We start from the raw sequence: 55,838 nt of genomic DNA, 5'->3' as shown, positions 1-55,838 counted from the left end.
CGCAGAGCATCCGATCGGGGCGCCGGGCGCAGCACGTCACCCTCGCGCACGCTCTCGGGCTCGTGGTCGGCGTGCACTTCTCGACCCGTCACCTGCGCGTCGCGCTCTCGGACGTCGCGAACACCGTGGTCGCCGAGAACCACATGCCGCTCGCGAAGGACCACCGCGCGGACAACGAGCTCGACAAGGTCTCGATGCTGCTCTCCGACATGCTGGACTCGGTGGAGGCGTCCCGGGACGAGGTGCTCGCGGTCGGCATTGCCCTCCCCGCGCCCCTCGACCGCGCGACGGGCACGATCGCCCGCAGCGGAATCATGCGCGGCTGGGACGGTGTGGTCATCGCCGAGGCGATGGAGCGCCGCGTGAAGCGGCCGGTGTTCGTCGACAACGCCGCGAATCTGACCGCACTCGCCGAATCGCGCCTCGGCGCCGGGCGCGGCAAGCGCACCTCCATCACGCTGGATGTCGGCGACGGGATCGGCGCCGGGCTGCTGCTGAACGGCCAGCTCTTCCGCGGGAACAACGGGGTGGCCGGCGAGTTCGGCCACACCACCATCCGCGAGAACGGGCCGCTGTGCCGATGCGGCAACCGCGGCTGCCTCGAGGCGATCGCGGGCGGCCCCGCCATCCTCGACGAGCTGCGGGACCACCTCGGCAGCCTGAAGCTCGGAGACGTCGTGCTGCAAGCGATGGCGGGCGATGCACGCTGCATCCGGGCGATCGCCGACGCGGGCAAGCACATCGGCATCGCCACCGCGAACCTGTGCAACCTGCTCGATCCGGAGCGGGTCGTCGTCGGGGGTGAACTGGCCCGTGCCGGCGAGCTCCTGCTCGGCCCGATGCGGCACGCGGTCGAGCGCTCGATCATCGTGAACGAGGATCTGATGCCCGACATCGTGCAGGGCCAGCTCGGCCCGCGGGCGGCCACCCTCGGCGCGGTCGCCTACGCGGTCGACTGCGTCTCCCTGACGCCCGGCGGCGCGGGGATGTGAGCGCGCCGGAATCCGCGTGTCCCCCGCCGTCCCCCATCCGTGACGAACCGTTATCGAAAGCTTGGCTTCAAGTCTTGACGCCAAAGCCGCGCACTGCAACACTCAACCCAGCCGCCAACGAAGGCGGTCTCGAATCGGAGGTTTTTCAATGAAGATCGCCACCAAGAGAGCGGTCGTCGCGTCCGCCGCGATCCTGCTCACAGCGCTCACCCTCACAGCGTGTTCGAACGGCAGCGGGAGTTCCTCCAACAACACCGCCGATGCCGGGAAGGCCAAGATCGGCCTCCTCCTCCCCGACTCCGTCACCGCTCGTTACGAGGCGGCGGACAAGCCGTACTTCGAGGCGAAGGTGAAGGAGCTGTGCTCGGGCTGCCAGGTGCTGTACGCGAACGCCGACGGCGACGCCAGCAAGCAGCAGCAGCAGGCGGAGTCGATGCTGACCCAGGGCGTCAAGGTGCTCGTGCTCGACCCGTTCGACGGTGAGGCCGCTGCCTCGATCGTCGGCGAGGCGAAGGCGAAGAACATCCCCGTCATCTCCTACGACCGTCTGATCAACAGCAAGGACCTGAACTACTACATCTCGTTCGACAACGAGAAGGTCGGCCAGCTGCAGGCCCAGGCCCTCGTTGACAAACTGAAGAAGGACGGCGTCGCAGCGGGCAGCGGCATCCTGATGGTCAACGGCTCGCCGACGGACAACAACGCCACCCAGTTCAAGAAGGGCGCGCACAGCGTCATCGACTCCAGCGGCTTCAAGGTGCTGGCCGAGTACGACACACCCGGATGGGACCCGGCCAAGGCCCAGGACTGGGTGTCCGGCCAGGTCTCGCAGTTCAAGAACCAGATCAAGGGCGTCTACGCGGCCAACGACGGCACCGGCGGCGGTGCGATCGCGGCGATGAAGGCGGCCAACCTGAGCCCGCTGCCCCCGGTGACCGGACAGGACGCCGAGCTCGCCGGCATCCAGCGCATCCTCGCCGGCGACCAGTACATGACCGTGTACAAGGCGCTGAAGCCCGAGGCCGAGAAGGCGGCGACGCTCGCCATCGCGCTCACCAAGGGCCAGAAGCCGTCGGAGCAGACCACCGAGGTCGACACCGCAGGCGGCGCGAAGATCGCGTCCATCCTGCTGACCCCGGTCGCGGTCACCGCCGACAACATCGAGTCGACGGTCGTGAAGGACGAGTTCTACGGCTCCGACTCCGCCTCGAAGATCTGCACCGCGGACTACAAGGCGGCCTGCGACAAGTACGGCATCAAGTAACACCAGCAGCACAGACACCCGGCCTGGGGATGCGGTGATCCGCACCTCCAGGCCGGGTGGTTCCGACTTACAGTTGAGCCACGAGACGAAGGAGAACATCGTGACGATGGAGTCCCCGGTCACAGAACAGGAGCGGTCGAACCGCCAACCCGTCCTCTCCCTGCGCGGCGTCTCGAAGGGCTTCGGCGCCGTTCAGGCGCTCACGGACATCCACCTCGACGTCTACCCGGGCGAGGTCGTCGCGCTGGTGGGAGACAACGGCGCGGGCAAGTCGACGCTCGTCAAGATCCTCGCCGGCGTGCACCCGCAGGACGCGGGGACGATCACCTTCGACGGGCAGGACGTCAGCATCCCGTCGCCGGCCGCATCGCGGGAGCTCGGCATCGCGACCGTGTTCCAGGACCTCGCGCTCTGCGACAACCTGGACGTGGTGTCCAACCTCTTCCTCGGCCGCGAGATCACCCACGGGACGCTCGACGAGGAGGAGATGGAGAAGCGGTCCTGGAGCCTGCTCCGGCAGCTGTCCGCGCGCATCCCGTCGGTCCGGATCGCCGTGGCCTCGCTCTCCGGCGGCCAGCGGCAGACCGTGGCCATCGCCCGCTCGCTGATCGGCGACCCGCGCATCGTCATCCTCGACGAGCCGACCGCGGCCCTGGGCGTCGCGCAGACGGCGGAGGTGCTCAACCTGATCGAGCGGCTGCGCGAGCGAGGCCTCGGCGTCATCCTGATCAGCCACAACATGGCCGACGTGCAGGCGGTCGCCGACCGGGTCGCGGTGCTGCGGCTCGGGCGCAACAACGGCGACTTCCGGGTTCCGGACGTCAGCTACGAGGAGATCATCTCGGCGATCACCGGTGCGACGGACAACGTCGTCTCGCAGCGGGCCGAGCGCATCGAAGGGAAGCACGAGGCATGACGAAGGCACCAGAGACGCCGGCCGAGCTCGCGGCCGACCTCCAGGACGAGCGGCTCATCCGCGACGAGGGCCTCGGCGGCGCCGCGCGCGCGTTCGGGCGCCGGGTGCGCGGCGGCGACCTCGGCTCGCTGCCGGTGGTCATCGGCCTGATCGTGATCTGGGTCGTCTTCCAGATCCTCAACCCGAACTTCCTGAGCGCCAACAACCTGGTCAACCTGACGCTGCAGTGCGCGGCGATCGGAACGATCTCCATCGGCATCGTGCTCGTCCTGCTGCTCGGCCAGATCGACCTCTCGGTCGGCTCGGTCAGCGGCGTGGCGGCGGCCATCCTCGGCGTCGGGTTCACCCAGCTGCACTGGCCGCTGGCCGTGACGGTCATCGTCGCGATCCTGGCCGGCTCGCTGATCGGTCTGCTCTACGGCTTCCTGTTCACGCGGTTCGGGGTGCCGAGCTTCGTGATCACGCTGGCCGGTCTGCTGGGCTTCCTGGGCGTGCAGCTCTGGATCCTCGGCCCGAACAGCTCGATCAACATCCCCTACGACTCGTGGATCGTGACGTTCGCCCAGCAGACGTTCCTTCCGCCGTGGGCCGCGTACGCGCTGGCCGTGATCGCGGCGCTCGGGATGTTCCTCTCCGACTGGCGCCGCAACGTCCGGCGGCGGAAGGCGGGGCTCTCCGAGGGCTCGATGACGCTCGTGCTGCTCAAGGCGGCGCTGCTGCTGGTCGGGCTCTGCATCGCGGTCTGGTATCTGTCGACCGACCGCGGCACCGGCGCGATGTTCCTGTTCTTCGTGATCCTCGTCGTGGTGATGAACTTCTTCCTCACCCGCACCAAGTGGGGCCGCTCGGTGTTCGCGGTCGGCGGCTCGGTGGAGGCGGCACGGCGTGCGGGCATCAAAGTGAACCGGGTGTTCATCAGCGTGTTCATCCTCTGCTCCACCTTCGCCGCGGTCGGCGGTCTGCTCGCGGCGGCTCGCCTCGCATCGGTGAGCGCGGGCTCGGGCGGGACGGACACCAACCTGAACGCGATCGCGGCGGCGGTGATCGGCGGCACCAGCCTCTTCGGCGGTCGTGGATCGGCGTGGTCGGCGCTGCTCGGCATCCTGGTGATCCAGTCGATCTCCAACGGACTGACCCTGCTGAACCTCGACTCGTCCTACCGCTTCATGATCACCGGCGCCGTGCTGCTGCTCGCGGTGATCATCGACTCGCTGTCGCGCCGGTCGCGGGAGTCGCACGGCCAAGCGTAGGCGGCGGCACGCCGGGCGGGTGTGAGAGGGTGGTCGGATGACCCGGACCACCACCTTCCACGCCCGCCTTCTGCGTGCGGGCGCGGAGCCGCAGACGGTGACCGTGCGGGCTTCGTCCGACTCCCCGCCACGCACGCTCCGGCGACCGGCCGGCGGCGGCGGGACGCTCATGTTCGACGTCTACGCGCTGCTCGACGCGGACGGCTGGCCGGACTCGGCCACCTACACCTACGTCGACTCGCTCTCCCGCGCCCCGTCGACCTCCGACGAGTAGCAGCCGGCGGCCGCCGGGCGGTGGCTCAGGCCGGGTGGGCGGCGGCGGCAGCGCGGGCGGCGGCCGGAAGGGCGTCCAGGATGCGGGAGACGGCCGTGTCGTCGTGCGCGGCCGTGACGAACCACGCCTCGAAGACGCTCGGCGGCAGCGAGACGCCGGCGTCCAGCATCGCGTGGAAGAACGGGCGGTAGCGGTACGCCTCCTGCCTCTGGACCTCGGCGTAGGAGCGAGGGGCGGAGGCGAAGTCGCCGAACACGAAGCTGAACAGGTTGCCCGCGCGCTGCACCCGATGGGCGACGCCCTCGGCCGAGAGCGCGTCCGAGACTTCCGCCGAGATCCGGTCGGCCACGACGTCGAGCCGGTCGTAGACGGCCTCGTCGGCGAGCGCGAGCGTCGTGATCCCGGCCGCGACGGCGACCGGGTTCCCGGAGAGCGTTCCCGCCTGGTAGACCGGGCCGGTCGGGGCGAGGAAGTCCATCAGCTCGGCCCGTCCGCCGACGGCCGCCAGCGGCATCCCGCCGCCGATGACCTTCCCGAAGGTGACGAGGTCGGGCGTGTAGCCGCGATCGAGGCCCCAGAACCCGGCGTCGCTCACGCGGAAGCCGGTCAGCACCTCGTCGAGGATCAGGAGCGCGCCGAACTCGTGCGCAAGGTCGGCGAGCGCGGCGTTGAAGCCCTCGTCCGGCGCGACGACGCCCATGTTGGCGGCGGCGGCCTCCGTGATGACGGCCGCGATGTCCGGGCCGCGCTCCTCGAAGACGGCGCGCACGGCGTCGAGGTCGTTGTACGGCAGCACCAGCGTCTGGGCCGCCGTCGCCTCCGTCACGCCGGCGGAACCGGGCAGGGACAGGGTCGCGAGCCCGGAGCCCGCCTCGGCGAGCAGGCTGTCGGAGTGGCCGTGGTAGTGACCGGCGAACTTGATCAGCAGCGGGCGGCCGGTGAACCCGCGCGCCAGCCGGATCGCGGTCATCGTCGCCTCGGTGCCGGTGGAGACCAGGCGCAGCTTCTCCACGAAGGGGACGCGCGCCAGCACCGCCTCCGCCAGTTCGGTCTCGGCGGGAGTGGACGCTCCGAAGGACAGTCCCCTGGCCGCCGCCTCCTGCACCGCCTGGACGACGGCGGGATGCGCGTGCCCGAGGATGGCGGGGCCCCACGAGGCGACGAGGTCGACGTACTCGCGGCCCTGCGCGTCCACGATGTACGGGCCCTGCGCCGACACCATGAAGCGCGGGGTGCCGCCGACGGAGCGGAACGCGCGGACCGGCGAGTTCACGCCGCCGGGGATGACGCGCTGCGCGCGCTCGAACTGGGCGAGGTTGACGTCGCCGATCGCGGCGCCGTCGGCGAGGCCCTGCAGGTCCTGGCTGTCGCTCATCGAAGCCACCCCGCGACCTCGGTCGCCCAGTAGGTGAGCACGGCGTCTGCGCCGGCGCGGCGGGCGCCGATCAGCGTCTCCTCGATGATCCGGTTGCGGTCGATCCAGCCGTTCGCTGCGGCGGCCTCGACCATCGCGTACTCGCCGGAGACCTGGTAGGCCCAGACCGGGATGTCGCTGATCGCGGCGACGTCGCTCAGCACGTCCAGGTAGCCGAGCGCGGGCTTCACCATCAGGATGTCCGCGCCCTCCTCCAGGTCGAGGCGCGCCTCGCGCAGGCCCTCGCGACGGTTGGCCGGGTCCTGCTGGTACGCGCGGCGGTCGCCGGAGAGCTGCGAGTCGACGGCCTCGCGGAAGGGGCCGTAGAAGGCGGACGCGTACTTCGCCGCGTAGGCGAGCACGACGACGTCGGTCCGCCCCGCGGTATCAAGGGCCTCGCGGACCGCGGCCACCTGGCCGTCCATCATGCCGCTCAGCCCGAGCAGCTGGGAACCGGCCTCCGCCTGCGCCAGCGCCATGTCGCGGTAGCGCAGCAGGGTGGCGTCGTTGTCGACGTGACCGCTGTCGTCCAGCACACCGCAGTGGCCGTGGTCGGTGAACTCGTCCAGGCACAGGTCGGTCTGCACGACGAGCGCGTCGCCCACCTCGGCGGCGACCGCGCGGGTCGCGACGTTGAGGATGCCGTCCGGGTCGGTCGCGGCGCTGCCGACGGCGTCCCGGGTCTCCGGCACGCCGAACAGCATCACACCGCCGACTCCGGCCTCCGCGGCCTCGGCGGCCGCACGCTTCAGCGAGTCCATGCTGTGCTGGACGACGCCGGGCATCGAGGCGATCGGCTGAGGCTCGGAGGCGCCCTCGCGCACGAACAGCGGAAGGATCAGCTCGGCAGGGTGGAGGCGGGTCTCGGCGGTCAGTCGACGCATCGCAGGCGTCTGCCGAAGCCGCCGCGGACGGACGACGGGATGAAGCTCACTCACTCTCCCCAGCCTACGCCCGCCGCGCTGAGTGCTCGCCGGGCGCGGGCGGTGTCAGGAGGCGCGGGAGGTGCGGGCGGCAGCGGCCGCCGCGACGGCCTCGATGAGCGAGGCGGCGGTGCGCTCCTCGGCGATGACGTCGACACGGAGGCCGTAGTCGCGGGCATCGCGGGCGGTCTGCGGGCCGATCGCCGCGACCAGGGTGGATTCCGGGATCGGCCCGAGCTGCTCCTGCACCTGCTGGGCCACCGAGCCGCTGGTGACGAGGATGGCCTGCACGAGGCCGGCGCGCACGTCCGCGACGACGTTCTCCGGTACGGGGACGCCGACGGTGCGATACGCGACGACCGACTCCACGTCGTGCCCGATACGGCGCAGCCCCTCGGTGAGGAGGGGCTTGGCGATCTCGGAGCGGAGGGTGAGGATGCGCAGCGGCACGACACCCTGCGTCGCGGCCTCCCACTCGGCGAGGAGCCCGCGGGCCGAGTTGTCCTCGGCGGGGACGAGGTCGACGTGGTAGCCGGCGGCGGTCAGGGCGGCGGCGGTCGTCTCACCGACGGCGGCGACCCGCGTGGTCGGCGGCACCACCGCGCGCTGGGCGCTCAGCACGTCCACCGTCGTCGCGCTCGTGACGGTCATCCAGTCGAACTCGCCCGCGGCCAGCCGGTCCAGCGCCCGTTCGAGGGCGGGCGCATCGGCCGTCGCCGCGAAGTTGATCATCGCGGCGACCACCGGGGACGCGCCCTTGGCGCGCAGGTCGGCGGCGACCGAGTCGCCCCACGGACCACCCCGCGGCACGAGGACGCGCCAGCCGGCGAGCGGCTTCGGCGCGGAAGAGCCGGAGGAGGTCATCGGGAGCTCCCGAGCGGAGCGAGGCCGGCGGCCCCCGCCTCGAGGAGCTCCGTCACGACGCGGGCGCCGACGTCGCGCGCCGCCTCGTCGAGGTCGGCGGCGCCGAACGAGTCCGGGGTGGCGGCGTGGGATGCGGTGATCCGCTCCGTGCCGTCCGGCCGGTAGACGGTCGCGGTCAGGAAGAGCAGCCCGTCCTCGACCAGAGCCGAGGCGCCGATGGGTGCGGCGCAGCCCGCTTCGAGACCGGCCAGAACCGTGCGTTCGGCGGTCGCGGTGGCGTGCGTGGTGGCGTGGTCGACCGCCTGCAGCGCGCGGGCGATCGGCCCGCGGCCCTTCTCTTCGCCCGCCCGCACCTCGATCGCGAGCGCTCCCTGCCCTGGCGCGGTCGGGAACTGGGACAGCGGGAAGTAGTCGGTCACGGCGTCCAGGCGGTCGAGACGGCCGAGGCCCGCGGCGGCGAGCACCACGGCGTCCAGGTCGCCCTCGGCCACCCGGCCGAGGCGGGTGTCGACGTTCCCGCGGATGTCCACGACCTCGAGGTCGGGACGCTGGGCCTTCAGCTGAGCGATGCGTCGCGGCGACCCCGTTCCGACCCGCGCCCCCTCCGGAAGCGTCTCGAGGGTGAGCCCGTCGCGCGCGCACAGCGCATCCCGCGCGTCCGCGCGCTTCGGGACCGCGCCGATGACGAGGCCCGGAGCGGCAGCGGTCGGCAGATCCTTGAGCGAGTGAACGAGCAGGTCGCACTCGTCGGCCAGCAGCGCCTCGCGCAACGCGGTCGCGAACACACCGGTGCCGCCGAGGTTGGAGAGCGACTCCCGCGAGGTGTCGCCGTGGGTGGTCACCGTGACGAGCTCGACGTCGACGCCGGTCGCGCGGGCGATCGCCTTCGCGACGTGGGTCGTCTGCGCCACGGCCAGGGCGCTGCCCCGGGTGCCGATGCGCAGCACGCCGTCGCGCCGCGCGGACGCGCCGGCGGCCGTTGACACGGTTCCGGTCACGGCGCCAGCCCCGCGGCGGCCGGCTTGAAGCCGAGCCGGACGTTCTCGCAGCAGCCGGGCCGGCACACGTCGTACCAGGGACCGAGGTCGGTGAGCGCGGGACGCTGGTCGACGGGCACGCCGTCGCGGCGCTCGAGCACCAGGTCGACGAGGCCCTTCACGTACTTCGCGTGGGTGCCGGGGGTGGGGACGCGCACCGCGACGAGCCCGTTCTCCTCGGAGGACTCCATCGCCTCGTTGTCGAGGTCCCAGAGCACCTCCATGTGGTCGCTGACGAAGCCGAGCGGCACGATGACGACGGCCTTCACGCCCGTCGCGGGGAGCTCGGCGATGCGATCGTTGATGTCGGGCTCCAGCCACGGCATCGAGGGCGGACCGGAGCGGGACTGGTAGACGAGGTCCCAGCCGATCACGCCGCCGGTGGCCGCCTGCGAGACGACCTCCGCGACCGCGAGGTGCTGCGCCGCGTAGGCACCGCCCGCGCCGAAGCCGCGCTCGGCGGGACCGGACTTGGCCGCGTCCGACGAAGGGATGGAGTGCGTCGAGTAGAGGATGCGGATCTCGGTCCCCGGGTCGATGCCCGGCACCTTCTCCTGGATCTCGGCGACCGCGTTCTTCACACCTTCGATGAACGGCTCGACGAAGCCGGGGTGGTCGAAGAACTGGCGCACCTTGTCGATCTGGATCGTGCCTTCGAGCCCGGTCTCCTCCAGCGTGCGGGCGAAGTCCTCGCGGTACTGCCGGCAGCTCGAGTAGGACGAGTAGGCGCTGGTGGCGATAGCGATCAGCTTCGTGAAGCCGCGGTCGTTCGCCTCGCGCAGGGCGTCCTCGATGTACGGGTCCCAGTTGCGGTTGCCCCAGAGCACGGGCAGGTCGATGCCGCGGGATGCGAGCTCCGCCTCCAGAGCGGCCTTCAGCTCGCGGTTCTGGTCGTTGATGGGGCTGACGCCGCCGAAGTGCCGGTAGTGGTGGGCGACCTCCTCGAGGCGCTCCTCCGGGATGCCGCGACCGCGGGTGACGTTGCGCAGGAACGGGATGACGTCGTCCTGCCCCTCCGGGCCGCCGAAGCCGGCGAGCAGGATGGCGTCGTATGCCACCGGCTCGGTGACGTGCTCGGGACCGGATGCGGCGGCCGGGGTCGCCGCGATGACGCGGGGCGCGGCGTCGGCGGTGGTCACTGCAGGACCTCCACGATCTCGGCGGGCTGCACGCGGCGGCCCGTGAAGAACGGGACCTCCTCGCGCACGTGGCGGCGGGCGTCGGTGTACCGCAGCTCGCGCATCACGTCGACGAGCTCGGTGAGCTCGTCCGCCTCGAGCGGCAGAATCCACTCGTAGTCGCCGAGGGCGAAGGAGGCGACCGTGTTGGCGAGCACGCCGCGGAAGGCGGCGCCCTTGCGGCCGTGCTCGGCGAGCATCCGCGAGCGCTCCTCGGCCGGCAGCAGGTACCACTCGTAGCTGCGGACGAACGGGTACACGCAGAGCCAGCCCTTCGCCTCCTTGCCGCGCAGGAAGCCGGGGACGTGCGAGCGGTTGAACTCCGCGTCCCGGTGCACGCCCATGGCGTTCCAGGTGGGGAGCAGGGCCTTGAACAGCCGGGTGCGGCGCAGCTGCCGCAGCCCCCACTGCAGCGCCTCCGCCTCCGGTCCGTGCAGCCAGATCATCACGTCGGCGTCGGCACGCAGGCCGGACACGTCGTAGAGGCCGCGGGTGGTGACGCCCTGCAACTCGATGTCGGCGATCACGCCCTCGAGCTCCTGCACCGCCTTGGGGACGTCGGTGCCGTCGAGGTCGTCGGGGCGCGCCGGATCACGGCGCAGCACGGCCCACAGGGTGAAGCCGCTCGGAGTCTCAGTTGTCTCTTCGGGGGTGGTCGACTCTGCCGGTCCGGCAGCCGGGGTACTCATACCCACAGTCTCCCTCGCAAACCTGAGAAGGCAAAAACGGGACGCGGACGGGAACGGGTCAGCGCCTGACCAGGCGGACGATCCCCCACACCGCGCCGCCGACGGCGATGGCGACACCGGCGGCGATACCCGCGAGAGCGACCGGGTTGTCGCGCCGGAGCGCCTGGATGCGCTCGGCCGTGCGCTTCGGCACGTTCAGCTTGTATTCGATGGCGTCGAGCGTTGCGGCCAGCTCGCTGCGGGCCCGCTCGACATCCCTGCGGTCAGTTGTCATAGGTGCCCAGCCCCTTCACCGCGTCCACATCGGACTTGACGCTCGCGATGGTCGCCTTCGGTGCGACGCCGTCCATCTTCTTGAGGGACGAGACGCCGACAAGGGCGAGGATGACGGCGATCACGACGAGCGCGCCGAACACGATGAGCGCGGACGCCCATCCCGGCAGCACGACCGCCAGACCGAGGATCGCCGCGGCGATGAGGACGCCGAGAGCGAAGAAGAGCAGCCCGGCGGCGGCCGCGAACAGCCCTATTCCGATCCCGGCATACTTCGCCTTCGCGGCGAACTCCTCCTTGAGGTGGTTGAGCTCGGCCTTCAGCAGTTCGATCACCAGCCGCGGCAGCGCGGTGATCAGCTCGCCGAGGGATTTCTCCCTCTTCGGCCGCGAGCCCGGAACTTCTCGATCGCTCATGGCTCCCCTCCCGGGTTACGCTCCGTCGCCGTCCCTGACGGCCTTGGCGACGCCGTCCGCCTGAAGCGGCGGTTCACCGGTGCGCGCGGGGTAGGGTGCGCGCGCCTCGCGGCGGCGGTCGTTCGCCCGCACGACGAACTTCTTGACGGTGACGAACACGGCCTCCGGCACCTCGCCCACCTTCTCGGCGACGAAGTCCTCGACGGCGTGGACCTGCTTCTGGACCCCCGGCGACTCCCAGACCTTGGCGGCGGCGGCCTTCATCTGCTCGTACCGCTGGCGCCCGGCCCGCGTGCCGAGCACGTAGCCCACCGCGGCGCCCGCCACGAAGAGTAGCTTTCCGCGCATTCCGTCCCTCACCTCTCCAGGTTCTCGGTCAGTGCCCTCCAGCGTAGACCCCGTACGCGCTCGGCGACCCGGCGCGCATCCGGGATGACGGACGCAAGTCCGGTCCCGGTGAGCCACGAGCCCGTCACCTCGAGTCCCTCGACGCTCTCGGCCTCGTCGCGAACGCGCTGGATGCGCTCCCGCTGCCCCACTGTCGCATAGGGGAGGGCATTCGTCCAGGGGGTCCGTGCAAATGCTTCGACGGCGGATTCCGGGAACGGAATATTCAGGATCTCGGCCGCGTCCGCCGTCGCGACGGCGCGCAGCTCCGCGTCGGGGAGGCCGGTCGTCTCGGCCGGCCTGCCCGCCCGTCCGTACGACAGTCGCACGATGTGCCTGCCCGGCCCCGCCACCTCGGCGACCCACTGCCACTTGGCGCTCGAGTGCGTCATCGCCTTGGCGCGCACCCCGGATCCCGGCGTGTCGGCGACCAGCACTCCGGTGCCGCGCGGCGCCGAGCCGACGCGGTCGTCGGTGAGCACGAGGGTGACCAACTCGACGCTCGAGGCGGTCGGCCAGTCCAGCTCCGCCAGGCCGGCGAGGCCCGGAGCCGCCGTCGGCAGCAGCCGGAGCGCGGCGTCCGAGGGAGCGGCGACGACGACCGCATCGGCGTCGATGCTCGTCCCATCGGCGAGACGGACCGTCCAGCGGGCGGGGAGGGTCTCGTCGACGGGCTCGCCGGCGCCGACCGCCTCCTCGACGGCCGCCTCCGCCAGCGACTCCGGCTCCGGCTCGCGCCACGGCTCGATCGCGGTGACCTCGGCGCCCGTTCGTAGCTCGCCGCCGCGATTCCGGATGTCGTCGACGAGAGCGGCGGGGAGCCGCCACATCCCGCCCCGGAGGCCCAGGACCGCGCTGCCCGCCTTCGCGGACGAGCGCAGCTCGCCGACCGCGCCGGAGAGCGAGCCCAGCCGGGTGAGCGCGGCGTTCAGGCCCGGCGCGACCACGTCCACGTCCAGGTCCTTCGGATCGGCCGAGTACACGCCCGTGACGACGGGGGCGACGAGCTCGTCGAGCACCTTCGCTCCCATCCGCTTGCGCACCAGCGCGCCGAGCCGGCGCTCCTGGCCGATCTTCAGCACCGGGATGAGCCGGTCGAGGTAGGCGCGGACGGCCCCGCCCCAGCCGATCGCGGCGACGACATCCTTCGCGAGCGGGGAGCTCGGGATGCCGAGCAGCCCGGCCTTGGGCAGCGGGACGCTGCGCGTGCCGTTGCGCACCCACGCGCCCGCGGCATTCGGCGGGACCACCTCGTCGTCAAGGCCGAGGGCGGAGATCAGCTCGGCGACGTGCCCGCCGCGGGTGGCGAAGCTCTCGGCGCCGGCGTCCAGCGTCATCCCGTCGAGCTCGAGCGGCGCGACGGACCCGCCGAACCGCTCCCCCGCCTCCAGCACCGTCACAGCGAAGCCGGGACGCGCGCACTCGCGGGCGACGACCAGGCCGGCCATCCCGCCCCCGATCACGACGATGCGCGTCGGCGGCGCCTCGACGGCGTGCCGGATCTCGTCGCCGATCTCGTCGTGGTCGTCGTGCCCGCTCATGGCCGCCACCCGTGCACGAGCTCGACAACGCGGGTCAGGACGGCGGGGTCGGTCTCCGGCGGCACGCCGTGACCCAGATTGAGGACGTGGGCCGGGGCGTCCAACCCGCGTCTCAGCACGGTCTCGACGTGCGGGGCGAGCACCTCCCACGGGGCGGCGAGCATGGCGGGGTCGACGTTGCCCTGCACGGGGACGACGTGGCCGAGCCGCCTGCTCGCCTCGTCGAGCGGGGTGCGGTAGTCCACCCCGACAGCGTCCGCGCCGACCTCGTGCATCGCCTTGAGCAGGTCGCCGGTGCCGACCCCGAAGTGGACGAGCGGGACGTTGCGCACGGCGGGCTCGCCGTCCTGGCGCACCGACGCCTGCAGCGGGACGTGCGGAGGCGCGACCGGGACGGCGTAGGTGAGGTCGCGCACGTGCGAGAGGGCCCTGGCCGAGGCCGGGGCGACGTGCTCCGTGTAGTCGGCGAGCGAGAGCGACCCCGCCCAGGAGTCGAACAGCTGCGCAGCGCTCGCGCCGGCGAGCACCTGCGCCCGCAGGAACGCTCCGGAGATGTCCGCTGTCCAGGCCATGAGCCGCGACCAGGCCTCCGGGTCGGCGTGCATCAGCGTCCTGGCGCGGATGTGGTCCTTCGACGGCCCGCCCTCGACCAGGTAGGCGGCGAGCGTGAACGGCGCTCCGGCGAACCCGATCAGCGGCGTCTCGCCGAGCTCCGCCGTCGTGAGCCGGACGGCCTCCGCGATCGGGGCGAACGTCGCGTCGTCCATCGATGCCGGGTCGGTCTCCTCGAGCCGCTTGACGTCGTCGAGCGTTCGCACGGGGCGCTCGAACACCGGACCCTTGCCCGGCTGGATCTCCACCGCGACGCCGGCCAGCTTGAGCGGGACCACGATGTCGCTGAAGAAGATGCCCGCGTCCACGCCGTGCCTGCGCACCGGCTGCAGCGTGATCTCGCTGGCCATCGCGGGGTCGAGGCAGGCGTCGAGCATCCGCATCCCGACGCGGAGCTCGCGGTACTCGGGGAGGGACCGTCCCGCCTGGCGCATGAACCACACCGGCGTCACCTCCTGGTGCTCGCCCTGGTACGAGCGGACGAGGCGGCTGGCGGCGGTGAGGCCTGCGGCGAGGGGATGGGCGGAGTCGAGGGAGGTCACGTGTCGATTCTGCCAGGGCGCATTCTGCCAATCACCCGGGAATCCGCGCGTGCGACCGCGGAGGAGGCGGTCTCGATTCGAGGGAACGCCCGGGGCGAGCGTAGGCTTCTCACCGTGCTTCTCTGCTTCTCGTCGAGCCACCGCACCGCGGAATTCGACCTCCTGGAACGGCTCGAGCGTCACGCTCCGGCCGTCACCGCCGCACTCGCAGAGCACTCCGAAGTCGTCACCGGGTCCGTGGTGCTCGCCACGTGCAACCGGTTCGAGGCCTACCTCGACATCGACGAGCCCCTCCCCGCCGCGCGCGCCGTCTCCGCAGAGACCGTGATCGAGGCGGTCAGCGCCGCCTCCGGGATCGACGCCGACGTGCTCCGCGCCTCCAGCGCCGTCTACTGCGACGACGCGGTCGCCGAGCACCTGTTCTCGGTGTCGAGCGGCCTCGAGTCCGTCGTCGTCGGCGAGGGCGAGATCGCGGGCCAGGTGCGCCGAGCCCTCCAGTCCGCCCGCGTCGCCGGGACCGTCACCAGCGACCTGGAGCGGTTGTTCCAGATCGCGTCGCGCACCTCGCGCGGCGTGAAGAACCGCACCGGGATCATGACGGCCGGCCGGTCGATGGTGCGGCTCGCGCTGGACCTCGCCGAGAGCCGCGTGAGCGACTGGGCGCAGGTGCGCGTGCTGCTGATCGGCACCGGCAAGTACGCCGGCGCGAGCCTCGCGGCGCTCCGCGACAAGGGCGCCACCGACGTGCGGGTGTACTCGCCGTCCGGCCGCGCCGCGAAGTTCGCGCTGTCGCACGACGTCGTCCCGGTGGAGGCCGCCGACCTCGAGGAGGCGCTCGGTCGCTCCGACCTCGTCGTCACCTGCTCCGCCGTCACCGAGTACGTGCTCACCCCGGGGATGCTCGCCGTCGCGACCGCGCGCCGGGACGCCGTTGAGCGCCGGCTCGTGATCGATCTCGGCCTTCCCCGCAACGTCGACCCCGCCGTCGCCGAGCTGCACGGCGTCGAGCTGCTCGACCTCGAGACCATCAGCATCCACGCCCCGGTGGAGGAGCTGCACGCCGCGGACGACGCCCGTGAGATCGTCGGCGCCGCGGCCGCCGAGTTCGCGGCGCAGACCGCCGAGCAGGCCGTCACCCCCGCCCTCGTCGCGCTGCGTAAGCACGTGTTCGACGTGCTGGACGCCGAGATCGCGCGCGCCCGCTCCCGCGGCGACTCCAGCGAGCAGACCGAAGCGGCGCTGCGCCACCTCGCCGGCGTCCTGCTGCACACCCCGTCCGTCCGCGCCCGCGAACTGGCCAGGGAGGGCGACGCGCAGGCGTTCGTCGACGCGACCGCCGCGCTCTTCGGCCTGGAGGTCGAGCAGCCGGTGGCCCAGCCGAGGCTGACCGCCGTGGACGAGCAGTCCGCCGCATCCTGAGAACCCGACTGAACCCGACGAACCCGACGCATCCCGACACCGTCACCGAGGAGGAACCGTGAGCGACGAGGCCACGATCCAGACCCCCGCACCGCACACCGCCGCCGGCCTGCCCTACGCAGCGCAGGAGCTCCGCACCGAGCGGCTGCTGCTGCGTCCGCTCAACAGCGGCGATCTGGAGAACGGCCACGAGTTCGAGAGGCTGAAGGACGTCGCGCGCTACCTCTACTGGGAGGTGCACGACCACGACGAGTCGGCGGAGCACCTGCGCAAGCGCATCGCGATGAACCGCCTCGCGCAGGACGGCGACGGCATCGTCTACGCGGTCGAGCTGCCGGACCCGGAGGGCGGGCACAGCCGGGTCATCGGCCACGTGAGCCTGTTCCTCAAGAAGGCGGAGTGGGCGAAGTTCGAGATGGGCTGGGTGTTCCACCCGGCCGTCCACGGTCGCGGCTACGCCACCGAGGCGACGACCCGCCTGCTCGAGCTCTGCTTCGACACCCTCGGCGGCCACCGCGTGTTCGCGCAGCTCGACGCCCGCAACGAGGCGTCGGCGCGGCTCTGCGAGATCCTGGGGATGCGCCAGGAGGCGCTGCTGCGCGAGACGGAGATCGCCAAGGGCGAGTGGACGGACACGGCGGTGTTCGCCATCCTGGAGCAGGACTTCCGCTCCGGCCGGTGACGTCCACGCTTCCTCAGTAGGATGGACGGGTCCCCCACACCACCCCGGCACCGAACAGGGAGCACCATGGCCGCACCGTCGAGACTGGATTCCGTCATCACGCTGGCGCAGCACCGCGGATTCGTCTTCCCCTCCGGAGAGATCTACGGCGGTACCCGCTCCGCGTGGGACTACGGTCCCCTCGGCGTCGAGCTGAAGGAGAACATCAAGCGCGAGTGGTGGAACGCCTTCGTGCGCGGCCGTGGAGACATGGTCGGTCTCGACTCGGCGATCATCCTGCCGACCGCGGTCTGGGAGGCCTCCGGCCACGTCAAGGTGTTCAGCGACCCGCTCACCGAGTCGCTCATCACGCACAAGCGCTACCGGGCCGACCACCTCTTCGAGGCGTACGAGGCCGAGCACGGCCACCCGCCGGTGAACGGCCTCGACGACATCGCCGACCCCGACCACCCCGACAAGGTGGGCCAGTGGACGCCGATCCGCCAGTTCTCCGGCCTGATGAAGACCTACCTCGGCGTCGTGGACGACGAGTCCGGCCTGCACTACATGCGCCCGGAGACCGCGCAGGGCATCTTCACCGACTTCGCGGCCGTGCTGCAGACGGCGCGCAAGAAGCCGCCGTTCGGCATCGGCCAGATCGGCAAGGCGTTCCGCAACGAGATCACGCCGGGCAACTTCATCTTCCGCACCCGCGAGTTCGAGCAGATGGAGATCGAGTACTTCGTCGAGCCGGGCACGGACGACGAGTGGTTCCAGACCTGGATCGACCTCTGCTGGGACTGGTTCGTCGACCTGGGCATCGACCCGGCGAACATCCGCCGCCTCGAGCACCCGAAGGACAAGCTCGCGCACTACTCGAAGCGCACCATCGACATCGAGTACAAGTTCGACTTCGTCGGCAGCGAGTGGGGCGAGCTGATGGGCGTCGCGAACCGCACCGACTACGACCTGAAGACGCACATCGAGCACTCCGGCAAGGACCTCAGCTACTTCGACCAGAACAAGAACGAGCGCTACGTGCCGTACGTGATCGAGCCGTCCTTCGGCCTCACCCGCGCGCTGATGGCGTTCCTGGTCGACGCGTACGACGAGGAGGAGGTGCCGAACGCCAAGGGCGGAACCGACAAGCGCACCGTGCTGCACCTGGACCCGCGCCTGGCGCCGGTGAAGGTCGCCGTGCTCCCGCTCTCGCGGAACGAGGCGCTCTCGCCGCTGGCCCGCGGCCTCGCCGACTCGCTCCGCAAGCGCCGCAACGTCGACTTCGACGACTCCGGCGCGATCGGCCGCCGCTACCGCAGGCAGGACGAGATCGGGACGCCGCTGGCGGTCACGGTCGACTTCGACTCGCTCGAGGACGACGCCGTGACCGTGCGCGACCGCGACACGATGAAGCAGGAGCGCATCCCGCTCGAGGGTCTCGACCGCTACCTCGCGGAGCGTCTCCGCGAGATCTGATCCTCCGCCCGGGTCGCACCGCCCGCTAGGGTTGTGCCCACCGTGACGGAGACAGGATGAGCAGCGCGCCGACCAGCACAGCGTCCGCCCCGCCGGCCGCGCCCCCGCCGGGGAACCGCCGGGGCGGGGCCTGGCACACCCTCATCCGCTACGCCCGCGTGGCGCCGGCGAGCGTGACGCTCGCGGTCGTGCTGATCGTGACGTCCATCCTCACCGGCACCCTGTGGTCCCCGGCGACCACCGGCGGCGACGCCCTCGTCTGGGCGGCCGGCGTCAGCACGACCATCCACGGCGGGTTCTGGTGGACGCCGCTGACCGCCCTGTTCGTGCCGGAGGACACGGTGCAGGTGGTGCTGTGCGTGCTGCTCGCGCTCACCCTGATGGCCGTCGCCGAGCGTCTGCTCGGGACCGTCCGGGTGGTGGTCGCCTTCCTGGTCACGGGAGTGCTCGGCATCGCGCTGGGCGTCGTCGGCCAGTGGGCGGCGGCGAACGTGGGAGAGCTGCTCGCGCGAGCGACCGAGTTCGACTTCACGCTCGACCCGACCATCGGGATCCTCGGCGCGCTCATCACGGCGAGCGCCTTCGCCAGCACGCTCTGGCGCAGGCGCATCCGGCTGCTCACCTTCGCCGTGATCCTGACACTGGTGCTCTACAACGGCGACCAGAACAACGTGTACAGGCTCATCGCCGCCCTGCTCGGGCTGGCGCTCGGCGCCATCCTGCGCGGCGGCCGGCTGCACCGGCTGCGCCGCAGCTCGCACGGGGAGACCCGCAACTTGGTGGCCGCGGTCATCGCCATCACGGCGGTGGGGCCGCTCGCGGCGCTGCTGCCGCCGGGCGGCTTCGGACCGTTCTCGTTCATCGCCGCGCTCTTCCAGAACGAGCAGGTGGATGTGGCGAGCGTGCTCGCGAAGTGCGCGGCCGCGGACACCTCCAACTGCCGCGAGGAGCTGTCGCTGGTGTCGGTGCAGGGCTTCGGACCCCTGCTGCTCAGCCTGCTTCCGCTCGTGCTGCTGCTCGTCACGGCGATTGGCCTGCGCCGCGGCAGGCACTTCGCGCTGCTGCTCGGGATCGTCGTGAACGCGGCGATGATCGTCCTTCCGTTCACCGCGCTTCCCGGCGGGGACGTCACGGTGGACATCGACGACGCCAGCGCGCTCGCCCCGGCGATCGAGGTGCTGCTCTGGCTTCTGGCCGTTCTCCTGGTGCCGCTCGCGTCGATCGTCGTGCTGATCGTCACGCGCCGGCAGTTCCAGATCCGTGCGCCCCGGGACGCCGTCGTGCGGTTCACCATTCTGGTGGCCGTCTCGTTCGCGCTGCTGGCGGTCGCCTACCTCGTGGCGGGCCTCGCCACGCTCGGCGGCTATGTGCCGGAGGCGAGCCTCGGCGACGTGTTCGTCTCCACCCTGCGCCGGTTCGTCCCCGCCGGGTTCGAGTCGGTGCTCGGGCCGGTGATCGTCCCGACCTCTGCCGTGGTGGTGCTGCTCTACCAGTGGGTCGGCCCGGTGTTCTGGCTGATCTTCGTCCTGGCGACGCTGCGGCTCTACCGCGCGACCTCCACCGGCCGCACGATCGGCGACGAGGTGCACTTCCGCGAGCTGCTGCGGGCGGGTGGCGGCGGCACGCTCGGCTTCATGGGCACCTGGCCGGGGAACGTGTACTGGTTCAGCGAGGAGGGCGACGCGGCGGTGGCGTACCGGGTGATCAACGGAGTGGCCATCACGCTGTCCGACCCGGTCTGCCATCCCGCGCGCGCCGAGCAGACCATCATCGACTTCGTCGGGTTCTGCGACGCCAACAGCTGGGTGCCGGTGTTCTACAGCATCCACGACAGGTACCTGCCGGTGTTCGAGTCGCTGGGCTGGCAGACCATGTCGGTGGGCGAGGAGACGTTGATGCACCCGCAGACCTTCGACATGCAGGGCAAGCCGTGGCAGAAGGTGCGCCAGGCGCACAACCGCGGTGTCAAGGAGCGCATCTCGACGCTCTGGACCACCTGGGACGAGCTCCCCCCGGTGCAGCAGTCGCAGATCGCCGCGCTCAGCGAGCAGTGGGTGTCGGAGAAGGAGCTGCCCGAGATGGGCTTCACGCTCGGCGGGATGGAGGAGCTGAAGGATCCCGACGTGCGCCTCTACCTCGCCTACGACCCCGAGGGCGAGCTCCAGGCGGTCACGAGCTGGCTGCCCAGCTGGCGCGACGGGACGGTTGTCGGCTACACGATCGACTTCATGCGCCGGGCAGACGGCAGCATCCCGGGCATCATGGAGTTCATCATCGCCTCCGCGGCGCAGCACATGCGCGATGAGGGTGTCGAGGTGCTCAGCCTGTCGGGGGCGCCGCTCGCCACCAAGCCCGCGGGCGCAGACGGCGACGAGCGCGCTGATGCCGAGCCGGGGGCGATGGACCGCGTGCTCGCCCTGCTGGCGCGCACGCTCGAGCCCGCCTACGGGTTCGCGTCGCTGTTCAAATTCAAGAGCAAGTTCAACCCGACCTACGAGACGCTGTGGATGGCGTATCCCGACCCCGTCGCGCTCCCGTCGATCGGCAACGCCATCGGCCGCGCCTACCTGCCGGACGCGAACGCCAAGGAGTACGTCGCGCTCGCCCGCACCATCGTCCGCTGAGGACGCCGCGCAGCGTACGGTGGCGGCATGAGGGTGGACAGCGGCAGAGCGGGCAGGACCGCCATGATCATCGGCGGCACCGGCCAGATCGGCACGGCGGCGGCGCGCAGGCTGGCGGCGGACGGCTGGTCCGTGCTCGTCGCGCACCGCGGGCGGCACCACGGCGACACGGAGCTCGTCGACGGCGACGTGACGAGCATCCGGCTCGACCGTGACGACACCGACGCACTGCTGGAGCGCGCCCGCGGCCACGACCTCGTGCTGGACACCGTGGCATACGAACCCCGGCACGCCGACCAGCTCGCCGGGCTCGCCGGGGAGATCGGTTCGCTCGTCGTCATCTCGACGGGGTCCGTCTATCTCGGCAGGGAGGGCGGTTACCTCGACGTGGTCACCGGGCCGGACGACTTCCCCGACTACCCTGTGCCGTTGCGGGAGACGGACCCGACGGTCGACAACAGGGAGCGCACCTACTCGCCGCTCAAGGCCGCGATGGAGCGCAGGCTGCTTCAGGTGGAGGGGCTGCCGGCGAGCATCCTGAGGCCGGGCGCGATCCACGGCCCGTTCAGCCCGGCCCTGCGCGAGTGGTACTTCATCAAGCGCGCGCTCGACGGGCGCGAGCGGGTGCTGCTGGCCGACCACGGCCGCAACCGGTTCAGCACGTCGTCGACCGCGAACATCGCCGAGCTGATCGCGCTCTGCGCCGCGCATCCCGGCCGCCGCGTGCTGAACGCGGTCGACGAGGACGACCTCAGCGTCGCGGAGATCGCCCGCGCCGTGTACGCCGCGCTCGACCGTGAGGTGGAGGTGGTCGGCTTCGATGGGCCGCCCGTCGACGGGCTCGGCGGCACGCCATGGACGGTCGCGAACCCGCTGCTGCTCAGCATGGCGCAGGCGAAGGTGCAGCTCGGCTATCGCCAGCCTGCCGGCTACGACGAGGCCGTCGCGTCCGCGGTGGACTGGGCGGTGCGGGAGGTGCGCGCGGCCGAGCGCCGCCAGGAGGACTGGCGGGCGCTGTTCCCGTCGATCGCCGAGCGCGCCGAGGCGGACCGCTGGTTCGACTACGCCGCGGAGGACGAGGCGCTCGGCCGGCGGTGAGCGGTCGCGACGGGAACGCGGTCAGGTGGCGAGGGCCCGTGCATCCCGTCGGCGGATGTGCCGCACGACGAGCAGCCAGGTGACGCCGCTCGCGATCACGAACATCAGGTCGGCGAGCAGCAGCAGGAAGCCGCTGGCCGGCCCGAACGCCCGCTCGCTCCCCGCCCACTGCAGGCTGTTGAACAGCCCGTGCGCCGCCGCGACGCCGAGGTAGGCGCCGACCACGCCGAGCGTGATGCGGAACCGGCCGTTCCTCGCCGCGCCGAAGACCGCGGCGCCCAGCAGCGCAGAGAACACGGGGTGGAGGAACGGCCCGGTCAGCTCCCGTCCTGCCGTCGTCGTCAGGAACAGCCCGATCCCGGAGCCGTTGTCGTGGCCGAGCACGTACGACTGCTGCAGGTAGGAGAGGTTCTCGATGAAGCTGAAGCCGAGGCCGACCGCCCCGCCGACGAAGAGCCCGACCCGCGCGTTCTTCACCGGGAGCCGGGAGCAGAGCAGCAGGACGCATCCAAGCTTGACCAGCTCCTCCACGGCTCCCGCGCTGGCGAGCACGGCGAGGCTCGGATGGCGCGCGGTGCCACCCGCGAGCACGTCGATGAGACCCTCGACAGGCAGGACGATCAGCGTCGCGAGCGTGCCGCCGATCAGCGCGACGGCCGCCAGGCGGGGGACGGTCACGCCGTCCTCCGGCCGGAGCTTGTAGGCCATCGTGTAGAAGATGGCCGCCGCGGCGGTCCCGCTGCCGGTCACCAGCAGATACGGCGAGAGGACGGCCGGGGCGCCGTCCCCGGCGTGCGGCGCGAGGGCGGTCACCAGGAGGCTGAGGCCGAACAGCCACAGCCAGACGGCGGCGCTCGCGGCCACGATGAGCCAGCCGCCGAAGCGGCCGAGCCACTTGCGCCGCCGGGGGCGGACGTCGCCCTGCGCCACGGCGGCGCCGGTCTGCGCGGCCGCTGCCTGCGCGTTCGCGGGGGCCGGCGGCGGTGGCCAGGTGTGCTCGGTCCAGGCGACGCCGCTCCACCACCGATACGACGGCGCGGGGCTCGGGTCGGGATACCAGCCGGGAGGTGGCGGCGGCGGGACGGTCATCCCGTCAGAATACGTACTCCAGCAGGTCGAGACCGACCGTGCGCATCCCGTCGATGACGGCGAGTCGCGATGCCAGGCTGGTGTCGTCGAAATACGTCGACACGGCGAAGGTCACCCCGGCCCGCGGGCCGCGGAGCACGCCCACCTCGCTGCGGACGCCGGCGTCGCTGCCCGTCTTGTTGACAAGCAGGATGCCGTGCTCGGCCTGCCGGTGCGCGTGCGGGTCCAGCCCGAACGCACTCGACACCAGCGATGCGTCGCTGTTCAGGGACAGCCAGGAGATGACCTGCCGGCTCGTCGCCGCATCCACGACCTCGCCGCGGGCGAGCGCGGAGAACAGCCAGGTGAGCTCATTGGCGCTGCCGACCGAGAGCTGCGGAGCGTCGTCCGGCCCGCGGTGGTCGCGCACCAGGTCGAGGAGCGCCGTGCGGGTGAGGCCGAGCGACTCGGTGCGGGCGCTCACGGCCTCCAGGCCGACGCGGCGGAGCAGCACGTTGGTGGCCAGGTTGTCGCTGGTCGCACCGACGAGGGCGGCCAGGTCGGCGACCGGCAACGACGGCACCTGGAGGTGCTGCCAGATGCCCGAGTCGCCCGCCGCGTCCTGCGGCGCACGGTCGAGGACGGCGAGCGGGCTCAACTGGCCGGACTGGAGGCGCGCGGCGACCTCCACGAGCAGCAGGACCTTGCCGATGCTGGCCGTCGGCATGACGATGTGGTCGTCGACCGAGAAGAGGACCTCGCCGCTGGCGAGGTCCGTCGCGCGGCCGGACACCTGCACGCCCTGCATCGCGAGCCGGCCTAGCGCCTCGAACCCGCGGCTGAACATCTCCTGCGTGCGGTCGGCGCCCTGGTGCCTGCCCCTCCGGGTGTCGGCATGACGGCTGCGGCGCGCGGTCTGCTCGGTCTGGCTCGTCACGGTAGGGCTCGATCCTTCTTCCGAGTCGGGATGTCGGCACGGCCGCGGTCCCCCCGGCCCGCGCGTCGCCTCCCGGCGCGGTGGCGGGGGCGACGACATCGACGATGTTACCCCGCGCGGGGGGTTCGGAGGGAAGCGATCCCTCCGAACCAGTGCCCGGTCACCAGATGGTCACGCGCTCCTCGGGTGCGAGCCACAGCGCGTCGGTCTCGGCGACCCCGAACGTCTCGTAGAAGGCGTCGATGTTGCGCACGATCTGGTTGCAGCGGAACTCGTTCGGCGAGTGCGGGTCGATCGCGAGCAAGCGGATCACCTCGGCGTCGCGGCCCTTCTGCTGCCAGGCCTGCGCCCACGACAGGAAGAACCGCTCTGCGCCGGTCAGTCCGTCGATCACGGGCGGCTCCTGGCCGTCGAGGGAGAGCAGGTAGGCCTTCCAGGCGATGCCGAGGCCGCCCAGGTCGCCGATGTTCTCGCCGATCGTCAGGGCGCCGTTGACGTGGTGCTCCGGCACCTGCGCGGGCGCGAGCGCGTTGTACTGCTCGATGAGGCTGCCGGTGCGCTTCTCGAACGCGGCGCGGTCGGCGGCGGTCCACCAGTCCTCGAGCCGGCCGTCGCCGTCGAACTTGGAGCCCTGGTCGTCGAAGCCGTGGCCGATCTCGTGGCCGATGACCGCGCCGATCGCGCCGTAGTTGGCCGCGGCGTCCCTGTCGGCGTCGAAGAACGGGTACTGGAGGATCGCGGCGGGGAACACGATCTCGTTGAAGCCGGGGTTGTAGTACGCGTTGATGGTCTGCGGCGTCATGAACCACTCGTCGCGATCGAGTGGCTTGCCGATCTTGCCGAGCTCGCGGTTGAACTCGAACAGTGCGGCCGCGCGCGCGTTACCGGCCAGGTCGGTCGGGTCGATCTGCAGCGCGGAGTAGTCGCGCCACTTCACCGGGTAGCCGATCTTGGGCGTGAACTTGTCGAGCTTGTCGAGCGCGCGGTTGCGAGTGTCCTCGCCCATCCATTCGAGCGTCCGGATGCTCTGGCGGTAGGCCTCGATGAGGTTCGCGACCAGCTCGTCCATCGCGTTCTTCGCCGCGGGTGGGAAGTGCTTCTCGACGTAGATGCGGCCGACCGCCTCGCCCATCGCACCCTCGACCAGGGAGACGCCGCGCTTCCAGCGCGCCCGCATCTCCGGGGTGCCGGTGAGGGTGCGGCCGTAGAAGTCGAAGTTCGCGTCGACGAAGTCGCCGCTGAGGTACGGAGCCGAGCCGTGGATGATCTGCCAGGCCAGCCAGTCCTTCCACGACTGCAGGCGGTCCTCGGTGAGGAGGGTCGCGAGGCCGGAGGCGAACGACGGCTGGCGCAGCACCAGCTCGTCGAAGGCGCCCTCCGGGGCGCCGAGGCCCTTCGCCCAGGTCTGGAGGTCGGCGCCGGGCGCTGCCGCCGCGGTCGCGCCGCCGGTGAACAGCGCGTTCGCGTCCGCCCACGAGTACAGGTTGTAGGTCTTCTCGGAGTCGCGGGAGGCGACGTTGTCCCAGTGCTGCGCGGCGATCTCGGTCTCGAGGTCGAAGACCCGCTGCGCGCGCTCCGGTGCATCCTCGAACCCGGCGAGCTCGAACATCCTCTGGATGTGCGCGACGAACGCCTCGCGCACCGGCGCGAACCGCTCCTCGCGGAAGTAGGACTCGTCCGGCAGCGAGATGCCCGCCTGCTCGGCGAAGACCAGGTAGCGCTCCGGGTTGCCGGGGTCGTTGTCGACGAACAGCTGGTAGAAGCCGCCGACGCCGTGCCGCTCCAGCCGGCCGACCGTCTCGAGCAGGGCGGGGATGCCGTCCACGTCGCTCGCGAGCGCGAGCTGCGCCTCGATCGGCTTCGTGCCGAGCTGCTCCACACGGTCCTCGTCCATGAAGCTCGCGAAGAGGTCGCCGAACTTCCGCTCCTCGGTGCCCTCGGGCGCGGTCTGCGCGGCCTCGATGATCTCGCGCACCGCGGCCTCCGCCTCCTCGGCGAGGATCATGAACGAGCCCCAGCGGGCCTTGTCCGCGGGGATCTCAGTGCGATCCAGCCACTTGCCATTCACGTGCCGGAAGAGGTCGTCCTGCGGGCGGATCGTGGGGTCGAGTTCGTCGGAGGCGATGCCGGATGCCAGGGTCATTGCCCCAGCCTATTCGTCAGGCGCGCGCGGGGGCCAGCGCGCGCAGGCGTGAGAACGAGAGCAGGAACAGCCCGGCGAGGAGCAGCTCGGCGAGGATCGACACGGTGCCGGACGCGCTGCCGTATCCGGCGATCGAGAACCCGATGTTCACGACGGCCATCAGTCCGTATCCCACCCCGAACACGCCGGAGAGCAGCGGCCGGTTCGTCATCCGCCACCAGGGCCGCAGCGCGGCGACGTTCTCGCCGGGCCCGCGGAAGACCCGGGTGGCAAGGTACCAGCCCGCGGTCTGCACGACGGTCAGCACGATGGATGCGACCTCCGAGTGCAGCGCGTCAAAGACGAGGATGAACACCAGGTTCACCGCCAGCAGGATCGCGACGACGATCGCCTTCTCGCGCGGAGTGATGAAACGCATGCGGTGGTGCCCCCTGTGGTGTCTCCCGCCAGGATGTCAGTTCTCGCAGGATGGGCGGGGGTGCCTCGCCGGGCGGGAGGCGGGGCACCGTTCCTGCGGCGGCAGGTCACGTCTGCGCGATGGCGCCCCACCGCAGACGCGACGGGGCACGGCACTCGTCGTGGTCAGCGACCGACACTGCTGACGCGACCAACGGACTCCCTCACGGTGTTGTGCCAGGCTCGGCGGGTAACCATGCCCAGTCGGCCGCCAGAAGCTCGTCGTAACCGTAATCCTCCACATAAATGAGGAAATGCCTCGGGTGGAACAACTCGATCTCCCTCGGCTTCAGACTCGCAACCCACTCAGAATCAACAATCTCGACCAGCTCCTGATATGCGCCCGTGATATGCCAGGAATCCGAAAGCGACTCCGCCGCCGTGCGAACGGCACGCACACGCTGGAAGGAGAACCCGCCGAGCAAGTGCCCATCACCATCGGCGACGAACTCAAGCGTCGCACCTCCACCGAACTTCACGAATCTGAGATCGAACCGAGTGTCCCAACTCCTCGGCAACACCGCACGGCTCTCCTTAGTACTCATAGTCCCCCGGCGCCACCAGCTCGACCTCCTCGATCGATCGAACCGACCACCTCGTGATCGACAGCAACGGAAGAACCTCCGGCGGCCGGCCACCGACCGTCAGAACATCGAACACAAGCCTGCCGAGCCCCTGCCGACGCCACCGATGCGCCAGCACCAACATCGAACGTCCCGACCGCAGTTCCACTCGCCAACGCTTCAGCCCCTCCGCAACGGTCCGAAACGGGGGCTCATCGTAGTCCGGATCAAGTTCGTCCAGTTTCCCTGGAAGGATCCGACGCACGGCCGCTCGATCTATCACCACCGACTCGAAGAGAGCCACAGAGGGGACGCTCCCGACGAAGCTGTCCTGAAAGTGAAGGAAGTCCGGTTGGTCGCCGTAACCGTCCGTGTACACATCGAGGCACCCACCCCCGACGAGAAGAACCCGATCGGAATCCGATCCGAAGGTCAGGTACTCCGCCCCGGCATGCAGCGGTCGATACGAGCCGACCCAATCACATCTCTTCACGCTTCGTTCCTCCTCGTTCGCGTGGGCCAGCGACCCTGCGCCGAACCGGCCGCAGAATGCGAACACGATGCGATCCCCGCCCGACCTCCGCAACCCATGAGTCCCTCAGAGCGACTTGGGCGGGGGATCACGGAACCAGAACTGCTCGGAGGCGAATCGCTCCAGAGACATCCACGAGACCTCCTTGCCCCACTTGTCCTGCGACGGCGGGTACACCCGTGAGCCCGGCTCAAGCACGATATTGAAATCACACAAACCGTACACAAGATGCGTACACGGCGAACCGGTCTCTATCGCGGCACCATCTAGCCGCTCGACAAGCAACGCCACGACAACAGCGGACTCGTCGTCCCTGTCCACGCCCTTCCACATGTCAAGGTCAACCTCGCGACCCTCTCTCACCAGGTCATCCCACTCGGCCGCAGCACGCTTGACCGAGAAATCCACAATCAGCAGATGGTTTGGATCAGAAAACCCACCCGGCTGCTCCCGCAGAAGAATCGTTCCCGCCGACGGATTCACCTCCACCACGATGTCGTCCATCGCTGCGAACTTGGACCAAATCACACTGTCCAGGAACGCGACCCGCTCCTCAAGGCTCATCGTCGTTGCCAATGTCGTCATCCTCCGAGTGCGTCGAAACGGTCTTGGAACGGCCGCAATGATCGCCCCGCCCTCGTTCACTACGACATCGCTGCGCCGTCGTCATCGCCCGTGCCCACAAGCATCGGCGTCGACATCATCGAGGATGCCACGACGACGACCGTGATCCAGCCTCCACGGTACGAAGACGCCACAGGGTGCGCCTCGCCCGGAGCGTCGGCTGCGGCCGCGGCGTCTACGCGTTCAGCTGCACTCGCGCTTTGTGCGCCTCGGCAGCGCGGCGGACGAACTCGGCCCGGTCGACGGTCGGGCGAAAGCCGAGGAGGTCGCGCGCCCTGGCGTTCGAGGTCGTGTAGCTCGGCGCGGTGACGGGGAGTGTCACCTCGACCGTTCCCAGCCCCGCCGCCTCGGCGAGTTCGCGCGCGAATAGGCCGAGGTCGGTGGACTCGTCGGGGCCGAGGCCGATCACCTCGTGCCCGTCCGTGTCCGCCTCCAGGGCGAGGACGACGCCCGCGGCGAGATCCGGCGTCGCCAGGATGCCCATGGCCACGGGGGCCCCGTCGGCGCGCGACGCGACCAGCAGGGTGCCGTCGTCGCCCGCGAACGGCTCCAGGGCGGCGACCACCTCAGCGTTCCCCGCGGCGCGCTCGCGGGCGATGCGCCGGCTCGCGAAGAAGCGCGGGCCGGAGAAGAAGGAGTCGGGGTCGAGGATCTCGGCGGGGTCCTGGGTGTGCGAGAACCGGAGCACCACCGTCGACCAGCCGTTGGTCCGGCCCGCGAACGCCACGAGGTCCTCAGCGAGCACCTTGCTCGCGCCGTACCAGGTGGTCGGGTTGCGGGGGTGGTCCTCATCGAGCGGCTGGTAGGCGGGCGCGTTCTCCGGGTAGACCTCGCCGGTGGAGGCCAGCACGAAACGACGCACGGACCACCCCAGCGCGCGGATGAGCCGCATGGTCGCGGTGACGTTCGCATCGAAGAGCTTCTCGGCGTCCGCCGGGTCCCACGACATGTACGCGCCGAGGTGCGCGACGGCCTCCACGCCGTCCAGCCGCGGATCGGCGGCGGGCAGCCCGGCGAGGTCGCCGATCAGGTAGTCGGCGCCGTCCACAGGCTGCCGCGGCGGGACGAGGTCGAGACCGAGGACGCTGTGCCCGCGCTCGACGAGCTGGGCGGTGACGGCGCGGCCGACGCGGCCTGATGCGCCGGTGACGGCGATGCGCATGGGTTTTCTCCTGTCCTGGGCAGTGCTGGTCAGACTTCGAGCGGCTTGCGGAAGGTCTCACGCGCCCGCAGCACCGTGATCAGCGTGATCAGGGCCGCGGCCATGACGTAGAACGCTGGAGCGAAGGTGTTGCCGGTGGAGGCGATCAGCCAGGTCGCGAAGTACGGGGTGATGCCGCCGAAGATCGCGACGGAGAAGTTGTACGCGATGGCCATGCTGCCGTAGCGGATGTTGGTCGGGAAGAGCTCGGCCATCGCCGCGCTCGACGCGCCGTCGAAGGCCGCCATGAACACGCCCAGCAGGACCATCGCGACGGTCGCGGCGAAGAAGTTGCCGACGCTCATCAGCATGAGGGTCGGGTAGGTGAGCACCAGGAAGCCGACGCAGCCGGCGATCATCACGGGTTTGCGCCCGATCTTGTCGCTCAGCAACCCCATGAACGGGACGAGCACCGCGATGGCCAGCAGGCCGATCACGGTCACGCCGTAGCTCAGCGGCTGCGAGTAGTGCAGGTCGGTCTGGAGGTACGAGGGCATGAACGTCTGCAGGATCCAGTGGCCGACGGCCTTGATCACCACGAACCCGACGCAGAACAGCAGGGCCCGCCAGGAGGTCTTGATGGACGTACGCAGCGGGGACGCGCTCACGTCCCCCTTCGCCTGCACGGCGCGGAACTCCGGAGTGTCCTCGAGGCGGCGGCGCAGGTAGAGACCGGCGACGCCGAGCGGCAGGGCGAGGAGGAACAGCACACGCCATCCCCAGCTGTTCAAGGCGTCGGTGCCGAGCGTGGACGTGAACACCAGGACGAGGCCCGCGCCCACCACGAAGGCAGCGAAGCCGAAGACGTCGACGAAGCTCGAGACGAAGCCTCGGCGGTTCGACGGCGCGTACTCGGCAAGCAGGGTCGTCGCCCCCGAACTCTCACCGCCGGCAGCGAATCCCTGGACGAGCCGCACGACCACGAGCAGCAGCGGCGCCCAGAGCCCCACCATGTCGTACGTGGGGAGGAGACCCATCACGACGGTGGCGCCGGAGGTGACGAGGATCACCGTGGCGAGCGTCGTGCGACGGCCGATGCGGTCGCCGAGCGAGCCCCAGAACAGCCCACCGAGGGGACGCATGACGAAGCCGGCCCCGAACACCGCGAACGCGGAGAGCAACGCCGCCTGCGTGTTGCCCTGCTGGAAGAAGTTCAGGCTGATGACCGTCGCGAGCGTCCCGTACAGGCCGAAGTCGAACCACTCCACGAAGTGGCCGGCCCCGGCCGCGAAGATGACCTTCCGCATGCGCTGAGCGCGGGCGGCGTCGTCGAGCGGTGTCGCGGCCGTCGCTGCGGCGGCGACGTCGACGTCTGCGTCGACGTTCTGAGGGGTGGGGGTCATGGGGGCTCCTACTTCATTGTCGGATGGGTGGCGCCAATGTACCACCTCTCGGCACATTCTTACCATCTAACGACACTCTCGTTTCGCTCAGTGATACTGTCGACCTATGCAAGAGCGCACGAGCAGCACGGACGTCGTCGTCATCGGTGGAGGGCTGGCCGGCGTCTCTGCCGCCGTGGCGGCCGCACGCCTCGGGTCCTCCGTCGCCCTGATCACGAACCGGCCCGTCCTCGGCGGCAACTCCTCCAGCGAGGTGCGGGTGTGGGTCGTCGGCGCGACCGCGCACGGAACGCAGCGCTTCTCCCGCGAGACCGGGATCATGGGCGAGCTGTTCCTCGAGAACCAGTACCGCAACGCGGAGGGTAACCCGCACTACTGGGACCAGGTCGTCCTGGACCTGGTGCGCGCGGAACCCAACGTCACGCTGCATCTCAACACGGACGTCCGCACCGTCCGGATGCACGAGCACGGCAGCGCGATCCGCTCCGTGACCGGCTGGACGATGGGAAGCGAGCTGCAGACGACTTTCGAGGCCCCCGTCTTCCTCGACTGCACGGGCGACGGCCTCATCGGCCACCTCGCCGGCGCCGAGTACCGCATCGGGCGCGAACCACGCTCCGAGTACGGCGAGGAATGGGCACCGGAGGAAGCCGATGACGAGTTGCTCGGCAGCTCGCTGTTCTTCTACACGAAGGACGCGGGCCGCCCGTCGCGATTCGTGCCGCCGAGCATTGCCAAGGACATCGGCAGCACGCCCATCCTCACCAATCGGATCATCCGCACCGGCGACAACGGCTGCGACTACTGGTGGATCGAGTGGGGCGGCGAACTCGACACGGTCACCGAGAACGAGCGCATCCGCGACGAGCTCTGGGGCGTGGTCTTCGGGATCTGGGACCACATCAAGAACTCCGGCGACTTCGAGTCCGACAACCTGACTCTGGAGTGGGTCGGCTCACTGCCTGGCAAGCGCGAGTACCGCCGCTTCGTCGGCGATCACACGCTCACGCAGAACGACATCCTCGACCAGGTCGACTTCCCGGACGCGGTGGCCTTCGGCGGCTGGTCCATCGACCTGCACCCCGTCGAGGGTGTCTACGCGGATCGCGCCGGGGCACAGCAGCGCTACAGCGCGGGGACCTATGGCATCCCCTACCGCAGCCTGTACTCGCGCAACGTCGAGAATCTGCTCTTCGCGGGGCGCGACATCTCGGCCTCGCACGTCGCGTTCGGGTCGACCCGCGTCATGGCCACCTGCTCCACCCAGGGGCAGGCGGCGGGCACCGCCGCGTCGCTCGTCGCACGGCACGGCCTCACCCCGAGAACGCTCGGCCGCGACCACCTCGACCTGCTGCTGACCACACTCGCCCGGGAGGATGCGCCGGTCGTCGGCCTGCGCGCCGCCGACCCGGACGACCTCGCGCCGCGCGCCACGATCACGGCCACCAGCACGCTCGACACGATCGGGACCATGCCGGCGCGCACGGGAGAACGGTACCCGCTGGACCGCGATGTCGCCGTCGTCCTCCCGGTCGACCCGCGCCTCGACAGCGTGACGTTCGCCGTGGACGCCACCCCAGGAACCGAGCTCACCGTGGAGCTGTGGACAACCGGGCGACCCCAGAACTACGCCCCCATCGAGCACGTGCAGACGACGACCGCGGTCGTCTCGGCCGGGGAGGGCGGCGGCCTCGCGACGGCGGAGTTCGGGTGGACACCGCCTGCCTCCTGCAACGGTGTCGTCGTGGTGCGCGCGCACGCGGACGCCTCACTGCTGCTCACCCACGATCGCCCATACGGTGTGCTCGCCCTCGAGCGCCGCCTCGCCGCCGACGCCGCCTTCGACCATCACATCGCCGAGGAGCAGGACCAGCCGGTCACCGACTGGGTGGCCCGCAAGCTGCGCCGCCGGAGCTTCGCCTTCCAGGCCGCACCGGCCACCGCCGCCTACCGGCCCGAGCTCGTCGTCGACGGCTACCAGCGCCCGTACGGCGGACCGCACCTGTGGTCGTCCGCGACGATCGCCGACGGACGGGACCTGCGCGACGCACCGGAGAGCATCACCCTGACCTGGGAGCATCCGGTCACGCTCGGCTCGGTGCGCATCGTCTTCAACGACGACGTGGACGAGGACCTCGTGAACCTCCACCACCACCGCACGGACTTCGACGTCGTGCCGGAGCTCGTCACCGATTACCGCATCGACGCGCGCGTCGACGGCGAGTGGGTGGCCGTCGCCGAGGTGAGCCGCAACCGGCACCGGCATCGCATCCACGATCTCGAGCCGGTCGAGGCCGACGCCCTGCGCCTGACCGCCCACGCCACAGGAGGCGCCCGCGTCGTGACCGTGTCGGCGATCAAGGCATACTCTGAACCGAGCGGTCGCACACACCCGTGGGACTGACCGGCGCCCCCGGCGAGAGGAGACGTGCGTGCCTGCCGAGATCCAACAAGGCATCGGACGCGCGGCTGCCGCGCTGACGGCGATCGGGGCCGCCACCTCCGAGACGGTCCGCGCCTCGGACGTGGCACGCGCGATCGGGCTCGGCGCATCCACGACCGGCCGCCTGCTCACCTCGCTCGAGGAGCTCGGCTACGTGCGGCGCGACCCGGCGACCGGGTTCTACTCGATCGGCACGGCCATCCTCGAGCTCGCCAGCCACGGCCTCAACCAGAACCCCGTGCACCGTGAGTCGCGCGCCGCGGCCCAGGAGCTGGCACAGCGCATCGGCCTGAGCGTGAACGTCGGCATCCGTGACGGCGCGAGCGTCGTCTACCTCTGCCACTTCGAGGGCGCGCTCGCCCCGAAATCGCACACGATGATCGGGATGGGGCAGCCGCTGCACGCGTCCGCGCTCGGCAAGTGCCTCCTCCTCGACCTCACGGAGGACGAGCGGCGCGCGCTGCTCGGCGAGGCCCTCCCCGCGTACACCGCGAGCACGATCACGGACCACGCAGCGCTCACGGCCGAGCTCGCTGCGGCCGCCGTGCGCGGGGTGTGCGTGGAGGAGCAGGAGCTGGCGCTCGGCCGGTCCGGCCTCGCCGCGCCCATCCGGGACGCCACCGGGGGCGTCGTCGCCGCGATCTCCGTCTCCGGGCGGCTCTCGGTGATGCGCGAGCGCGACACCGACACGATCACGGAGCAGCTGATCGAGACGGCCGACCGGATCAGCGTCGGTCTCGGCCTCATCAGCGCTGTGCCGCACCGGCCCGTGGCTGCGAACGACTGAACCCGCTCACGCGTCCCGCTGCGCGCGCACCGCCTCCCACTCGGAGATGATCTCAGGGACGCGGCCCTGCAGGAAGCGGTAGAAGCCGGCCATGTCGCGGAGGCGCTCGGTCGCGGGCGAGTCCGGGTCGCCGACGGCCACGAGGCCGGCCTCGGCCTGGTCGGCGAGGACGCCGTAGATGGGGCTGTTGCGGACCATCAGCGCATACCAGTCCGACGGCATCTGGTAGAGGTCGCGACGGCTGCCGGTCTGGGAGATGCGGCGGACGATGCCGAGGGTCTGCAGGTAGCGGACGGCGCCCGAGATGGCGGCGGCGCTGACGTCCAGCCGCTCGGCGAGCTCAGCCGCGGTGAGGCCCGCCGTCTCGGTGACGGTGAGGGCCATCAGGACGCGCGCGGGCATCTTCGGGAACCCGGCGGCGATGAGCACCCCGGCGGAGTGCTCCATCACCTCGGCGAGCGCACGCTCGTCCTTGGCCATGCGCCCCTCCTACTCGATCGCGAAGTCGCGGCGGCGGATGAGCGCCGCGGCGGCGGCGATCGCGACCACCGCGATGCCGATCATCCAGTATCCCCCGGTCCAGTCAACCTTCCCGACCACGACGGGGGCGTCCGCGAACGGCGAGGCGTGGCGCAGCCACTCCGGCAGGTTCACCAGCGCACCGAAGATGCCGATGAACGCGCCGAGGCCGAGCGTGGCCCAGGAGACGGCGACGGTCCAGCTCGGCAGCACCACGAACACCAGGGCGAGCACGCCGAGGTAGACCAGCGCGACCGGGAACTGCGCGGCGGCCGCAGCGAAGGAGTCCCCCACGATCGATCCCTTCTCGCCGGAGGCGAGCGCCGATAGCCCCGCCGCGAGCGCGGCGGCCAGCAGCACCAGCACGACCGCGATCAGTCCGACCAGCAGGAACTCCAGCAGCCAGCGCACGCGGGACAGCGGGGTCGACATCATCACCTCGGCCGAGCCGCCGGCCTCCTCCTGCCGGAGCCGGATGACCGCCTGCACGGCGCACGCGGCCGCGAGCACGCCGACGATCGACATGATCGCCGAGATGAACAGGGAGGCGAAGGAGCCGGTGCCGCCCGCGCCGATCCTGGCCACCGCATCCCGGATGTTCGCCAGGTCCGGGTTGTCGGCCATCGACGAGCTGACCACGCTGCCGAGCGCTCCGGCGAGGAGACCGGTGAGCAGGCCGCCGATGGTCCAGCCGAGCACGATCGGCCACTGCAGCCGCCAGGCGAGGCCGAGCGGACCGTTCAGCGTGGGCAGCGCGTCGCGTCGTCCCGCGCGCTCGGCGAACACGCCGGACCCCGAGTCGCGGACCGCCTGCAGCCTGAACACGGCGGCGATGAGCACCGCGGCGAACGCGAGCTGCAGCAGCAGCGGCCACCACACGTCGTCGACGTACGGCGACATCTGCTCGCCCCAGCCGATCGGGCTCAGCCAGGTCGGCCAGGCCGACACCATGCTGACGCCGTCGGCGGAGACGGTGCCGGTGGCGTCGCCGATCCCGCGCAGGACGTAGGCGATCAGCACGATCGCGGCCGCGTAGCCGTTCGCGCCGCGCGAGGTGGTCATCAGCTGGGCGAGCAGCAGGCCCACGGCGAGGAACGCCACACCGGCACCGCCGACGGCCGCGCCGGCCACGAACGAGCCGTACGCGGGAAGGCCGCCCGCGAGGAAGCCCAGCGCGGTGGCCACGGCCAGCAGGATGTTGGCGATGACGCCGTGGATGACCGTCGCGGTCGTCGGCAGCAGGCGGCCTGCCGGGGTCGAGCCGATCAGCTCGGCGCGACCGGACTCCTCCTCCGCCCGGGAGTGCCGGACCGCGAGGAACGTGTTCATCAGGCCGGCCAGCAGCGCGAGGAAGGTGAAGACCTCGAAGAACGCCACGGCGGCGAGGCTGGTGCCCTGCGGCAGACCGCGGAGCACGAGGACGGTCGGTGTGGCGATCGCGAGCCGGACCAGTTCGAGGCGGCTGGCGACCGTCCCGTACGTCTGCTCGATGCTGGCGGTGGAGAACAGGCCCAGGAACGCGATGCAGAGGATCCAGATGATCAGCTGCCAGCGGTCGCGGCGCAGCCGCTGGCGGACCAGCACGGCGAGCACCGCGCCGCGCCCCCGGGAGGGGACTGCCGTGTGCTCGCCGGAGCGTTCCGCCGTGCGACCGGCCGTCGTGGTGCTCATCGCCGCTTCGCCTCCTCGGCCGGGCGCCCGGCGGCGGACTCGTCGGCTGCGCCTCCCGGAAGGTCGTCGCCGTAGTGCCGGAGGAACAGCTCCTCCAGCGAGGGCGGGGCGACGGTGAGGCTCTTCGCGTCGATGTCGGCGAGGGCGGCGAGCACCGGGGGCAGCCGATCGCTGTCCGCGGTGAACCGCACCCGGCCGTTTCCGGTCCGCAGGTCGTGCGCGTCCGGGATGCGCGCGAGCTGCGCCTCCGTGACGCCCTCCGCGGCGAACGAGATCTCGGTGCGGGTGAGGTGCCGCAGCTGTTCCAGCGTGCCGGACTCGACCGTCTTTCCGGCCCGGATGATGCTCACCCTGTCGCACAGCTGCTCGACCTCGGAGAGGATGTGGCTGGAGAGCAGCACCGTGGCGCCCTCCGCGGCGACGCGCGCGATCTCGGCGTTGAACGTCGCCTCCATCAGCGGGTCGAGGCCGCTGGTCGGCTCATCGAGGATGTAGAGGTCGGCGGGCGTGACGAACGCGGCGACGAGCGCGACCTTCTGCCGGTTGCCCTTCGAGTACGCGCGGCCCTTCTTGCTGGGGTCGAGCTGGAAGACGTCGATCAGCCGCTTCTTGCGGGCGGCGTACGCGGCCTTGTCGGCGGTGCCGCCGCGCAGGCGCGCGAGCAGGTCGACCGCCTCGCCGCCGGAGAGGTTCGGCCACAGGCTGACGTCCCCGGGGACGTACGCGATGCGGCGGTGCAGCTCGACGGCATCCCGCCAGGGGTCCCGTCCGAAGACCCTGGCGCTGCCCCCGTTGGAGCGCGCGAGGCCGAGCAGGATGCGGATGGTGGTGGACTTGCCGGCACCGTTCGGGCCGAGGAAGCCGTGCACCTCGCCCGCCGCGACCGAGAGCTCGAGCCCGTCGAGGGCGCGCACCCGGCCGAACCGCTTCTCGAGGCCGGTGGCCTCAATCACTGTTTCCATGCGCGTGAGAATACGCGAGTTTCAGGAGTTTGTGAAAACTCCTAACGGAATTTTTACGCGCGTGTCGGATCGGTCGACTCGCCGCACACGATGGAGTCGATGGCCGCGTAGTCGTGGACGGACGCGCCGTCCGGAATCGTGTAGGTGTACGGCACCCCGGCCTCGAGCGGGACGGTGTCGGTGTGCTCGTCGAGCGTGTCGCCGTACTCCGAGTCCGCGAAACCAGACGTCACCTCGGCTGCCGGGCAGTCCTCCTGCGCGGTGAGCACGAACGTCCAGCCGTCGTCCGTCTGCGGCTCCACCAGCACGCCGTCCACCTCGTAGCTGTCCGCGGAGCCGTCGGGCGCCGCTTCGGCCGTCGGCGCCGACTCGGGGACGGACGTGTCGTCGCGCAGCGCGCTCACCCCGGAGAAGACGAGCAGCACGGCGACCAGGGAGAGCACGAGCAGGCCGGCGAGGCCGCCGATCGTCCAGCCGAGGATCGCGCCGGTGGACGCCGGGCGGCGGGCCGCTGGGGCGTACGGCGGGTACTGCTGCGGCGGGTACTGCTGGGGCGGGTACTGCTGCGGCGGGTACGGTGCCGGGGCGGTCCCTGCCTGCGGACCCTGGGGGCCCTGTGGCGGATGCCAGAACGCGCCGGCGAGCAGCGCATCCCTGGCGCGAGCGAGCGCGTCGAGGGCGACGGAGTCCGCGGGATCGGTCGTGGCAGCGCGCGCGGCGTACGCCCGGTGGATGTCGGCATCGGTCGCGCCGGCCGGTACACCGAGCAGCGCGGCGGCCTCCGCCGGGGTCATCGGATCGCCGCTCGGCTGCGTCGGTGCGTCATGGGTCGATCGTAGCGACGGCATGCGCTCCCGCGCTCCCGTCAGCAGCGCGAGAGCAGGCGGGCCAGCGCATCCTTCTCGGCGGGCGTCACCCACAGCATGTATTTCGTCTTCACCGCGACCTGACGCGAGGCGTACGCGCACCGGTAGCCGGTGTTCGGCGGCAGCCACGTCGCCGCGTCCCCCGCCCCCTTCGCCTGGTTGGTCGGGCCGTCCACCGCGACGAGGTTCAGCGGGTCGTTCGCCAGGTGGACGCGCTGGTCTTGGCTCAGGGACTGCGCGCCGGTCTGCCACGCGTCCATCAGCGCGACGACGTGATCGATCTGCACGGCGGCGGAGGTCTGCACGCCGCGCTGGAAGGCGATGGTCCTCCCGGTGTACGGGTCGTGCAGCGTGCCGGTCAGCACCCAGCAGTCCGAGCGTGTGGTCGTGTCGACGAGGTCGCGGGCGAGGACGTCGTCGCGGGTGTCGCAGCCGTTGCGGTCGACATCGGTCCACGCCTCCCCGAACCGCGCGACGCGGTCGTAGCCGGTCGCGGGCGCCCGGCCCTTGACCGCGAGCCCGGCGAGCAGCGCCCGCGCGTCCGCCGGCGTGGGCACGGCAGCGTCGCGCGTCGCGGCGGCCGGGTCGGGACCGGTGGAGGCCGGCGCGCCGGGGGCGGCCGGCGCGCTCGGCGAGCCCGGCTGGGAGGCGGACCCGCCGCCTCCCGTACCGCTGCCGCCGTCTCGGGACAGCGCGGCGTATCCGCCCGCGCCGAGCACGGCCACCACGACGACGGCCGTGAGCAGCGCCCACGGCGACGAACGACGGCGGCTCACAGGAACGTGTCGTCCGGGATGCCCCGCTTCGGGCCGCGACCGCCGACGTGGATGCCGGGTCGCTGCTCCGTCGCGATCTCACCGAGCGCACGCATCACGCGACCGTAGAAGGGCGCAGCGGTCGCGTTGCGGAACGCGCCCGGGTTCAGATCCGCCTCGTTCCGCAGCCGGATCTCGGCGCGCGCGGCCTCGATGGGGGCGATGATCTTGGCGCCGTTGCGGTACCGGATGAGCCGGTGCACCCACTGGTCCAGCAGCTCCGGCAACCCCTTCGGGACGCGATCGTGCTCGGCCGCGAGCGAGACGCGCCCCCGGCCTGCGGCGGGGTCGGGTGCGGCCGCGTAGCCGGAGCGGGCGTCCGCCCCCTCGCGACGGCGACGCTCGGCGGAGAGCACCGAGAGCAGGTCGTCGGTGCGGTTCGGCTGCTGGGCGAGGATCTCCAGGGCGTCGACCGCCGCGGCGAACTCCTCCTCGTATCCCGCGTAGTCGCCGGGATGGACGGCGCGATCGTGCGTGAGGTCCGCGCGCGCCGTGACCGCCTGTCCACGGGTGAGCACCGTGCGTCCGTTCCGCACGCGGTCGAGACGCCAGCTCCAGGTGGAGAGCAGTTCGGGCATCAGCTGGCTCATGCCTCCACTGTAGGAAGCCCCACCGACACTCGGGCACCGGACACGGCGACCTCCACCGGACCGTCGTATCGGGTCGCGGCGCGTCGCGCGGCGTCCGCCGGGTCCAGGGTGAGCGCGAGGTGCGTGAGGACCAGCCGGGACGCGTCGGCGGTGTCGGCGAGCGCGCCCGCCTGCTCGGGGGTGAGGTGGGCCGGATGCGCGTCCTCGCGCTCGGCGCCGGCCTCCGCGAGCAGCAGGTCGCATCCCGCCGCCAGCTCCTGAAGGGCGGTGCACGGTGCCGCGTCGCCCGTGACGACGATGGATGCGGCACCCGCCTCCGCGCGGAGCGCCCATGCCGGCACGTCGTGGTCGACCGCCCGCCAGGTGAGGTCGATGGCGCCGATGCGGCGGGCGTCCCTGTCGGCCAGCGACGTGAACGCGAACGCCGCGTCGATCCCGTCCTCCGCTCCCCCGCCGAGGAACGCGACGAGACGCTTGCGCAGGTCCGGCGGCCCGAGGACCGGGACGGGTGGCCGCTCGGGGAGGTCGCCGAAGCGCAGCGCGTAGTAGAGGGGCAGCAGGTCGGCCGTGTGGTCGGCGTGCACGTGCGAGATCCAGATGGCGTCCAGGTCCGCGGGCGAGCGGTACCGCTGCAGCTCCGCGAGGGTCCCCGGCCCCGCGTCGACGAGCACGGCCGTACCGTCGTGCTCGAGGAGCGCGCCGGAGCACGGGGCTCCCGGCTTCGGGTAGTGGCTGGCGGCGCCGAGGATCGTGAGCTCCATCGGGCGATGGTAGCGCGCATCCTGGGCCCCGCGGACCCCGACCTCTTAGGGTGGGCTCATGGATCTCGAAGCCCTGTACCGCGACCTGCACGCCCATCCCGAGCTCTCCTTCGCAGAGCACCGCACCGCCGGCGTCGTCGCCGGACACCTCACCGAGCTGGGCCTCGAGGTCCACACCGGCGTCGGCAGAACCGGCGTCGCGGGGGTGCTGCGCAACGGCGACGGACCCACGGTGCTGCTGCGCGCCGACATGGACGGGCTCCCGGTCCGCGAGGACACCGGACTCGAGTGGGCCTCCACCCAGACCGTCGAGGATGAGCACGGCAACTCCGTCCCGGTGATGCACGCGTGCGGCCACGACATCCACATCACCTGCCTGCTCGGCGCGGTGGAGCGGCTGGCCGCCACGCGCGACGACTGGAGCGGCACCGTCGTCGCCGTGTTCCAGCCCGCGGAGGAGCACGGCGGCGGTGCTCAGGTGATGGTCGAGGACGGCCTGTACTCGAGGGTGCCGGTGCCGGACGTGGTGCTCGGCCAGCACGTCACGCCGTTCCCCGCCGGGATGGTCGGTGCGCACTCCGGGCCGGCCATGGCCGCGGTGGATGCGTTCGAGGTGACGCTGCACGGCCGCGGCGGCCACGGCTCCCGCCCCGAGACGACCATCGACCCCGTCGTCATGGCCGCCGCGACCGTCATGCGTCTGCAGACCGTGGTCTCGCGCGAGATCGCGGCGCAGGAGACCGCCGTCGTCACCGTCGGCACGCTGCACGCCGGGACGAAGAACAACATCATCGCGGCGGACGCGACTCTCGGCATCAGCGTGCGCAGCTTCTCGGAGGAGGTGCGCGCGAAGACGCTCGGCGCCGTCGACCGGATCATCCGCGCCGAGGCGCAGGCGAGCGGAGCGGTCCAGGAGCCCGAGGTGTCGTGGGGCGAGCGCTATCCCGTGACCGTCAACGATCCGGACGCGACCGCACGCGTGAACGCCGCGTTCGCCGCGGAGTTCGGCGAGCAGGCGGTGCTGGAACCGGGCGCGCTCTCCGGCAGCGAGGACGTCGGCAACCTGGCGACGGCCGCAGGTGTGCCGCTCGTCTACTGGATGCTCGGCGGCGGCGACCCGGAGAAGGTGCTGGCGGCGATGGCGGCCGGGACCGTGGAGTCGGACATCCCCTCCAACCACTCCCCGCACTTCGCACCGCTCGCGCAGCCGACCATCGGCATCGGCGTCCGGGCCCTCGTCGTCGCGGCGCGGGAATGGCTGCGACCCGTCAGCTGACGCGCACCAGGGTGCTCTGCCACCCGGTGGAGCCGTCGGGCGCGATCGGGGTGCGCTTCTCCTCCTGGACGCGCCCGGCGGCGTCCGTCGCGCGCACGGACAGCGTGTGCGTGCCGCTGGTCGCCTCCCACGGCAGCGACCATTGCACCCAGGTGTCGGCGTTCACGGGCGTGGAGAGACGCGCGGGCCGCCAGTCGCCGCCGTCGATGCGCACCTCGACGCTGCGCACGCCCGTGTGCTGCGCCCAGGCGACCCCGGCGATGGTCGTCGGGCCGGCGGGGACGGCGCGGTCGATGCGCGGGGTGTCGATGCGGCTCGACAGCTTGATCGGCGCCTTCGGGCTGTATCCGCGCGGCGTCCAGTACGCCTGATCCGCGGCGAAGGTGGTGACCTTCAGCTCGGTGAGCCACTTGGTCGCCGAGACGTAACCGTACAGGCCGGGTACCACCATCCGGACGGGGAAGCCGTGCTCGAGCGGGAGCGGCTCGCCGTTCATCCCGACCGCGAGGATGGCGTCCCTGCCCGGATCGGTGAGCGCCTCCAGCGGCGTGCTCGCCGTGAAGCCGTCGACGCTGCGCGAGAGCACCATGTCGGCGCCGCGGCGCGGACGGGCGAGCGCGAGAACGTCCCGCACGGGCACGCCCAGCCAGCGCGCCGAGCCGACGAGGTTGCCCCCGACCTCGTTCGAGACGCACGTCATCGTGATCGAGTACTCGTGCAGGCCCATCCGGAGCAGATCGTCGAAACTCAGCCGCACCGGCTCGGCCACCAGCCCGCCGATCGCCAGCCGCCACGTGCCAGGGTCGACCGACGGCACGGTCAGAGCCGTGTCCACGCGGTAGAAGTCGCGATTCGCCGTGAAGAGCGGACTGATCCCCGGCACGTCGAGCGAGGCGCCGTCCGGGATGCGGACCCGCGAGCGCGGCGCGGGCAGCCGGAGCGCCGCGCGCACCGCGGCGATCGACGACGTCGCGGCGGAGCCGAGCAGCGAGCCCGCTCCGACGACCGCTGCTCCGACCGCGGCGGCGGCGAGCGCGACCAGGAACCGGCGCCGGCCGAGCGGGGACCGCGCCTCGGCGGCCGCCGCCGGCCGCCACGCGCGCAGCCGGTCGACCAGGAGAACGAGCGACGCTGCACCGGCGAGCGCACCCAGCGCTGACGGCAGGAAGGCGAGCGTTGCCGCACCCGTGCGGGTGACGGTGGCGGCCACCGCCGCGACTCCCGCGACCAGCATCAGTCCGGCTCCCGCGAAGCGCCGCAGGCGTTCGAGGATTCCGGCCACGATGGCGCCGACGAGCACCGCGATGCCGAGGCTCGCGAGCAGGAACAGCTTGTCGTTCGAACCGAACAGCTGGATGGCGAGCTCCTTCGCCGGGCGCGGCACGATGTCGATCACGAAGGACCCGACCGCGAGCACGGGGCCCGCATCGTTCGCGACGAGCACGGCGACCAGCTCCGCGATCGCGAGGAACACGCCACCGCTCACCGCTCCCGCGGCGGCGGCCCAGGCATACGTGGCCGTTCTGCGTCTCATGCCCTCTCTTCGCGGCGGGCGCCGGGATCGGATTGCCGTCCGAGGGATTCCGGCACCCGACCAATCCGATCGGCGCGTGCCGCCGAACCCCTGTCGACGGCCGCAGCTGCGACCGCCCGTTCCGGATCCCTTCCGAAGGAGAAATCATGCGCACCACCAAGCTCCACGCCGCGGCGTTCGGCGTCCTCGCTGCCGCCGCCCTCGCCCTCACCGCCTGCTCGTCGGGCGCCGGATCCTCATCCACCGACACCGGGAAGGCGATGATGTCGCCTTCCCCGTCGGCGAGCGCATCCATGGATCCCGCCGCCGACCTCGTCGGCCCGGGTTGCGCCGCCTACGCGAAGCAGGTGCCGTCCGGTTCCGGCTCGGTCGCCGGGATGGCGGAGGACCCGGTGGCGACCGCCGCCAGCAACAACCCGCTGCTCACCACCCTCGTGTCCGCCGTCTCCGGCAAGCTCAACGCGAAGGTGAACCTGGTCGACACCCTCAACGGCGGCCAGTTCACGGTCTTCGCGCCGGTCGACGACGCGTTCAAGAAGATCGACGCCGCCACGATCGACTCGCTGAAGACGGACGCCGGCGCGGCGACCCTGACGAAGATCCTGACGTACCACGTCGTCCCCGGCCAGATCGCGCCGAAGGACATCGTCGGCACCCACAAGACGGTCGAGGGCGGCGAGGTCACGGTGACCGGCTCGGGCGACAGCCTCAAGGTGAACGACGCGAACGTCATCTGCGGCGGCGTCCACACCGCCAACGCGACGGTCTACCTGATCGACGGCGTGCTGATGCCGACGAAGTAGTCACACCTCCGCGCCGGCTCGCATCCACACGCGGCCCCGGGCGCGCAGGCCGAGCGTCACGGCCCGCGCGCCCAGGTAGCCGAAGGCGAAGGCGGCCGTGAGCGCAGCAAGGCCCCCCGCGTCGTGCGACCCCCACGCGACGACGGCGACCGCGAGCGGCACGAACACGGCAACGTTGACGACGCCGGTGAGCGCGAGGTAGCGGGCGTCCCCGGCTCCGATCAGCACACCGTCGAGCACGAAGACATACCCGCCGAGCGGAGCGCTCACGCCGATGATGGCGAGGGCGACCGGCAGCAGCGAGGCGACGGACGCGTCGCCGGTGAACAGCCCGGCCGCGACCGGACTGAGCGCGATCGTGACGACGCCGAGAACGACGCCCGCGCCGATCCCCCACTGCACGCAGCGCCGGAGCACTTCGCGGACGTCCTCCAGCTCGCCGGCGCCGAGGCCCTTCCCGACGAGCGCCTGCGCCGCGATCGCGAGGGCGTCGAGCGCGAACGCGAGGGTCGCGAACACGGTCATCGTCACCTGGAAGGCGGCGAGCTCGTCCGGTCCGAGCCGGGTCGCGGCGAACACCGCGAGCAGCATCGCGGCCCGCAGGCTCGCGGTGCGCAGGAGCAGCCAGCCGCCGGCGCGGGCGGTGCGGCCGATCCCGGCGTGGTGCGGGAGCAGCGGCGCCCCGGCCCGGCGGGCGTGCCGCGCGACGATCACGACGTAGACGACGACCATCCCCCACTGCGCGACGACCGTGCCGAGGGCCGAGCCGGCGATGCCGAGGCGCATCCCATAGATGAAGAGGACGTTCAGCAGGATGTTCGCCGCGAATCCCGCGACGGCGACCGCGAGCGGGGTCCGGGTGTCCTGCAGGCCGCGCAGCAGGCCGGTTGCCGCGAACACGAGGAGCATCGCGGGCAGGCCGAGCATGGAGAGCGTGAGGTAGACGGCGGCCTGGCCGGTGACCGCGGCGGAGGCGCCGAACAGCCCGACGAGGAACGGAGCGGCGAGCCAGCCGGCGATGGCCAGCACGATGCCGAGGCCGAGGGCCAGCCAGCAGCCGTCGACCCCGGCGGCCACGGCCCCGCGCTCGTCGCCCGCGCCCAGCCGGCGTGCGACGGCGGGAGTGGTGGAGTAGGCGAGGAAGACCATGAGCCCGACGATGGTCTGCAGCACGGCACTGGCGATTCCGAGACCGGCGAGCGGCGCGACGCCGAGGTGCCCGACGAGCGCGGAGTCGGCGAGCAGGAACAGCGGCTCGGCGACGAGGGCGCCGAGCGCGGGCACGGCGAGCCGCAGGATCTCCCGGTCGAGGGGACGCTTCAGGCGTCCGACGAGGGGCACGTTGTTGTCGCTTTCGGGTCGCGAAAGTGACAACTACGCGCCCTTCGGCGGGGTGGCGGGGGCCGCGGTGGTGTTGCCCTGGTGGAACACGCTCGTGAACGAGGAGGGCTGCGCGGCGGCGCCCTCCAGCATGTCGACGACCGCCCGGCCGGCGGCGCGGCCCTTGTCGACCGCGGGCTGCACGAGCGTGGTGAGGTCGTACGGCCAGAGGCCGTCGACGCGCACACCGTCGAACCCGACGACGCTGAGGTCGGCGGGCACCTCGAGGCCCAGCTCCTCTGCGGCCCGGATCACGCCGGCGGCCAGCAGGTCGCTCTGCGCGATGATCGCGGTGGGACGCCGTGCCGGGTCGGAGAGCAGCGCGGTCCCGGCGATGCGCCCCTCCTCCACGAACGAGCCGCGCGTGACCCAGCCGCCGGCGCCGGGGAAGACGTCGTGCGCCCCGGCGAGCCGGTCGAGCGCGGTGGTGGAGGACGCCGACGCGATCGCGTCGGGGGTGAGCGGGCCGCGGGCCCTGTCCCTGGTCAGCGAGAGCGTGACGACCGCGACGTCGCGGTGGCCGAGGTCGCGGAGGTGCTGGGCGGCGATCCTCGACGCCTCGCGATTGTCCTGGCCGATGGTGAGCACGTCGTCCGCCGGGTCGCCCTCGATGGCCACGAGCGGGATGCCGCGCTGGCGCAGGGCGGCGACCGACTCGTCCAGCCGCGGGCTGCAGCCGATGAGCACCACCGCGTCCATCGGGGCGTCCTCGATGCGCTGCGCCGCCTCCCCCGCGTCGGTGAGGATGAGCAGGCCAGCGTCGACCGCCGCGATCTCCTCGGTGATGCCGTCGAGCAGGGCGATCTTGATCGGGTCGCGGAAGGCGTCGCGCACGCGCTCCTCCATCACCACGCCGACGATGCCCGAGCGACCGCGGCGCAGCGACCTCGCGCGCGGGTCCGGCCCGGCGTAGCCGAGCTGCTTCGCGGCGGCGAGCACGCGCTCGCGGGTGGCGTCGGAGACGGGCCCCGTGCCGGAGAAGGCGAGGGACGCCGTCGAGTTCGAGACGCCCGCCAGCTTGGCGACCGCGGCAAGCGTCGGCCGGGCGCCCGCGGAGGCTGTGCTGCTGTCGTTCACGTGTGGTAGCTTAGTCGAATCGTTTCGATCGAAACGATTCGAGCGGCGAAAATCGCCGTCAGCCCACCGCCAGACTCCACCAGACCAGCAGGATCGCCGATGTCACAGCCGACCCCGAACAGCACCCGCGACCGCCGTGAACTGCGCGCGTGGCGCAACGCCGTGTTCGTCATCTTCATCCTGAGCGGCCTCGCGATGGCCACCTGGGTGGCGCGCATCCCCGGCGTCCGCGACGACCTCGGGTTCGGCACGGATCCGTCGTCCGTCGGCCTGCTCATCCTCGGGATGTCGGCGGGCGCGATCATCGGCCTCACCGTCTCCTCGCCCCTGCTGGTGCGCTTCGGTCCGCACAAGGGCATGGTCGGCGGGCTTGTCATCGTGGCGGTCGGCACGGCGCTCATCGGCGTCGGCTCCACCGTGCTGCACGCCGTCCCGCTCGTCGCGATCGGCCTCATCCTGCTCGGCTTCGGCAACGGCATGGTCGACGTGATGATGAACGTGGAGGGCACGGCGGTCGAGCGCGAGATCGGCAAGACGCTGATGCCGCTCATGCACGCCTGCTTCAGCCTCGGCACCGTCATCGGCGCGGGCCTCGGAGCGGCCGCCGCCGCACTTCACATCGCGGTCGTCTGGCACCTCGGGCTGGTCGCGATCGTCGTGGTGGTCGCCGCGGTGATCGCGATCCGTTTCATCCCGCGCGAGGCGGACCTCGGCGACGAGGCGGACGAGAAGGTGCGCGTGCCGTTCGGGCAGCGGATGCGCACGGCGCTGGCCGTATGGGCGGACTGGCGCCTCATCCTCATCGGCGTCGTCATGCTCGGCATGGCGTTCGGCGAGGGCTCGGCGAACGACTGGGTCGCCCTCGCGGTCGTCGACGGCCACGGCCAGTCCAACTCGACCGGCGCCGTGGTGTTCGGCTGCTTCGTCGCTGCGATGACGGTCGGCCGCGTGCTCGGCGGGCCGGTGGTCGACCGGATCGGCCGTGTCGCCGCCATCCGCATCACGGCCGGGATGGGCGTGGTCGGGCTGCTGCTGTTCATCCTCGGCGGTCCGATGTGGGTCGTCGTCATCGGCACGATCCTGTGGGGCTTCGGCGTCTCCCTCGGCTTCCCGCTCGGCATGTCCGCCGCCGCCGACGGAGCGTCCAACACCGCGGCGCGCGTCTCCGCGGTCGCGATCATCGGCTACTGCGCCTTCCTCGTCGGGCCGCCGCTGATCGGCTTCCTCGGCAAGGAGTTCGGCATCCTGCACGCGCTGTTCCTCATCCTCGCGCTGCTGGTCGCCTCGCTGCTGGCGGCTCCCGCCGTCCGCCAGGTCAAGCGCCGGGAGCCGGTGGCCGAGCCCGCCTGAGCGGGGAGCGCCGGCAGCGTATGCCCGCGCTCGAGCACGGGTCAGTCGTACCGAGCGGGGACGGTCACGAGCTCGCGATCAGAGGAACAGCAGACAGACCGGCGTCGGGATCTCCTGCGAGCCGAGCGGGGTCAGGCTGCGGTCCGCGGCGTCGAAGGCGAAGACCGTCACCTCGCGGCTGTCCTGGCACGCCACGAGGACCCGGTCGCCCTCCGGCGACAGCACGAGATCGCGCGGCGCCCGGCCCCCGGCGGGGACCGCCGCGACGAAGTCCGCTGTGGACGACCCCGCATCGAAGCCGAACACCGCCACCGTGTCGTCGCCGCGGTTGGTGACCAGCACCGTCCCGCCCTCCGCCGTCACGCGCACGGCGGCGGGCAGGTTCGGACCGTCCGTGCCCGGCGCACGCGTCGGGACGCTGTGCACGCGCACGAAGCGGTCGCCGTCCCTGCGCAGCACGTCGAGCGTGCTGTCCAGCTCGTTCACCAGCAGCGCGTGCGCGCCGTCCGGGTGGAACGCCAGGTGTCGAGGGCCGGATGCGCCCGTGACGACGGTCGCCTCCGGGCGCAGCTCCAGGGAGCCGTCGTCCGAGAGCGCGTACCAGCGCACCTCGCCGAGCCCCAGGTCGACGACGACGACGTCGCCGGTGACCGGGTCCACGCTCAGCTGGTGGACGTGCGGCGCATCCTGGCGGGCCGCGTCAGCGCCGTGGCCCTCGTGCTGCACGAACGCCGTGCGCGCGCCCAGAGTGCCGTCCGGACGGATCGCGTACACCGAGACCGTGCCGCCGCCGTACGTGCCCGTGAGGAGGAACCGCCCCGACGGATGCACGACGACGTGCGCCGGATCCGCTCCGCCCGCCGAGTCCATCCCCCGCGGGTACAGCCCGCCGTCGCGCAGCTCGATCGTCGCGATGCCGCCGTCCGGCCCTGTCTCCTCCACGGCGTAGACATGGCCGCCGTCGGGCGAGGCGGTCACCCACGAGGGGTTCGTCAGCGGCACCTCCAGCCGGGCCTCGGAGAGGCGCGTGCCGTCGAAGGTCGCGGAGAGCAGACCCGGCGCCACGCCGTCGACGTGCGGGAGGTGTTCGGTGTACGTGCCGATGAGGAGGCGGTGTTCCATGGGCCCATCCTGGCAGTACCGTCCGACGCCGGACGGGCGGGACGACACCGTACACTTGTCCGGTGCGCCTCGTGATTGCCAACTGCTCCGTCGACTACGCCGGCCGGCTGAGCGCTCACCTGCCGCTCGCGAAGCGGCTGCTGATGCTCAAGGCCGACGGCAGCCTGCTCGTGCACTCCGACGGCGGCTCGTACAAGCCGCTCAACTGGATGAGTCCGCCGTGCACACTCACGGTCGACGAGCCGGACGAACTGCAGCGCGAGGCGGGCATCACGCAGGTCTGGCGCGTCACCCAGGCGAAGACGGCGGACATGCTCGTCGTCTCCATCCACGAGGTGCTCAGCGACACGGCCCACGAGCTCGGGATCGACCCCGGCCTGCAGAAGGACGGCGTCGAGGCGCACCTGCAGAAGCTGCTCGCGGAGCAGATCCACCTGCTCGGCGACGGTCACGTGCTGGTGCGCCGGGAGTACATGACCGCGATCGGGCCGGTGGACATCCTGGCGCGGGACGCGGGCGGCGCCTCCGTCGCCGTCGAGCTCAAGCGCCGCGGTGACATCGACGGTGTCGAGCAGCTCACCCGCTACCTGGAACTGATGAACAGGGACCCGCTGCTCGCGCCGGTGTCCGGCGTCTTCGCCGCGCAGGAGATCAAGCCGCAGGCGCGGACCCTCGCGGAGGACCGCGGCATCCGCTGCCTCGTGCTCGACTACGACGCGATGCGCGGCCTCGACGACAGCGACTCGAGGCTGTTCTGATGGCGGCGCCACAGGGACGCTTCCCGCAGAGCTACGAGAACGGCCCGGTGCGCACGGCACTGGCCGCGATCGCCGCCGAGCCGACCATGGAGAACCTGGATGCGCTGCTCGCCGCGGCGCAGAAGGGCGGCCTGGTGGTCGATGTCACGGGCTCCAGTGCCGACGAGGTCCGGCTGCGGACCATCAGCTCCACCACCGGAGAAGCCGTCCTCCCGCTCTTCACCTCGATGAAGGCGCTGCGCACGGCCGTCGGCGCCGCGACGGGGAAGGGCACGCGCGTCCAGGCGGTCATCGTGCCGGCGACCGAGGCGCTCGGCTACATCCGCACCGCCGACTTCGTCGCCGTGCAGTTCGATCCCGGCGCCCCGCACACGATGGTGGTCGCCCGCTCGCACATCGAGTCCGCCCTCAGCGAGCACTGAGGGCGCACACGAATACGCCACATATCATGGGACTGCTATGACCAACCCGACCCCGACGACCACCGTCACCCGAACCTGGACCTGCATCCTGTTCGACCTCGACGGCACACTCACCGACTCCGCCCCCGGCATCACCGCCTCCCTCGCCCGGACCTTCGAGACCCTCGGGATGCCCGTCCCGGCGCCCGCCCAGCTCGTCGAGTACGTCGGTCCGCCGCTCCTCGACTCCCTGCAGAGCATGGCCGGGATGGACGAGGCGGCCGCCCGCGACGCGCTCGCGGTGTACCGCGTCGACTACGCGGCCAGCGGCGCCTTCGACAGCGCGGTCTTCCCCGGCATCCGCGGCCTGCTGCAGCGTCTGCACACTGCAGGCATCCCGCTCGCCGTCGCCACGAGCAAGCCAGAGGTGCAGGCCGTCCGCATCCTGGAGCACTTCGGCCTCGCGTCGTACTTCGATGTGATCGCGGGCGCGACGGAGGACGAGAGCCGCAGCGCGAAGGCGGACGTGGTGGAGGAGGCGCTGCGCCGGCTCACCGAGCAAGGCGTCGACCTCGCGCACACCGTCATGGTCGGCGACCGGCAGTACGACGTGGAGGGCGCGGGCGAGCACGGCCTGCCGACGATCCTCGTCGAGTGGGGCTACGGCTCCCCCGCCGAGGCGGCCGGCGCGATCGCGGTCGTGCACTCTGCCGACCAGCTGAGCTCGCTGCTGCTCGGCTGAGCGCCCTCCCGGGCAGACCGGAGGGTCCACCGTCGGTGGTCGCGCAGTAGGCTTGTATGTTGCACACCGCACCACATACAGCACTAGGAAGAAATATGCGCACAGCCAAGTCGATGATCGCCCCTGCCGCTCTCGTGGCGGCCCTGACAATCGCGTCGCTCGCCGGCTGCTCCGGCACCGGCTCGAACGCGAGCGACAGCCCGACCGCCTCGGAGACGAAAGCCGCCTCCCAGTCGCTCCCGTCGGACTTCCCGAAGAGCGACGTCCCGCTCATCCCCGGTACGATCCTCGTCGCCCGCGGCGACAAGGCCAACGGCTGGTCGGTCACCGTCCAGCCCGACAACAAGACCGGTTTCGCCGACGCCAAGGCCGCCCTCGAGAAGGCCGGCTACAAGGCCCAGGCCGGAGCGACGGACACCAAGGCCGTCTTCGTGAACGACACGTACACGGTCGCCGTCGGCACGCCCGGCGTCTCGGTGACGTACCTGGTCACCGCCAACTGACGCGACAGCGTCGATGAGGCCCGTGGGGTTCGCCCCGCGGGCCTCGTCCGCGTCCGGGGCGGTCACGCGTCGATGATGCGCACCAGCTCGTCGATGAACGCCGTGAAGGTGTCCGCCCTGCGGATCAGACCCAGTACGGCCTCCCGGTCGGAGAAGACCTCGACGAACTGGTCGAAGACGGTCTGGAAGGCCGCCCTCCCGCCCGCCGAGAACGCGATGAAGGCGATCACGTTGACGCGGGCGTCGCCCCAGTCCATCGCCGTGTCGTTGACGACGATCGCGATGGCGGTGCGCTTGGCGCTCATGGTCATCGCGTGCGGCACGGCCAGCGAGTCCGTGAACGCCGTGGACGACATCTGCTCGCGCTCGATGGACTGGGCGACGTACTCCGCGTCGATCGCGTCGGCCGCGATCATCCTGTCGCCGAGCGCGCGGATCATCGTGATCGCATCCCGCGCGTAGAAGTTGCGCAGGAACAGGCTCTCGTCGAAGTACTCCAGCAGTTCGCTCTTGATCGCGGCCCTGCGGCGCTGGCGCCGGATGCGGGCGACCGACTGACGGACGTGGTCGACGTCGGTCTCGGTGAGGAACGGCTGGACGATGATCGCGTTCTCCCGCCGGCCGCGCGGATCGATCGTGGTCAGCACCAGGTCGGCGTCGATGGTCGACCAGTCCGCATCCGCCGTGGTGATCACGGTGGTGATGTCCAGCTCGTCGCCGAGGGTGGCCTCCAGTCGCTCGCGGAGCAGGATGTGCATGTCGTAGTAGTTCGGGCAGACGACCGCACAGGTGACCGCGTCCCTCCGCCGCGACTGCTGCTCGAGGTAGGCGCCGACGTGCATCGCGATGTAGGCGATCTCGTCGTCGTTGACCTCGATCCCCTCCGCCGCCTGCAACCGGCTCGCGATGTAGACCGCGAGCTCGTAGATCATCGGGTACGAACTCTTGATCGACCGGGTGAGCGGGTTGCGCGAGTAGGTCTTCTCGTGGGCCCGCGCCACCAGGTTCTGCACGTGCAGGGTGAGCCGCACGATGAAGTTCTCGTCGCGCAGGTCGACGAGGTACTCGGCGGAGGCACGGGAGACGATGCCGCGCACGACCGCCAGGTCGTCCTCGCTGACGAACTCCTCCACCGTGTCCCTGCCCGCGCCGGGGGCGATCACCCTGGTGCGCATCAGGATGGCGAGGTAGCGCAGTTCGGTGGCGTCCAGCTCCACGTCGAAGTGCGTGCGGATGAGCCCGCCCAGGTCATCGGCCAGCGAGCGGATGGTCTCGCTCACGCCGGGGTCGCCCGCGGCCGGCAGGACGCGATCCTTCGCCACCCTGTCGAGGGCGACGGCCATGTGCAGCAGGACGTCGTTGATGCCGTACTCGTTGACGAAGAACCCGCGTGCGTCGAGCATCGCGACCAGATCGCCCTTGAACTCGGTGAGCCCCCGCGAGGCGAACGCCTCCTGGATGCGCGCGACGTCGACGACGCTCTGGCGCATCTCGTCGCGGAACAGCCGGCTGATCAGCTTGCGCCTGGCGATCTCCGGCCCGGCGAGCCGCGCGATCGGGCCCTGCCGCTCCAGCGTCAGCTCTGTGCCGGCGAGGAGGCCGCGCATCCGGGTCAGATCCGATTCGATCGTCGACTCGCTCACATACAGGCTGTCCGCTGTCTCGTACACGTCGATGCCCTCCGGCTCGTCGAGCAGCCGGCGCGCGACGAAGACGAGGCGCTCCTGCGGCGACCCGGAGTCGGCGTCCTGGTCAGCGTCCGCGAGCAGCGCGGCGTAGGCGTCCTGCCGCACCCGGTACCCGTTCGGGCCGGACTCGACGACGCCGCCGAGCGCGGCGACGTAACTGCGGATGCTGCGCGTGGTCACCCCGAGGTCGTGGGCGAGCTCGGCGGCCGTCACCCAGGCAGCACGACGCGAGAGGATGTCGAGCATCCTCGCCTGCTTCGCCGAGAGCGCCACCGGGCACCGCCTTTCCGTACCGAGTCAACCACCCCTCGGCGCACGGACGAGAGCTTTCCGCTCGGCTTTCCGCACCCCCGGAAGAAAGGCTGCTGGAACCGGCGGACGCGCGGAGGGAGCATGGCAGACGATCCATCAGCTCCACTCGAAAGGCCAGGTCGATGAAGATCGTCGTCGTCTGCGGCGCGGGCGCCTCCAGCACGTTCGTTGCCGTGAAGCTGCGCAATGCCGCGGCCGCCCGCGGGCTGCAGGCCGACGTCGCCGCCGGGAGCGCGAGCCAGCTCGACTCGTTCGAGGGCGTCGACGTCGTCCTCGTCGGCGCGCACCTCGAATCCTCGGTGCCCGGCCTGCGCGCCAGGGCCGCCGAGACCGGCACGGCCGTCGCGGTCCTTCCGCCGGTGTCGCCCGCCGCGCTCGACGGAGGCCGGGCGCTCGATCTGGCCCTCGACGCGAAAGCGGCGGCACTATGAGAGCGGACGGCATCTCGCCCACGGAACAGAAGGAGACCAACCATGGCTGAGCGGATCATCACTGTCGGATCGAGCCACGGGCTGCACGCCCGGCCGGCGAAGCTCTTCGTGGAGGCGGTGAACAACTCGGGCGCCACGGTGCAGCTCTCGAAGGAGGGCGGCAAGGCCGTGAACGCCGGCAGCATCCTCGGCGTGATCTCGCTCGGCATCGACCACGGCGACAAGATCGTGCTCACCACGGACGCGCCGAACGCCGAAGCGGTGCTCGACGACCTGGCCGAGATCCTCGCAACGGACCACGACGCCTGATCATGAGCGACACGACGACGCAGCTGACCGGAGCCGGCATCGGCCAGGGCCTCGCGCTGGGGCGCGTGCTCCGGATGTCCGATCCGCTCCCCGAGCCCGCCGACGAGGCGAGCACCCGCACGCCCGACGAGGAGAAGGCCCGCGTGACCGCGGCCGTCGCCGCGGTGGGCGCCGATCTCCGCGCCCGTGCCGCGAAGGTGACCGGCGTCGCCTCCGACGTGCTCGAGGCGCAGTCGATGATGGCGGAGGACTCGACCCTCGCCGACGACGTCGCCTCCCGCATCGACGGCGGCAAGACCGCCGAGCGGGCCGTGTACGAGGGCTTCGCGGTGTTCCGCGACATGCTCATCGGCCTGGGCGGCTACATGGGCGAGCGCGCCACCGACCTCGACGACGTGGCCCAGCGGGTCATCGCCGCGCTGGAGGGCCGCCCCGCCCCCGGCGTCCCGGAGTCGGACGAGCCGTACATCCTCGTCGCCAGGGACCTCGCCCCCGCCGACACCGCGCTGCTGGACCTGAGCAAGGTGCTCGGCCTGGTCACGCGCGAGGGCGGACCGACCTCGCACACCGCGATCCTCGCGCGCGAGAAGGCGATCGTCGCGATCGTCGGCGTCGCGGGCGCGGACGGGCTCGCGGACGGCACCGAGGTGATCGTGGACGCCGCAGCAGGAACGGTGACCGTCTCCCCCACTCCCGAGCAGCGGGCCGACGCCGAACGGCGCATCGAGGACAGGAAGGCCGCCCTCTCCGGCGGCCTGGAGCCCGGCGTGCTCGCGGACGGCACCAGCATCCCGTTGCTGGCGAACCTCGGCTCCGCGGAAGGAGCCGACGCGGCTCTCGCGGCCGGGGCGGAGGGCGTCGGCCTGTTCCGGACCGAGTTCCTCTTCCTGGACGCGCGGATGGCGCCGACGGTGGAGCAGCAGCGCGACCAGTACGCGAAGCTGCTGCAGGCCTTCCCCGGCAAGAAGGTCGTCGTGCGCGTGCTCGATGCCGGCGCGGACAAGCCGCTCGAGTTCCTCAACGACGCGCACGAGGACAACCCGGCCCTCGGCCTGCGCGGACTGCGCGCGCTGCGCGCCAACGAGGACATCCTGCGCGAACAGCTGACCGCTCTCGCCGAGGCGGACGCCCGCACCGACGCCGACCTCTGGGTGATGGCGCCGATGGTGGCCACCGTCGAAGAGACGCGGTATTTCGTCCGGCTCGCGAGCGAGTTCGGGCTGAAGACCGTCGGCGTGATGGTGGAGGTCCCGTCCGCCGCGCTCCTCGCCGACCGCGTGCTCGAGGAGGCGGCGTTCGCCTCCATCGGCACCAACGACCTCACGCAGTACACGCTCGCCGCCGATCGCCTCCTCGGTTCGGTCGCCGGCTTCCAGGACCCGTGGCATCCCGCCGTCCTGCGCCTGATCGGCGACGTCGGCGCGGCCGGAGCTGCGAAGGGCAAGCCTGTCGGCATCTGCGGCGAGGCGGCGGCGGACCCGCTGCTCGCGGTGGTCCTCGTCGGGCTCGGCGCGACCACGCTCTCCATGTCGCCGGCGGCCATCGCCGACGTGCGGCTCTCCCTCACCCGTTACACCCTCGACCAGGCTCGCGTCCTGGCCGAGGCAGCCCTGGCCGCCGACGGCGCGGCCGAAGCCCGGGATGCGGTCCGAGCGGCCGCGGCCCGGTTCACCCCCTAACCCGGGTAGCCCTTACCCCGACAAGAAACGAGGCCCCATCATGACATCGGCGACAGCGACGTCGACGACACCGTCGACACCGAAGAAGCCCGGAGGTGCACGCGTCCACGTGCAGCGGTTCGGCACCTTCCTCTCGAACATGGTCATGCCGAACATCGCCGCATTCATCGCGTGGGGCATCGTCACGGCGCTCTTCATCGCGCAGGGTCCGTTCCCGAACAAGGACATCGCCAGCCTCGTCGGCCCGATGATCACGTACCTGCTCCCGCTGCTCCTCGCCAACACCGGCGGTCGCCTGGTCTACGGCGTCCGCGGCGGCGTCGTCGGCACCATCGCGGCCAT

The 55,838-nt window shown here is 71.4% G+C and carries 55 protein-coding genes (2 of these 55 running past the window's edge); 23 read left to right on the top strand and 32 right to left on the bottom strand.

Annotation, left to right across the window (positions count from 1 at the left end):
- The 5 genes from AAME72_RS08005 to AAME72_RS07985 all read left to right on the top strand — a co-directional run.
- A protein-coding gene (locus AAME72_RS08005; protein ID WP_348789712.1) for an ROK family transcriptional regulator crosses the window boundary here: on the top strand, positions 1 to 992 show its 3' portion. 190 nt of this gene lie to the left of the window's left edge; the window shows 992 of its 1,182 coding nt (coding positions 191–1,182); its start codon lies beyond the left edge, outside the window; its stop codon occupies positions 990 to 992.
- 148 nt (positions 993 to 1,140) lie between these two features.
- The gene (locus AAME72_RS08000; protein ID WP_348789711.1) at positions 1,141 to 2,256 is read left to right on the top strand and encodes a sugar ABC transporter substrate-binding protein; all 1,116 of its coding nucleotides are present in this window, start codon (positions 1,141 to 1,143) and stop codon (positions 2,254 to 2,256) included.
- Positions 2,257 to 2,362: 106 nt separating this feature from the next.
- Positions 2,363 to 3,172, top strand: a complete 810-nt coding sequence (locus AAME72_RS07995) for an ATP-binding cassette domain-containing protein (RefSeq protein WP_348790103.1) — start codon at positions 2,363 to 2,365, stop codon at positions 3,170 to 3,172.
- Positions 3,169 to 4,422 carry a sugar ABC transporter permease gene (locus AAME72_RS07990; RefSeq protein WP_348789710.1) on the top strand — a complete coding sequence of 418 codons (1,254 nt, stop codon included), beginning with the start codon at positions 3,169 to 3,171 and terminating at the stop codon, positions 4,420 to 4,422. The genes AAME72_RS07995 and AAME72_RS07990 overlap by 4 nt, the downstream gene beginning before the upstream one ends.
- A gap of 37 nt (positions 4,423 to 4,459) precedes the next feature.
- Positions 4,460 to 4,696 carry a hypothetical protein gene (locus AAME72_RS07985; RefSeq protein ID WP_348789709.1) on the top strand — a complete coding sequence of 79 codons (237 nt, stop codon included), beginning with the start codon at positions 4,460 to 4,462 and terminating at the stop codon, positions 4,694 to 4,696.
- Positions 4,697 to 4,721: 25 nt separating this feature from the next.
- On the opposite strand, the gene hemL is transcribed toward AAME72_RS07985, so the two are convergent.
- The 11 genes from hemL to hemE are packed head-to-tail and all read right to left on the bottom strand — an operon-like array spanning position 4,722 to position 14,572.
- Positions 4,722 to 6,071 (bottom strand): glutamate-1-semialdehyde 2,1-aminomutase, encoded by a 1,350-nt coding sequence (gene hemL / locus AAME72_RS07980; protein WP_348789708.1) that lies wholly within the window; start codon positions 6,069 to 6,071, stop codon positions 4,722 to 4,724.
- Positions 6,068 to 7,048, bottom strand: coding sequence for a porphobilinogen synthase (hemB, locus tag AAME72_RS07975; RefSeq protein WP_348789707.1), 981 nt, complete (start codon positions 7,046 to 7,048; stop codon positions 6,068 to 6,070). Before hemB ends, hemL begins: the two co-directional genes overlap by 4 nt.
- 51 nt (positions 7,049 to 7,099) lie before the next feature.
- The gene (locus AAME72_RS07970; RefSeq protein ID WP_348789706.1) at positions 7,100 to 7,897 is read right to left on the bottom strand and encodes a uroporphyrinogen-III synthase; all 798 of its coding nucleotides are present in this window, start codon (positions 7,895 to 7,897) and stop codon (positions 7,100 to 7,102) included.
- Positions 7,894 to 8,895, bottom strand: a complete 1,002-nt coding sequence (gene hemC / locus AAME72_RS07965; RefSeq protein WP_348789705.1) for a hydroxymethylbilane synthase — start codon at positions 8,893 to 8,895, stop codon at positions 7,894 to 7,896. The genes AAME72_RS07970 and hemC overlap by 4 nt, the downstream gene beginning before the upstream one ends.
- Positions 8,892 to 10,073, bottom strand: coding sequence for a ferrochelatase (locus AAME72_RS07960; RefSeq protein ID WP_348789704.1), 1,182 nt, complete (start codon positions 10,071 to 10,073; stop codon positions 8,892 to 8,894). The genes hemC and AAME72_RS07960 overlap by 4 nt, the downstream gene beginning before the upstream one ends.
- Complete coding sequence (gene hemQ, locus AAME72_RS07955; RefSeq protein WP_348789703.1) at positions 10,070 to 10,801, bottom strand: hydrogen peroxide-dependent heme synthase; 732 nt, start codon at positions 10,799 to 10,801, stop codon at positions 10,070 to 10,072. Before hemQ ends, AAME72_RS07960 begins: the two co-directional genes overlap by 4 nt.
- 58 nt (positions 10,802 to 10,859) lie before the next feature.
- On the bottom strand, positions 10,860 to 11,075 hold the full coding sequence (locus tag AAME72_RS07950; RefSeq protein WP_348789702.1) for a DUF3618 domain-containing protein: 216 nt from the start codon (positions 11,073 to 11,075) through the stop codon (positions 10,860 to 10,862).
- Positions 11,065 to 11,490 (bottom strand): phage holin family protein, encoded by a 426-nt coding sequence (locus AAME72_RS07945; RefSeq protein ID WP_348789701.1) that lies wholly within the window; start codon positions 11,488 to 11,490, stop codon positions 11,065 to 11,067. Before AAME72_RS07945 ends, AAME72_RS07950 begins: the two co-directional genes overlap by 11 nt.
- Positions 11,491 to 11,505: 15 nt before the next feature.
- Positions 11,506 to 11,838 carry a hypothetical protein gene (locus AAME72_RS07940; RefSeq protein ID WP_348789700.1) on the bottom strand — a complete coding sequence of 111 codons (333 nt, stop codon included), beginning with the start codon at positions 11,836 to 11,838 and terminating at the stop codon, positions 11,506 to 11,508.
- Positions 11,839 to 11,846: 8 nt separating this feature from the next.
- Positions 11,847 to 13,418: a protoporphyrinogen oxidase gene (hemG, locus tag AAME72_RS07935; protein ID WP_348789699.1), complete on the bottom strand. Its 1,572-nt coding sequence runs from the start codon at positions 13,416 to 13,418 to the stop codon at positions 11,847 to 11,849.
- A complete protein-coding gene (gene hemE, locus AAME72_RS07930) occupies positions 13,415 to 14,572 on the bottom strand; it encodes a uroporphyrinogen decarboxylase (RefSeq protein ID WP_348789698.1) in 1,158 nt (385 codons plus the stop codon). The genes hemG and hemE overlap by 4 nt, the downstream gene beginning before the upstream one ends.
- 114 nt (positions 14,573 to 14,686) lie before the next feature.
- Between hemE and AAME72_RS07925 the strand changes: the two genes are divergently transcribed.
- The 5 genes from AAME72_RS07925 to AAME72_RS07905 all read left to right on the top strand — a co-directional run bounded on the left by AAME72_RS07925 (position 14,687) and on the right by AAME72_RS07905 (position 21,850).
- Positions 14,687 to 15,991: a glutamyl-tRNA reductase gene (locus AAME72_RS07925; protein ID WP_348789697.1), complete on the top strand. Its 1,305-nt coding sequence runs from the start codon at positions 14,687 to 14,689 to the stop codon at positions 15,989 to 15,991.
- A 58-nt stretch (positions 15,992 to 16,049) separates the two neighbouring features.
- The gene (locus AAME72_RS07920; RefSeq protein WP_348789696.1) at positions 16,050 to 16,673 is read left to right on the top strand and encodes a GNAT family protein; all 624 of its coding nucleotides are present in this window, start codon (positions 16,050 to 16,052) and stop codon (positions 16,671 to 16,673) included.
- Between the two features lie 66 nt (positions 16,674 to 16,739).
- Entirely contained in the window at positions 16,740 to 18,128 is a 1,389-nt protein-coding gene (locus tag AAME72_RS07915) for a glycine--tRNA ligase (protein WP_348789695.1), read from the top strand.
- Between the two features lie 56 nt (positions 18,129 to 18,184).
- Positions 18,185 to 20,752, top strand: a complete 2,568-nt coding sequence (locus AAME72_RS07910) for a DUF2156 domain-containing protein (protein ID WP_348789694.1) — start codon at positions 18,185 to 18,187, stop codon at positions 20,750 to 20,752.
- 27 nt (positions 20,753 to 20,779) lie between these two features.
- Positions 20,780 to 21,850 carry an NAD-dependent epimerase/dehydratase family protein gene (locus AAME72_RS07905; protein ID WP_348789693.1) on the top strand — a complete coding sequence of 357 codons (1,071 nt, stop codon included), beginning with the start codon at positions 20,780 to 20,782 and terminating at the stop codon, positions 21,848 to 21,850.
- A 21-nt stretch (positions 21,851 to 21,871) separates the two neighbouring features.
- Here the strand turns inward: AAME72_RS07905 and AAME72_RS07900 are convergent, their stop codons facing one another.
- The 9 genes from AAME72_RS07900 to AAME72_RS07860 all read right to left on the bottom strand — a co-directional run bounded on the left by AAME72_RS07900 (position 21,872) and on the right by AAME72_RS07860 (position 30,717).
- The gene (locus AAME72_RS07900) at positions 21,872 to 22,939 is read right to left on the bottom strand and encodes a PrsW family glutamic-type intramembrane protease (RefSeq protein WP_348789692.1); all 1,068 of its coding nucleotides are present in this window, start codon (positions 22,937 to 22,939) and stop codon (positions 21,872 to 21,874) included.
- A gap of 4 nt (positions 22,940 to 22,943) precedes the next feature.
- Complete coding sequence (locus AAME72_RS07895) at positions 22,944 to 23,855, bottom strand: serine hydrolase (protein WP_348789691.1); 912 nt, start codon at positions 23,853 to 23,855, stop codon at positions 22,944 to 22,946.
- A 160-nt stretch (positions 23,856 to 24,015) separates the two neighbouring features.
- The gene (locus AAME72_RS07890; RefSeq protein WP_348789690.1) at positions 24,016 to 25,998 is read right to left on the bottom strand and encodes a M13-type metalloendopeptidase; all 1,983 of its coding nucleotides are present in this window, start codon (positions 25,996 to 25,998) and stop codon (positions 24,016 to 24,018) included.
- 16 nt (positions 25,999 to 26,014) lie between these two features.
- A complete protein-coding gene (locus tag AAME72_RS07885; protein WP_348789689.1) occupies positions 26,015 to 26,416 on the bottom strand; it encodes a hypothetical protein in 402 nt (133 codons plus the stop codon).
- A 202-nt stretch (positions 26,417 to 26,618) separates the two neighbouring features.
- Positions 26,619 to 26,933 (bottom strand): hypothetical protein, encoded by a 315-nt coding sequence (locus AAME72_RS07880; RefSeq protein WP_348789688.1) that lies wholly within the window; start codon positions 26,931 to 26,933, stop codon positions 26,619 to 26,621.
- Positions 26,934 to 26,988: 55 nt separating this feature from the next.
- Positions 26,989 to 27,576, bottom strand: a complete 588-nt coding sequence (locus tag AAME72_RS07875) for a hypothetical protein (protein ID WP_348789687.1) — start codon at positions 27,574 to 27,576, stop codon at positions 26,989 to 26,991.
- Between the two features lie 39 nt (positions 27,577 to 27,615).
- Positions 27,616 to 28,125 carry a hypothetical protein gene (locus AAME72_RS07870; protein ID WP_348789686.1) on the bottom strand — a complete coding sequence of 170 codons (510 nt, stop codon included), beginning with the start codon at positions 28,123 to 28,125 and terminating at the stop codon, positions 27,616 to 27,618.
- A 223-nt stretch (positions 28,126 to 28,348) separates the two neighbouring features.
- Positions 28,349 to 29,335 (bottom strand): NAD(P)-dependent oxidoreductase, encoded by a 987-nt coding sequence (locus tag AAME72_RS07865; protein WP_348789685.1) that lies wholly within the window; start codon positions 29,333 to 29,335, stop codon positions 28,349 to 28,351.
- A 29-nt stretch (positions 29,336 to 29,364) separates the two neighbouring features.
- Positions 29,365 to 30,717, bottom strand: coding sequence for an MFS transporter (locus AAME72_RS07860; RefSeq protein ID WP_348789684.1), 1,353 nt, complete (start codon positions 30,715 to 30,717; stop codon positions 29,365 to 29,367).
- 106 nt (positions 30,718 to 30,823) lie between these two features.
- Between AAME72_RS07860 and AAME72_RS07855 the strand changes: the two genes are divergently transcribed.
- Together AAME72_RS07855 and AAME72_RS07850 are read left to right on the top strand one after the other, a co-directional pair.
- A complete protein-coding gene (locus AAME72_RS07855) occupies positions 30,824 to 33,121 on the top strand; it encodes an FAD-dependent oxidoreductase (RefSeq protein ID WP_348789683.1) in 2,298 nt (765 codons plus the stop codon).
- A gap of 28 nt (positions 33,122 to 33,149) precedes the next feature.
- The gene (locus AAME72_RS07850; RefSeq protein WP_348789682.1) at positions 33,150 to 33,947 is read left to right on the top strand and encodes an IclR family transcriptional regulator; all 798 of its coding nucleotides are present in this window, start codon (positions 33,150 to 33,152) and stop codon (positions 33,945 to 33,947) included.
- 6 nt (positions 33,948 to 33,953) lie between these two features.
- Here AAME72_RS07850 and AAME72_RS07845 read toward each other — a convergent pair whose 3' ends face one another.
- The 7 genes from AAME72_RS07845 to AAME72_RS07815 all read right to left on the bottom strand — a co-directional run bounded on the left by AAME72_RS07845 (position 33,954) and on the right by AAME72_RS07815 (position 40,131).
- Complete coding sequence (locus AAME72_RS07845; RefSeq protein WP_348789681.1) at positions 33,954 to 34,427, bottom strand: MarR family transcriptional regulator; 474 nt, start codon at positions 34,425 to 34,427, stop codon at positions 33,954 to 33,956.
- Positions 34,428 to 34,436: 9 nt separating this feature from the next.
- Positions 34,437 to 36,137, bottom strand: coding sequence for a hypothetical protein (locus tag AAME72_RS07840; RefSeq protein WP_348789680.1), 1,701 nt, complete (start codon positions 36,135 to 36,137; stop codon positions 34,437 to 34,439).
- Entirely contained in the window at positions 36,134 to 37,099 is a 966-nt protein-coding gene (locus AAME72_RS07835; protein WP_348789679.1) for an ABC transporter ATP-binding protein, read from the bottom strand. Before AAME72_RS07835 ends, AAME72_RS07840 begins: the two co-directional genes overlap by 4 nt.
- A gap of 53 nt (positions 37,100 to 37,152) precedes the next feature.
- Complete coding sequence (locus AAME72_RS07830) at positions 37,153 to 37,893, bottom strand: hypothetical protein (RefSeq protein WP_348789678.1); 741 nt, start codon at positions 37,891 to 37,893, stop codon at positions 37,153 to 37,155.
- A gap of 71 nt (positions 37,894 to 37,964) precedes the next feature.
- Positions 37,965 to 38,741 (bottom strand): HNH endonuclease family protein, encoded by a 777-nt coding sequence (locus AAME72_RS07825; RefSeq protein ID WP_348789677.1) that lies wholly within the window; start codon positions 38,739 to 38,741, stop codon positions 37,965 to 37,967.
- Positions 38,738 to 39,370: a hypothetical protein gene (locus AAME72_RS07820; protein ID WP_348789676.1), complete on the bottom strand. Its 633-nt coding sequence runs from the start codon at positions 39,368 to 39,370 to the stop codon at positions 38,738 to 38,740. The genes AAME72_RS07825 and AAME72_RS07820 overlap by 4 nt, the downstream gene beginning before the upstream one ends.
- Complete coding sequence (locus tag AAME72_RS07815) at positions 39,367 to 40,131, bottom strand: MBL fold metallo-hydrolase (protein ID WP_348789675.1); 765 nt, start codon at positions 40,129 to 40,131, stop codon at positions 39,367 to 39,369. Before AAME72_RS07815 ends, AAME72_RS07820 begins: the two co-directional genes overlap by 4 nt.
- Before the next feature lie 58 nt (positions 40,132 to 40,189).
- Between AAME72_RS07815 and AAME72_RS07810 the strand changes: the two genes are divergently transcribed.
- Positions 40,190 to 41,407 (top strand): amidohydrolase, encoded by a 1,218-nt coding sequence (locus tag AAME72_RS07810; RefSeq protein ID WP_348789674.1) that lies wholly within the window; start codon positions 40,190 to 40,192, stop codon positions 41,405 to 41,407.
- On the opposite strand, the gene AAME72_RS07805 is transcribed toward AAME72_RS07810, so the two are convergent.
- Entirely contained in the window at positions 41,400 to 42,941 is a 1,542-nt protein-coding gene (locus AAME72_RS07805; RefSeq protein WP_348789673.1) for a molybdopterin-dependent oxidoreductase, read from the bottom strand. The genes AAME72_RS07810 and AAME72_RS07805 overlap by 8 nt on opposite strands.
- Positions 42,942 to 43,087: 146 nt before the next feature.
- Between AAME72_RS07805 and AAME72_RS07800 the strand changes: the two genes are divergently transcribed.
- Positions 43,088 to 43,744: a fasciclin domain-containing protein gene (locus tag AAME72_RS07800; protein WP_348789672.1), complete on the top strand. Its 657-nt coding sequence runs from the start codon at positions 43,088 to 43,090 to the stop codon at positions 43,742 to 43,744.
- On the opposite strand, the gene AAME72_RS07795 is transcribed toward AAME72_RS07800, so the two are convergent.
- Both AAME72_RS07795 and AAME72_RS07790 read right to left on the bottom strand, forming a co-directional pair.
- Complete coding sequence (locus AAME72_RS07795) at positions 43,745 to 45,085, bottom strand: MATE family efflux transporter (protein ID WP_348789671.1); 1,341 nt, start codon at positions 45,083 to 45,085, stop codon at positions 43,745 to 43,747.
- Between the two features lie 33 nt (positions 45,086 to 45,118).
- Positions 45,119 to 46,201, bottom strand: a complete 1,083-nt coding sequence (locus AAME72_RS07790) for a LacI family DNA-binding transcriptional regulator (protein ID WP_348789670.1) — start codon at positions 46,199 to 46,201, stop codon at positions 45,119 to 45,121.
- A gap of 99 nt (positions 46,202 to 46,300) precedes the next feature.
- On the opposite strand from AAME72_RS07790, the gene AAME72_RS07785 reads away from it, so the two are divergent.
- Positions 46,301 to 47,551 carry an MFS transporter gene (locus tag AAME72_RS07785; RefSeq protein WP_348789669.1) on the top strand — a complete coding sequence of 417 codons (1,251 nt, stop codon included), beginning with the start codon at positions 46,301 to 46,303 and terminating at the stop codon, positions 47,549 to 47,551.
- 78 nt (positions 47,552 to 47,629) lie between these two features.
- On the opposite strand, the gene AAME72_RS07780 is transcribed toward AAME72_RS07785, so the two are convergent.
- Positions 47,630 to 48,673, bottom strand: coding sequence for a lactonase family protein (locus AAME72_RS07780; protein WP_348789668.1), 1,044 nt, complete (start codon positions 48,671 to 48,673; stop codon positions 47,630 to 47,632).
- Between the two features lie 62 nt (positions 48,674 to 48,735).
- Here AAME72_RS07780 and nucS point away from each other — a divergent pair, with 62 nt between their 5' ends.
- From nucS to AAME72_RS07760, 4 genes are all read left to right on the top strand, one after another.
- The gene (nucS, locus tag AAME72_RS07775) at positions 48,736 to 49,431 is read left to right on the top strand and encodes an endonuclease NucS (protein WP_348789667.1); all 696 of its coding nucleotides are present in this window, start codon (positions 48,736 to 48,738) and stop codon (positions 49,429 to 49,431) included.
- Complete coding sequence (locus AAME72_RS07770; protein WP_348789666.1) at positions 49,431 to 49,853, top strand: SseB family protein; 423 nt, start codon at positions 49,431 to 49,433, stop codon at positions 49,851 to 49,853. Before nucS ends, AAME72_RS07770 begins: the two co-directional genes overlap by 1 nt.
- A 37-nt stretch (positions 49,854 to 49,890) precedes the next feature.
- Positions 49,891 to 50,574, top strand: coding sequence for an HAD hydrolase-like protein (locus AAME72_RS07765; protein WP_348789665.1), 684 nt, complete (start codon positions 49,891 to 49,893; stop codon positions 50,572 to 50,574).
- A gap of 95 nt (positions 50,575 to 50,669) precedes the next feature.
- A complete protein-coding gene (locus tag AAME72_RS07760) occupies positions 50,670 to 51,077 on the top strand; it encodes a hypothetical protein (RefSeq protein ID WP_348789664.1) in 408 nt (135 codons plus the stop codon).
- A 62-nt stretch (positions 51,078 to 51,139) separates the two neighbouring features.
- Here the strand turns inward: AAME72_RS07760 and AAME72_RS07755 are convergent, their stop codons facing one another.
- Positions 51,140 to 53,038, bottom strand: coding sequence for a PRD domain-containing protein (locus AAME72_RS07755; protein WP_348789663.1), 1,899 nt, complete (start codon positions 53,036 to 53,038; stop codon positions 51,140 to 51,142).
- A gap of 161 nt (positions 53,039 to 53,199) precedes the next feature.
- Between AAME72_RS07755 and AAME72_RS07750 the strand changes: the two genes are divergently transcribed.
- The 4 genes in view from AAME72_RS07750 to AAME72_RS07735 are tightly spaced (at most 42 nt apart) and all read left to right on the top strand, a layout consistent with a single transcriptional unit that may run on beyond the window.
- Complete coding sequence (locus AAME72_RS07750; RefSeq protein WP_348789662.1) at positions 53,200 to 53,508, top strand: PTS IIB subunit; 309 nt, start codon at positions 53,200 to 53,202, stop codon at positions 53,506 to 53,508.
- Between the two features lie 42 nt (positions 53,509 to 53,550).
- Positions 53,551 to 53,817, top strand: a complete 267-nt coding sequence (locus tag AAME72_RS07745; protein WP_348789661.1) for an HPr family phosphocarrier protein — start codon at positions 53,551 to 53,553, stop codon at positions 53,815 to 53,817.
- Positions 53,818 to 53,819: 2 nt separating this feature from the next.
- Positions 53,820 to 55,496 (top strand): phosphoenolpyruvate--protein phosphotransferase, encoded by a 1,677-nt coding sequence (ptsP, locus tag AAME72_RS07740; RefSeq protein WP_348789660.1) that lies wholly within the window; start codon positions 53,820 to 53,822, stop codon positions 55,494 to 55,496.
- Between the two features lie 40 nt (positions 55,497 to 55,536).
- A protein-coding gene (locus AAME72_RS07735; protein ID WP_348789659.1) for a PTS mannitol transporter subunit IICB crosses the window boundary here: on the top strand, positions 55,537 to 55,838 show its 5' portion. The gene runs 1,216 nt beyond the window's last position; only the first 302 of its 1,518 coding nucleotides appear in the window; the start codon lies at positions 55,537 to 55,539; its stop codon lies off the right edge, out of view.

Origin of the sequence: Leifsonia sp. NPDC080035, assembly GCF_040050925.1 — a bacterium.
Taxonomy (GTDB): domain Bacteria; phylum Actinomycetota; class Actinomycetes; order Actinomycetales; family Microbacteriaceae; genus Leifsonia.
This window is presented reverse-complemented; position numbering and strand designations above follow the sequence as displayed.

What these genes read in the sequence shown, in the direction of transcription:
- AAME72_RS08000 (WP_348789711.1), top strand. Translation starts at nt 1,141, where the DNA reads ATGAAGATCGCCACCAAGAGAGCGGTCGTCGCGTCCGCCGCGATCCTG.
- AAME72_RS07995 (WP_348790103.1), top strand. Translation starts at nt 2,363, where the DNA reads ATGGAGTCCCCGGTCACAGAACAGGAGCGGTCGAACCGCCAACCCGTC.
- AAME72_RS07990 (WP_348789710.1), top strand. Translation starts at nt 3,169, where the DNA reads ATGACGAAGGCACCAGAGACGCCGGCCGAGCTCGCGGCCGACCTCCAG.
- AAME72_RS07985 (WP_348789709.1), top strand. Translation starts at nt 4,460, where the DNA reads ATGACCCGGACCACCACCTTCCACGCCCGCCTTCTGCGTGCGGGCGCG.
- hemL (WP_348789708.1), bottom strand. Translation starts at nt 6,071, where the DNA reads ATGAGCGACAGCCAGGACCTGCAGGGCCTCGCCGACGGCGCCGCGATC.
- AAME72_RS07970 (WP_348789706.1), bottom strand. Translation starts at nt 7,897, where the DNA reads ATGACCTCCTCCGGCTCTTCCGCGCCGAAGCCGCTCGCCGGCTGGCGC.
- hemQ (WP_348789703.1), bottom strand. Translation starts at nt 10,801, where the DNA reads ATGAGTACCCCGGCTGCCGGACCGGCAGAGTCGACCACCCCCGAAGAG.
- AAME72_RS07950 (WP_348789702.1), bottom strand. Translation starts at nt 11,075, where the DNA reads ATGACAACTGACCGCAGGGATGTCGAGCGGGCCCGCAGCGAGCTGGCC.
- AAME72_RS07945 (WP_348789701.1), bottom strand. Translation starts at nt 11,490, where the DNA reads ATGAGCGATCGAGAAGTTCCGGGCTCGCGGCCGAAGAGGGAGAAATCC.
- AAME72_RS07940 (WP_348789700.1), bottom strand. Translation starts at nt 11,838, where the DNA reads ATGCGCGGAAAGCTACTCTTCGTGGCGGGCGCCGCGGTGGGCTACGTG.
- hemG (WP_348789699.1), bottom strand. Translation starts at nt 13,418, where the DNA reads ATGAGCGGGCACGACGACCACGACGAGATCGGCGACGAGATCCGGCAC.
- AAME72_RS07915 (WP_348789695.1), top strand. Translation starts at nt 16,740, where the DNA reads ATGGCCGCACCGTCGAGACTGGATTCCGTCATCACGCTGGCGCAGCAC.
- AAME72_RS07910 (WP_348789694.1), top strand. Translation starts at nt 18,185, where the DNA reads ATGAGCAGCGCGCCGACCAGCACAGCGTCCGCCCCGCCGGCCGCGCCC.
- AAME72_RS07905 (WP_348789693.1), top strand. Translation starts at nt 20,780, where the DNA reads ATGAGGGTGGACAGCGGCAGAGCGGGCAGGACCGCCATGATCATCGGC.
- AAME72_RS07900 (WP_348789692.1), bottom strand. Translation starts at nt 22,939, where the DNA reads ATGACCGTCCCGCCGCCGCCACCTCCCGGCTGGTATCCCGACCCGAGC.
- AAME72_RS07890 (WP_348789690.1), bottom strand. Translation starts at nt 25,998, where the DNA reads ATGACCCTGGCATCCGGCATCGCCTCCGACGAACTCGACCCCACGATC.
- AAME72_RS07885 (WP_348789689.1), bottom strand. Translation starts at nt 26,416, where the DNA reads ATGCGTTTCATCACTCCGCGCGAGAAGGCGATCGTCGTCGCGATCCTG.
- AAME72_RS07865 (WP_348789685.1), bottom strand. Translation starts at nt 29,335, where the DNA reads ATGCGCATCGCCGTCACCGGCGCATCAGGCCGCGTCGGCCGCGCCGTC.
- AAME72_RS07860 (WP_348789684.1), bottom strand. Translation starts at nt 30,717, where the DNA reads ATGACCCCCACCCCTCAGAACGTCGACGCAGACGTCGACGTCGCCGCC.
- AAME72_RS07855 (WP_348789683.1), top strand. Translation starts at nt 30,824, where the DNA reads ATGCAAGAGCGCACGAGCAGCACGGACGTCGTCGTCATCGGTGGAGGG.
- AAME72_RS07845 (WP_348789681.1), bottom strand. Translation starts at nt 34,427, where the DNA reads ATGGCCAAGGACGAGCGTGCGCTCGCCGAGGTGATGGAGCACTCCGCC.
- AAME72_RS07840 (WP_348789680.1), bottom strand. Translation starts at nt 36,137, where the DNA reads ATGAGCACCACGACGGCCGGTCGCACGGCGGAACGCTCCGGCGAGCAC.
- AAME72_RS07835 (WP_348789679.1), bottom strand. Translation starts at nt 37,099, where the DNA reads ATGGAAACAGTGATTGAGGCCACCGGCCTCGAGAAGCGGTTCGGCCGG.
- AAME72_RS07830 (WP_348789678.1), bottom strand. Translation starts at nt 37,893, where the DNA reads ATGACCCCGGCGGAGGCCGCCGCGCTGCTCGGTGTACCGGCCGGCGCG.
- AAME72_RS07820 (WP_348789676.1), bottom strand. Translation starts at nt 39,370, where the DNA reads ATGAGCCAGCTGATGCCCGAACTGCTCTCCACCTGGAGCTGGCGTCTC.
- AAME72_RS07815 (WP_348789675.1), bottom strand. Translation starts at nt 40,131, where the DNA reads ATGGAGCTCACGATCCTCGGCGCCGCCAGCCACTACCCGAAGCCGGGA.
- AAME72_RS07810 (WP_348789674.1), top strand. Translation starts at nt 40,190, where the DNA reads ATGGATCTCGAAGCCCTGTACCGCGACCTGCACGCCCATCCCGAGCTC.
- AAME72_RS07805 (WP_348789673.1), bottom strand. Translation starts at nt 42,941, where the DNA reads ATGAGACGCAGAACGGCCACGTATGCCTGGGCCGCCGCCGCGGGAGCG.
- AAME72_RS07800 (WP_348789672.1), top strand. Translation starts at nt 43,088, where the DNA reads ATGCGCACCACCAAGCTCCACGCCGCGGCGTTCGGCGTCCTCGCTGCC.
- AAME72_RS07785 (WP_348789669.1), top strand. Translation starts at nt 46,301, where the DNA reads ATGTCACAGCCGACCCCGAACAGCACCCGCGACCGCCGTGAACTGCGC.
- AAME72_RS07780 (WP_348789668.1), bottom strand. Translation starts at nt 48,673, where the DNA reads ATGGAACACCGCCTCCTCATCGGCACGTACACCGAACACCTCCCGCAC.
- AAME72_RS07770 (WP_348789666.1), top strand. Translation starts at nt 49,431, where the DNA reads ATGGCGGCGCCACAGGGACGCTTCCCGCAGAGCTACGAGAACGGCCCG.
- AAME72_RS07765 (WP_348789665.1), top strand. Translation starts at nt 49,891, where the DNA reads ATGACCAACCCGACCCCGACGACCACCGTCACCCGAACCTGGACCTGC.
- AAME72_RS07760 (WP_348789664.1), top strand. Translation starts at nt 50,670, where the DNA reads ATGCGCACAGCCAAGTCGATGATCGCCCCTGCCGCTCTCGTGGCGGCC.
- AAME72_RS07750 (WP_348789662.1), top strand. Translation starts at nt 53,200, where the DNA reads ATGAAGATCGTCGTCGTCTGCGGCGCGGGCGCCTCCAGCACGTTCGTT.
- AAME72_RS07745 (WP_348789661.1), top strand. Translation starts at nt 53,551, where the DNA reads ATGGCTGAGCGGATCATCACTGTCGGATCGAGCCACGGGCTGCACGCC.
- ptsP (WP_348789660.1), top strand. Translation starts at nt 53,820, where the DNA reads ATGAGCGACACGACGACGCAGCTGACCGGAGCCGGCATCGGCCAGGGC.